Origin of the sequence: Pseudomonas sp. NFR09 (assembly GCF_900111535.1) — a bacterium.
Classification (GTDB): Bacteria; Pseudomonadota; Gammaproteobacteria; order Pseudomonadales; family Pseudomonadaceae; genus Aquipseudomonas; species Aquipseudomonas extremorientalis.
Map to the genome: position 1 here is coordinate 228,699 of NZ_FOIH01000002.1, position 57,671 is coordinate 286,369.

The window sequence follows — 57,671 nt, forward strand, 5'->3', positions numbered from 1 at the left end:
ACGGTTTGGCACAGCAGCCCCTCAAGACTGGGGGTCTTGCGCTTGCAAGGGCCGAGTATATCGACACGTTGTCGCCACGACGACCTCTGGGCGTTCATTTGGTCGGCAATTCGCGGCTGTATTGCGGCTTTTTCCGGCAACTGTGCTTCTGTGCGCAGATAACGCTCAGGAAAGCGGAATAATTCGCGCGGTTGAACGGTTATTCGCTCACCGCTGTGCTTTTGCGAGCGATTTGCTATCTTGCCATGCCTGCCGCAAGTCCCGGGCTTGCCGTCCCGACTACTATAAGAGAAGCCTTGCCATGTCCTCCGTGCCCGCAAGCAGTGCGCAACCTTCGCGCCCGCTGACCCGCAACGACTACAAAACCCTGTCGCTGTCTGCCTTGGGCGGGGCGTTGGAGTTTTATGACTTCATCATTTTCGTGTTTTTCGCCACCGTGGTCGGAAAACTCTTCTTCCCGCTCGACATGCCCGAATGGCTGCGCATGATGCAGACCTTCGGCATCTTTGCCGCCGGTTACCTCGCGCGCCCCCTGGGCGGCATCATCATGGCGCACTTCGGCGACCTGCTGGGCCGCAAGAAGATGTTCACCCTGAGCATCTTCATGATGGCCGTGCCCACCCTGATCATGGGCCTGCTGCCAACTTACGCGCAGATCGGCCTGTGGGCGCCGATCCTGTTGCTGCTGATGCGCATCATCCAGGGCGCGGCCATTGGCGGCGAAGTACCCGGCGCCTGGGTGTTCGTCTCCGAACACGTACCGCCACGGCATATCGGTTACGCCTGCGGCACCCTGACCAGCGGCCTGACCGCCGGGATCCTGCTGGGATCGCTGGTGGCCACCGCCATCAATACTATTTACAGCCCGGAGCAAGTCTCGGATTACGCCTGGCGTATCCCGTTCCTGCTGGGCGGTGTGTTCGGCCTGTTGTCGGTGTACCTGCGCCGCTGGCTGCATGAAACGCCGATCTTCGCCGAGATGCAGCAGCGCAAGGCACTGGCCGCCGAGTTGCCGTTGCGCGCGGTGCTGCGCGACCACCGTGGCGCCATCGTCTTGTCGATGTTGCTGACCTGGTTGCTGTCGGCCGGCGTGGTGGTGGTGATCCTGATGACCCCGACCGTGCTGCAGACCCTCTATCACTTCAGCCCGACCGTGGCATTACAGGCCAACAGCCTGGCCATCGTCACCCTGAGCCTGGGCTGCATCGCCTCCGGCGCCCTGGCTGATCGCTTCGGTGCCGGCCGGGTGCTGGTGATCGGTTGTGCGCTGTTGCTGGCCACATCCTGGACGCTCTATCACAGCCTCTTCAACCATCCTGACTGGCTGTTCCCGCTGTACACCCTGACCGGTCTGTTCGTGGGCACCATCGGCGTGGTGCCCTACGTGATGGTCAAGGCCTTCCCGCCCGTGGTGCGTTTCAGCGGCTTGTCGTTCTCTTACAACGTGGCCTACGCCGTGTTCGGCGGGCTGACGCCGCTGGCGGTATCGCTGCTGATGAAGGAAAGCCCGCTGGGTCCGGCCTACTACGTTGCCGCCCTGTGTGTGATGGGGATGGTGGTGGGTGGGTATTTGTGGAAGCGTTCGCGCTAAGCCATGGATGACGATCGTTCCCGGCCCTGGGAACGATCACGTTTCAACGTATTTCCAAGCCTTAATCTCTCCCTCCCGGGCCTCGTGCCTGCGCGCTTTTCGTGGCGTCGTTGAATAGTGGCCTTTCATCTAATTGTCACATTCCAGACATAGAGTGTTCACACGGCCTCCCGATACTTGGCCCCGATCCAATTATCCCTATCTGCTAGGAGCAAGGCATGAAACTGAAACGTTTGATGGCGGCAATGACTTTTGTCGCTGCTGGCGTTGCGACCGCCAACGCGGTGGCCGCTGGTGTTGATCCGGCAATCCCGGCGTACGTGAAGACCACTGGTGTGTCGGGCAACCTGTCCAGCGTTGGTTCCGATACCCTGGCTAACCTGATGACCCTGTGGGCCGAGGGTTACAAAAAGGAATACCCGAACGTCAACATCCAGATTCAAGCTGCCGGCTCGGCCACCGCGCCACCAGCGCTGACCGAAGGCACCTCCAACCTGGGCCCGATGAGCCGCAAGATGAAGGACACCGAACTGGCTGCCTTCGAGCAGAAGTACGGTTACAAGCCAACCGCTATTCCGGTTGCGGTGGATGCCCTGGCCGTGTTCGTGCACAAGGACAACCCGATCCAGCACCTGACCATGGAACAAGTCGACGCGATCTTCTCCTCGACTCGCCTGTGCGGTGGCAAAGCCGACGTGAAAACCTGGGGTGATCTGGGCGTGACCGGCGACCTGGCCAACAAGCCGGTGCAACTGTTCGGTCGTAACTCGGTGTCCGGCACCTACGGCTACTTCAAGGAAGAAGCCCTGTGCAAAGGCGACTACAAGCCAAACGTGAACGAACAACCAGGCTCGGCTTCGGTCGTGCAGTCGATCAGCTCTTCGCTGAACGGTATCGGTTACTCGGGCATCGGCTACAAGACTGCCAGCGTGAAGACCGTGGCTCTGGCCAAGAAAGGCAGCACTGACTTCGTCGAAGACAGCGAAGAAAACGCCCTGAACGGCAAATACCCGTTGTCGCGTTTCCTCTACGTGTACGTCAACAAAGCGCCGAACAAGCCTCTGGCCCCGCTGGAAGCCGAGTTCGTGAAACTGGTGCTGTCCAAACAAGGCCAGGAAGTTGTAGTGAAAGACGGCTACATCCCACTGCCAGCCAAAGTCGCCGCCAAGGCCCTGGCTGACCTGGGTCTGAAAGAAGGCAACTGATTGCCTCTGCGGGGCCGGCGTACCGGCCCCGCATCCGAATTTTCTAGTCCGCTGCCAGCCTTGCTTCGCGGCGGATTTGTTGCGTCACTGCACTGTCATCTTTCTGTCATACAGGATCGCTAGGGTGTGCGCATGAATGATCTGGCCAATTCCACCATGACGACGACTTCTCCCCCCAAGCGCATTGACTTCAATACGCCTGAGCTGCAACGCAAGCGCCGCATTCGCGCGCTCAAGGATCGCCTGACCCGCTGGTATGTGCTGGTCGGCGGCCTCGCCGTCCTCGGCGCCATCACCCTGATTTTCTTCTTCCTGGCCTACGTCGTCGCGCCACTGTTTCAAGGCGCCTCATTGACCAAGGAAGACGCCCTGACCCCGGCCTGGATCCAGGACGCGGGCAAGCCGCTGATGATCTCCCTCGAAGAACAGAACCAAGTCGCCATGCGGGTTTCCGACAAGGGCCAGGCGCTGTTCTTCAATGTCGAGACCGGTGCCGAGCTCACGCGTGTCGACCTGCCCCTGCCCGCCGGCACCAGCGTTGCTTCTATCGGTGAAGACCAGCCCGGCAGCCCGCTGGTGATCCTCGGTCTATCCAACGGCCAGTCCCTGGTGTTCCGCCACACCTATAAGGTGTCCTACCCGGACGGCAAGAAAACCATCACGCCGGCGATCGAATACCCCTACGGTGAAACGCCGATCGTGTTGGATGACGCCGGCCGCCCGCTGGAACACGTGGCCCTTAACGCCACGGATTCGTCCCTGGTGGTGGCAGGCTCCGCGGGTTCGCACTTGAATGTGCTGTCCCTGAGCCGCGAAGAAAACATGATGACCGGCGAAGTCACCAGCGAGCAGAAGCGCATCGAGCTGCCACAGATGACCGAGCCGGTGAAGGCAATCTTCATCGACCCGCGCCAGCAATGGCTGTATGTGATCAACGGCCGTGCCTTGGCCGATGTGTTCAGCCTGCGCGACAAGAGCCTCAATGGTCGCTACAAACTGCTGGAAGACGGGACTGCCGAAGTCACCGCGAGCACGCAGCTGGTGGGCGGTATCTCGCTGATCATCGGTAACTCCAAGGGCGGCCTGGCCCAGTGGTTCATGGCCCGCGACCCGGATGGCGAGCAGCGCTTCAAGCAGATCCGTACCTTCCAGATGGGCACCACGCCTATCGTGGAAATTTCCGCCGAAGAGCGCCGCAAGGGCTTCACCGCCCTCGACGCGTCCGGCCAGTTCGGCGTATTCCACAGCACCGCCCACCGCACCCTGCTGGTGGACCCGGTGGTCGACGGCCAAGGCGTGTACGGCATGTCGCCACGGGCCAACCGCGTGATCGTGGAGGCGGGCGGCAAGCTGCAGCCGCTGATGCTCGACAACCCGCACCCGGAAGTGTCCTGGAGCGCGTTGTGGAGCAAGGTCTGGTACGAAAACTACGACGAGCCTAAATACGTCTGGCAGTCGACCGCCGCCAACACCGACTTCGAACCCAAGATGAGCCTGGCCCCGTTGACCTTCGGCACCTTGAAGGCCGCGTTCTACGCCATGTTGCTGGCCGCGCCACTGGCCGTTGCCGCCGCGATCTACACCGCCTACTTCATGGCCCCGAGCCTGCGCCGCAAGGTCAAGCCGGTGATCGAGTTGATGGAAGCCATGCCGACGGTGATCCTCGGCTTCTTCGCCGGCCTGTTCCTGGCGCCGTATGTGGAAGGGCATCTACCGGGCATTTTCAGCCTGTTGATGCTGTTGCCGATCGGCATCCTGGTGGCCGGCTTCATCTTCAGCCGCCTGCCTGAGTCCCTGCGCCTGCGCGTACCGGATGGCTGGGAAAGCGCGATCCTGATCCCGGTGATCCTGTTCGTGGGCTGGCTCTCGCTGTACATGAGCCCGTACCTGGAAACCTGGTTCTTCGGCGGCGATATGCGCATGTGGATCTCCCACGACCTGGGCATCACCTACGACCAGCGCAACGCCCTGGTGGTCGGCCTGGCCATGGGTTTCGCGGTGATCCCGAACATCTACTCCATCGCCGAAGACGCCGTGTTCAGCGTACCGCGCGGCCTGACCCTGGGTTCCCTGGCCCTGGGCGCCACGCCGTGGCAGACCATGACCCGCGTGGTCATCCTCACCGCCAGCCCGGGCATTTTCTCGGCACTGATGATCGGCATGGGCCGTGCGGTAGGCGAGACCATGATCGTGTTGATGGCCACCGGTAACACCCCGGTGATGGAGATGAACCTGTTCGAAGGCCTGCGAACGCTTGCGGCCAACGTCGCCGTGGAAATGCCCGAGTCGGAAGTGGGCGGCAGTCACTACCGCGTGCTGTTCCTCTCGGCGCTGGTGCTGCTGCTGTTCACCTTCATCATGAACACCCTCGCCGAGCTGATCCGTCAGCGTCTGCGCAAGAAATACTCGTCGCTTTAAGAAAGGTAGAAGTCTGTGAAACAGAACTCCCTGAATGGATGGTTCAAGAGCGGCGCCCCCGGCGTCTGGATCAGTGGTGGCGCGGTGTCCATCGCGGTCATCATGACCATTGGTTTGCTGGCGGTGATCGCCGTGCGTGGCTTGGGCCACTTCTGGCCGGCCGACCTGATCCAGGCCAACTACAACGTGCCGGGCCAGGCAAACCATATCGTCATCGGCGAAGTGGTGCAGAAGGAAGAAGTACCCCGCGAGCGCCTGAAAAGCGCCGGCCTGCCGGTGCCGGACCAGGGCCCTGAGTTCATGACCCGCGAGCTGATCAAGGTCGGCAACCGTGACCTGAACGGCAATGACTTCACCTGGATCGTCGGCGAGTGGCTCAAGGACCAGACCACGCCGGCGAACCTCATGACCATCGAGCGGCGTGAGTGGGGCAACTTCTACGGCACCCTGGTCAACGTCAAGCAGGATGGCAAGGTCATTGCCGAAGGCGAGGCTGCCTGGCCGGAGCTGCAGGCCCGTGTGGACCGCGTCAACAAGCTGGCTGCCCAGCTCAAGACCCTCGAAAAATCCGACATCGGCGCAATCAACGCCGGCCTGGAACGTATCCGCCTGCATGGCCGCAAACTGGAATTGGAAGGCAAGCTCGACGCCGCCGCACAGGCCGACATGGACGCCGACCGCGCCGAGCTGAATGCCCGTTACCAAGACATCGAAGCCCGCCTGGCCGACCTGCACGCCCAGTTCAACCGCGACGCGCTGACCGCTCGCGACGGCAACGGCAAGGAAGTGGAAATCGGCATCGGCAAAGTGGTGCACGCCTACCAGCCGAACTCCATGGGCACGATCACCAAGATCGGCTTCTACTTCAGCAAGGTCTGGGAATTCCTCAGCGATGACCCACGGGAAGCCAACACCGAAGGCGGGATCTTCCCGGCCATCTTCGGCACCGTGATGATGACCCTGATCATGGCGATGATCGTGACCCCGTTCGGCGTGCTGGCGGCGGTGTACCTGCGTGAATACGCCAAGCAGAACACCCTGACGCGGGTTATCCGTATCGCCGTGAACAACCTGGCCGGCGTACCGGCCATCGTCTACGGCGTGTTCGGCCTGGGCTTCTTCGTGTACGTATTGGGTGGCTCGGTTGACCGCCTGTTCTTCGCCGAAGCCCTGCCGGCGCCGACGTTCGGCACGCCGGGCCTGTTGTGGGCCTCGCTGACCCTGGCGCTGCTGGCGGTGCCGGTGGTGATCGTGGCCACGGAAGAAGGCCTGGCGCGAATTCCTCGCACTGTGCGTGAAGGCTCCCTGGCACTGGGTGCGACCAAGGCGGAAACGCTGTGGAAGATCGTGCTGCCGATGGCCAGCCCGGCAATGATGACCGGCATGATCCTCGCCGTGGCCCGCGCCGCCGGTGAGGTGGCGCCGCTGATGCTGGTGGGCGTGGTGAAACTGGCGCCGTCGTTGCCGCTGGACGGCAACTACCCGTACCTGCATCTGGACCAGAAGATCATGCACCTGGGCTTCCACATCTATGACGTCGGCTTCCAGAGCCCCAACGTCGAAGCCGCCCGGCCGCTGGTGTACGCCACCGCGTTGCTGCTGGTGCTGGTGATCGCCACGCTCAACTTGTCGGCAGTGTGGATCCGTAACCATCTGCGCGAAAAATACAAAGCGTTGGACAGCTAAAGCTTTTCAATGTGGGAGGGGTCAAGCCCCCTCCCACACACAATGAATTGGTAGCACAGGGAGCATCCCATGCAGCAAGACACCCACACTCACGGCATCAACATGTCTGCCCTGGGTCGCGACAAGCAGAGCCTGAGCCTTGCCCAGGAAACCGTGGCCATCGAAGTGCCGGGCCTGAGCCTGTACTACGGTGAAAAACAGGCGCTGTTCGACGTCAGCATGAACATTCCCAAGCAGCGCGTGACCGCCTTCATCGGCCCGTCGGGCTGCGGCAAGTCCACGCTGCTGCGTACCTTCAACCGCATGAACGACCTGGTGGACGGTTGCCGTGTGGACGGTGCCATCAACCTCTACGGCACCAACATTTACCGCAAGGGCGAAGATGTGGCCGAGCTGCGTCGGCGCGTGGGCATGGTGTTCCAGAAGCCCAACCCGTTCCCCAAGACCATCTACGAAAACGTGGTCTACGGCCTGCGTATCCAGGGCATCAACAAGAAGCGCATCCTCGACGAAGCGGTCGAGTGGGCCTTGAAAGGCGCGGCGCTGTGGGACGAAGTGAAGGACCGCCTGCACGACTCGGCCCTCGGTCTGTCCGGCGGCCAGCAACAGCGTCTGGTGATCGCTCGCACAATCGCCGTGGAGCCGGAAGTGTTGCTGCTCGACGAACCCTGCTCGGCTCTCGACCCGATCTCGACGCTGAAAGTCGAAGAACTGATCTACGAGCTCAAGTCCAAGTTCACCATCGTTATCGTGACCCACAACATGCAACAGGCGGCGCGGGTTTCCGACTACACCGCGTTCATGTACATGGGCAAGCTGGTGGAATTCGGCGACACCGATACCCTGTTCACCAATCCGGCGAAGAAGCAGACCGAAGACTACATCACCGGTCGCTACGGCTAGGAAGCTGTGGTTCTGATTGCACTGACGCTGCGGTTATCCGCACCTTACCGGACGCTCCAAGGACGCCAACATGATTAGCAAAGAAGGCCTTACCCACCACATCTCCGCGCAGTTCAACGCCGAGCTCGAGGAAGTGCGCAGCCACCTCCTGGCGATGGGCGGGCTGGTGGAGAAGCAAGTCAACGATGCGGTCACCGCGCTGATCGAGGCCGACTCGGGCCTGGCCCAGCAAGTGCGTGAGATCGATGACCAGATCAACCAGATGGAACGCAATATCGACGAAGAATGCCTGCGCATTCTCGCCCGTCGCCAGCCGGCGGCGTCCGACCTGCGGTTGATCATCAGCATCTCCAAATCGGTGATCGACCTGGAGCGCATCGGCGACGAAGCCACCAAGATCGCCCGACGCGCCATCCAGTTGTGCGAAGAAGGCGAAGCGCCGCGCGGTTACGTGGAAGTGCGCCACATCGGCGACCAGGTGCGCAACATGGTGCGCGATGCGCTCGACGCCTTTGCCCGCTTCGACGCCGAACTGGCACTGTCGGTGGCCCAGTACGACAAGGTCATCGACCGTGAGTACAAGACTGCGCTGCGTGAGCTGGCCACCTACATGATGGAAGACCCGCGCTCTATCTCGCGGGTCTTGAGCATTATCTGGGTGCTGCGCTCCCTGGAGCGGATTGGCGACCATGCGCGCAATATCTCCGAACTGGTGATTTACCTGGTGCGCGGCACCGACGTGCGGCACATGGGCCTCAAGCGCATGAAGGCCGAAGTTGAAGGTTCAGTCGATCAAATCCCTAATGTTCCGGGCGTACCTGACGATAAGTAAGGTTGCCCGAGAAATTAACGCCCGGCCTTTGGTCGGGCGTTTTTGTTTGCGGGCCCGAATTTTTCAGCGAGGGGGCACAAGAAAGTCCCAACGTGACTGCAGAGTTTTTGGCAAAATGCCATCAGTCAGGCGTCTTGCGTGCCGAAGTTTTTATAGGATGAAGGGTCGATGAGTAAAGTCAGTGTGTTGGTGGTGGATGACGCCTCGTTTATCCGCGACCTGGTGAAGAAGTGCCTGCGCAACTACTTCCCCGGGATCAAGCTTGAAGATGCGGTGAACGGCAAAAAGGCCCAGGCCATCCTGATGCGCGAGACCTTCGACCTGGTGCTGTGCGACTGGGAAATGCCAGAGATGTCCGGCCTTGAGCTGTTGACCTGGTGCCGCGAGCAGCCTCACCTCAAAGCCATGCCGTTCGTGATGGTCACCAGCCGTGGCGACAAGGAGAACGTAGTCCAGGCTATCCAGGCCGGGGTTTCCGGCTACGTCAGCAAACCGTTTACCAACGAGCAGTTGCTGAACAAGGTCAAGCAGGCCCTGCACAAGATCGGTCGCCTCGACGCCCTGGTCGCCAGCGCGCCGACCAAGATGAACTCGGCTTTCGGCAACGATTCCTTGAGCGCCCTGACCGGCGGCAAACCCGAAGTGGCGCGTGCGGCTCCCGTTGCGGCTGCCGCTCCTGCGCCTAACAAAGGGTTGCTCAACAGCCCACCGGTGCAGGCGCCGGTAGCGGCTGCGCCGGCTGGCGGTCGTGGCCAGGGCCAATTGCGCCTGTCCAGTGGCACCCAGCAATGCGTGATCAAGGCGCTGAGCATCAAGGAAGCGCTGCTGGTGGTGCGTCGCGGTGAAGTCCTGCCCCAGGTACTGGAAAGCGCCGTGCTCGACCTGGAGCAAGGCGAAAACGCCGAAGTGGCCCGCCTCAATGGCTACCTGCACGCCATCGTCGCCTTCGAACCGAAGCCGGACAGCGATTGGCTGCAGCTGACCTTCCGGTTTATTGACCAGGATGCGCAGAAGCTCGACTACATCTCCCGCCTGATTGCGCGCGGTACGGCACAGAAGCACTTTGTGCCGGGTGCGTGATCCTGAGGGACACCGTACAACTGTGGGAGGGGGCTTGCCCCCGATGACGGCGGTTCAGCTAAGCAGTCGGTGGCTGACATCCCGCAATCGGGGGCAAGCCCCCTCCCACATTGGGATCTCCATTGTGGCGTATAGAGTTGTCATGATCCCTTGCTAACCTGCCGTTCAGTCATCCCGGCAGGTTTACGCCATGCTTATGCGCTTCTTGCTGTGCTGCGGGTTGGCGACGGTCGCTATGTCGGCCCAGGCCATGACCCTCTACAAATCCGTCGATGCCAATGGCCTGGTGTTTATCAGCGACCGGTATACGCCGGGCGCCCTGGCGTTCGTGATCCAGGAGCGCAAGGTTGAGCGACCGATGCTTGTCGTGCCCAAGCCCAATCGTGCACAACAAGCCTATCGCTACCCCTTGCCCTGGCGTGGCGGTCCTTTCCGAATGACCCAGGGACCCAACGGCAGCTTCAGCCACACCGATGCCAAAAGTCGTTATGCGATGGACATCGCCATGCCCGAAGGCACGCCAATCATTGCGGCGCGCAGCGGGGTGGTGGTGAAAACCGAGAACGAGCAGAACGGGCGGGGCAGTGATGCGTCGGGGAATTTCGTGAGGGTGCGCCACGACGACGGCACCGAGGGCGTGTACCTGCACCTCAAGCAAGGTTCGGTCAGCGTCCGGGTCGGGCAGCATGTAGCGGTGGGGAGCCCGCTGGCGTTGTCGGGCAATACCGGCAACAGCAGCGGGCCGCATCTGCATTTTGTGGTGCAGCGCGTTACCGGGGCGGGGCTGGTCTCGATCCCATATGAGTTCAATCAGCCGGTCGGTGCATTGCCCAATTTTGCATTGGGCAATTGACGGTCAATCCAGCAACAGCACCTTGGCCAGTACGATCTTCGGCCCTTTCATCTTCTTGATGATGATGCGCAAGCCTTCAACCTCCAGCACTTCTTCCTCCTCGGGCACCCGCTTGAGGGTGTCATAGATCAGGCCGGCCAGGGTTTCGGCTTCGATGTGGTCCAGGTCCACGCCCAGCAGGCGCTCCACCTTGAACAGCGGCGTGTCGCCACGCACCAGCAGCTTGCCCGGCTGATAGGCCAGGATGCCGCGCTCGGCCTTGCGGTGTTCGTCCTGGATATCGCCCACCAGCACTTCCAGCACGTCTTCCATGGTGAGGTAGCCGATGATCTTGCCGTCGGCTTCTTCCACCAGGGCGAAGTGCGCGCCGCCTTTGCGGAATTGTTCCAGCAGCTGCGACAACGGCATGTGCCGCGACACACGCTCCAGCGGGCGGGTCAGCTCGGCCAGGTTGAACGACTCGGGGATGTGGTCCAGGGCCGCCAGTTCCAGCAGCAGGTCCTTGATGTGCAACAGGCCCACGAATTCGTTGCGTACCGCGTCATATACCGGGTAACGGCTGAACTTGTGGCGACGGAACAGCGCAAGGATTTCCTTGAGCGGCGCGTTGAAGTCCAGGGTCACCAGGTCTTCCCGGGAGTTGGCCCAGTCCACCACTTCCAGCTCGCCCATTTCCACGGCGGAGGCCAGTACGCGCATGCCCTGGTCGCTCGGGTCCTGGCCACGGCTGGAGTGCAGGATCAGCTTGAGTTCTTCGCGGCTGTAATGGTGTTCATGGTGCGGGCCAGGCTCGCCCTGGCCGGCAATGCGCAGGATGGCGTTGGCGCTGGCGTTGAGCAGGTAGATCGCCGGGTACATGGCCCAGTAGAACAGGTACAGCGGCACCGCCGTCCACAGCGACAGCAGCTCGGGCTTGCGGATCGCCCAGGACTTGGGCGCCAGCTCGCCGACCACGATGTGCAGGTAGGAGATCACGAAGAACGCCGCAAAGAACGACACGCCCTTGATCACTTCCGGCGACTCGACGCCCACGGCGCCCAGCAGTGGCTCGAGGATGTGCGCGAAGGCCGGCTCACCGACCCAGCCCAGGCCCAGGGAGGCGAGGGTGATGCCCAGCTGGCACGCCGACAGGTAGGCGTCGAGCTGGCTGTGTACGGTGCGCAGGATCTGCCCGCGCCAGCCGTTCTTGTGGGCGATGGCCTCGACCCGGGTGGCGCGCAGTTTGACCATGGCGAACTCCGCCGCAACGAAGAAACCGTTGAGCAGTACCAGGATCAGAGCAAAAAGAATCATGCCGAAGTCGGCGAAGAGTGTCGCGAGGGTGATACCAGGGGAAGGGTCCATGATGGGGTTTTGCAGGTTCCGTATGTTCAGTAAGGGGTGGCAGGCGGGCCTGAAAGGCAGGCGCAAGTCGGCCAATGTAGCGGCTGACGGGGCGCTTGCCTAGTGCCCACTGCCGGGCGGGGCCTGGAATGCACTCTCTAAAACAACACCGGTCCACTGTGGGAGGGGGCTTGCCCCCGATGGCAGTATATCAGGCAGCACATTCATATCTGACCCGCCGCCATCGGGGGCAAGCCCCCTCCCACATGTAGGCCCGTGGTGTATTTGGATTACTCGTCGTTGCTGAGGGCTCGCGAGCGCGCCACCTGAGCCGGCGGAAAATGGCAGGTAAACGTGCTGCCATGTCCCAGCACGCTGCTGATTTCCAGGCGTGCGCGGTGGCGCAGCAGCACGTGCTTGACGATCGCCAGGCCGAGCCCGGTGCCACCGGTGTTGGAATTGCGGCTGGAGTCGACACGGTAGAAGCGCTCGGTCAGGCGCGGCAGGTGCTTGGCGTCGATACCGATGCCGGAGTCCTGCACGCTCAAATGCGCACCTTGTTCGTCGGCCCACCAGCGGATGCGGATATTGCCTTTGTCCTGGGTGTACTTCACGGCGTTGAACACCAGGTTGGAAAACGCGCTGCGCAACTCGCCTTCGCTGCCCTTGAGCAGCACGGCCGGGTCGGCTTCCAGGCTGATCTGCTGCCCGCGTTGGCCGGAGAGGGCCTGGGCGTCGTTCTTGATGGTCTGCAACAGGCTTTGCACGGCCACCGGCTGGTTGTCCGACGGATAATCGGTGGCTTCCAGCTTGGCCAGCAACAGCAGGTCGTTGAGCAGGGTCTGCATGCGCGAGCCTTGCTGCTGCATTTGCTGCAGGGCCCGGCTCCAGCGTGGGTTGATCTCGTCGACGTTGTCCAGCAGCGTCTCCAGGTAGCCGCAGATCACCGTCAGCGGTGTACGCAACTCGTGGGAGACGTTGGCGACGAAGTCCTTGCGCATCTGCTCCAGCTGGTGGATGCGGGTGACATCGCGCACCAGCATCAGGTGTTCATTGTTGCCGTAGCGCGTCAGGTACAGCTGGATGCGTACGCGGTCATTGGTGGGCGAGGGGATTTCCAGGGCTTCTTCGTAGTTCTCCTGTTCGAAGTACTCCTTGAAGCGCGGGTGGCGCACCAGATTGGTCACTGGCTGGCCGCTGTCCTGGGGTGTCTTGAGGCCCAGCAGGGTCTCGGCGGCGCGGTTCCACCATTCCAGGTTGCCGTCGCTGTCGAGCATGATCACCGCGTCCTTGAGCGCGGCGGTGGACTCCTGCACCCGGTCGATCACCGCTTGCAGGCGGCCGCGCACACGCTGGTCGCGACGTTGCAGGTGGTAGATGCTGTCGAACACCTCGCCCCACAGGCCGTAGCCATCGGGTGGTGCCTCATCGGGTTTATGCTGGCGTAGCCATTCGTGCAGGCGCAGCAGTTGCTTGAGGGTCCAGCCCAGGTACAGCGCGATGCCGACTGCCAGACTCCAGCCGTAATAGCCGCTGACCAGCCCAACCAGCAGGCAGCCGGTGATCAGCAAAAGCATGTGGCGGATCAGGGTGCCATGCCAGTTTTGGTTCACTTGAACATGCGTCCTTGTCAGCTGTTAAGTCAGGATCCGATTGGCTCAGCCCTTGGTAGAGAAGCGGTAACCAGTGCCGCGCACGGTTTGTACCAGATTCTCGTAGGCATCGCCCAAGGCTTTGCGCAGGCGACGGATATGCACGTCCACGGTGCGTTCTTCCACGTACACGTTGCCGCCCCACACTTGGTCCAGCAGTTGGCCACGGGTGTAGGCGCGCTCCTGGTGGGTCATGAAGAATTGCAGCAGGCGGTATTCGGTGGGGCCCATCTCGGCCGGTTTGCCGTCGATGGTCACGCGGTGGCTGATCGGGTCCAGCAGCAGGCCGCCGACTTCGATAGGCGCTTCGCCATCGGTAGGCCCGGCGCGGCGCAGTACGGCCTTCAGGCGCGCTACCAACTCCCGTGGGGAAAAAGGTTTGGTGATGTAGTCATCGGCACCGACTTCCAGGCCCTGGATCTTGTTGTCCTCTTCGCCCTTGGCGGTGAGCATGATGATCGGGATGTCCCCGGTCAGCTCGTCACGCTTGAGGCGGCGGGCCAGTTCGATGCCGGAGGTGCCGGGCAGCATCCAGTCCAGCAGGATCAGGTCCGGCTTGCGGTCGACGATAATGGCATGGGCCTGCTGGGAGTTCTCCGCCTCCAGGCAGTCATAGCCGGCCATTTCCAACGCAACGGCGATCATCTCGCGGATGGGCGCTTCGTCGTCAACAATCAGAATGCTCCTGCCAACCATGCTCGAAAATCCTCTTGTCATTTAACTGTCTTGCGCCGCATTAGATAACGGAATTATTGCAGTCGTGTGACAGTAATTTAGTCGCTCGGGCAATTCCCGCCTCTCTGGACTACGCTTTGAGTCCGAATCCTGACAACCACAAAAGGAAGGTTCCGATGACTTACAGCACGATTTCCTGGAAAGCCCTGCTGGTGACGGCTGCGTTGACGCTGCCGGGCCTGGCGTTTGCGGCGGAGCCGGCGATGACCAAAGACGGAATGCTGGTGGACCACAAGGGCATGACGCTCTACACCTTCGACAAGGACGCTGACGGCAAGTCCGTGTGCAAGGACCAGTGCGCGACCAATTGGCCGCCGTTGAAGGCAGAGTCCACTGACAAGTCGATGGGCAAATGGACCGTTATCACCCGCGATGACCAGACCAGCCAGTGGGCCTATGACGGTAAGCCCGTCTACACCTACAAGGATGACCACAAGGCCGGTGACAAGACCGGTGATGGCAAAGGTGGGGCGTGGCACGTGATCAAGCCTTGATGACGCGGTGCCGCTGAAATCACCGGGGGCAAGTCGAATCGTCGTACCACCCCTCCCACAGGGGAACACATTCCAAATGTGGGAGGGGGCGTGCCCCCGATGAGGTCGGGACAACCGCCACAAAAACCTCAGTGAAACGCATAGTCCGCCACAATCCCGACAAATATCGCCAACCCCGCCCAGTGGTTGTGCAGGAACGCCTTGAAGCACTTCATGCGGTCCTTGTCCCGGGTGTACCAGAACTCCCAGGCAAAACAGCCCGCCGCGCCCAGCAGACCCAGGTGGAACCAGCCACCCAACTCGAATCGCACTCCCGCCAGCAACAGGCACACCAACGACAGCCCTTGCAGCGTAAGGATGATCACGCGATCCGCATCGCCAAATAGAATGGCGGTGGATTTCACGCCGATCTTCAAATCGTCATCCCGGTCGGTCATCGCGTAATACGTGTCGTAACCCACTGTCCACAGCAGGTTGGCGATATACAGCAGCCAGGCCGTAGCGGGAAGGTGACCCGTTTCGGCAGTGAACGCCATCGGCATGCCCCAGGAAAACGCCGCCCCCAGCACCACCTGCGGGTAATAGGTGTAGCGCTTCATGAACGGGTAGCTCGCCGCCAGGGCCAGGCCACCGAGGGACAGCAGGATGGTGGTGGTGTTGGTCAGCAGCACCAGCAGGAAACTGATGCCCATCAGCACGGCAAAAAACACCAGCGCCTCTTTGGAGCTGATCTTGCCGCTCACCAGCGGGCGTTGCTCGGTGCGCTTCACATGGCCGTCGACCTTGCGGTCGGCCCAGTCGTTGATCACACAGCCACCGGCGCGGGTCAGCACCACGCCGAGCACGAAGATCACGATATTGATTAAAGAAGGCGAGCCTTTGCCGGCGATCCACAGCGCCCATAGGGTCGGCCACAACAGCAGGTAGATGCCGATGGGCTTGTCCATACGGGTCAGTTGAATGAAATCCCAGGCCCTGGGGTTCAGGTGGTTCAGGGACTTGAGCAGACGTTGGTACATCAGCAATTCTCCGGATGGGCGTGCAGCGCGTGCCAGAAACTGGGCAAGAAGACTTCCGCGACCAGCACGCTCAGCGGCCCGCGATCAAAGCGTGAGCGGCGTGCCCACAGCCCGTCGACCTGATCGGCCGCTGGCAACCAGTGCCGAGGGTAATGGCACACTTCGATGGCCTGGCGGGTGAAGGCCTGGTCACAGAACAGCAGTTCGCCCAGGGACCGGCTGCCCAACTCATCCATATGCAGGCCGTCGCCCTGCAGAGCGCCGCGTGCGGCCACACTGCGTGCGAACACCCACGGCTGACCATGCCCACGCAGATACACCTCGCGCACCCAACCGATACTGGCCGGCGCCAGCGCCAGGGCGGCACATTCGTCATCGCGTAGCGGTTGCCAGCCTTCGAACAGTGGCGTGACGCTGAAACCGTCGTTGGACAGCCACGTCAACCGCCGCGTCAGCGAGTCTTCGTTGAACAGCCAATTGAGGGTCAAGGACGTGGGTACAGGGGCCAGGAGGCTCTGGGTCAACCATTGGCAAGCATCGGGAGGGTCGATTGAGTGCGGCACGGTGAGTCAGTATCGGCAGCAAAAGAGGCGGCGAGCTTACCATGGCGTCCAACGTTTTTGCCGGACGCAACCGGCTGTTTGCGTCGATCATGCTTGCATCTGCCGGCCACCATCAGTACAAAACGCCCTGAGCCGTACGGCAATGCGGGTCTATCGACCGTCGGCCAAGAAGCCTGGACTCCTGAGGAACAAGTAATGAAGAAGTGGCAATGTGTCGTCTGTGGCCTGATCTACGACGAAAAGGACGGCTGGCCGGATGACGGAATTCTGCCTGGCACCCGTTGGGAAGACGTCCCGGAAGACTGGCTGTGCCCGGACTGCGGCGTGGGCAAAATGGATTTCGAAATGATCGAAATCGGTTGATTCTCGATTTTCAGAAAAGTATTACAAGGAGAAAGGAATGAACGCACCTGTCGTGATCATCGGCACCGGATTGGCCGGTTACAACCTGGCCCGTGAGTTTCGCAAGCTCGACAGCGAAACCCCATTGCTGCTGATCACTGCGGATGACGGGCGCTCCTACTCCAAGCCCATGCTTTCCACCGGGTTTGGCAAGAACAAGGAAGCCGATGGCCTGAGCATGGCTGAACCGGGCGCCATGGCCGAGCAACTCAAGGCCGAAGTGCGCACTCACACCCGCGTCAGCGGCATCGACCCCGGGCACAAGCGCCTGTGGATCGGCGAGGAGGCGGTGGCCTACCGCGACCTGATCCTGGCCTGGGGCGCAGAAACCGTGCGTGTGCCGGTTGAAGGCGATGCGGCTGACCTGATTTTCCCGATCAACGACCTCGAAGACTACGCGCGCTTTCGTGCCGCCGCTGCCGGCAAGCGCCGTGTGCTGCTGCTCGGCGCCGGCCTGATCGGCTGCGAGTTCGCCAATGACCTGATCCTGGGCGGTTATGAAATCGACCTGGTGGCACCGTGCGAGCAAGTCATGCCGACCCTGTTGCACCCGGCCGCCGCCGCCGCGGTACAGGCCGGCCTCGAAGGCCTCGGCGCGCGTTTCCACCTGGGCCCGGTGCTCAATCGCCTGCAGCGCACCGCTGATGGCCTGGAAGCTCACCTGTCGGACGGTGAAGTGATCGCCTGCGACCTGGTGGTCTCGGCCATCGGCCTGCGCCCACGCGTCGACCTGGCCGCCGCCGCCGGCCTGCAGACCAATCGCGGGATCATGGTGGACCGCCATCTCAAGACCTCCCACGCCAATATCTACGCCCTGGGCGACTGCGCCGAGGTCGACGGCCTGAACCTGCTGTACGTGATGCCGCTGATGAGCTGCGCCCGTGCGTTGGCCCAGACCCTGGCCGGCAACGCCACTGCCGTCAGCTACGGCCCGATGCCGGTGACCGTGAAAACCCCGATCTGCCCGCTGGTGGTTTCGCCACCGCCTCGGGGCACCGAAGGCGTCTGGAGTGTCGAAGGCGAGGGCGCCGACATCAAGGCCCTGTGCCGTGACGCCAGCGGTCGCCTGCTGGGTTACGCACTGACTGGCAGCGCCGTGATGGAAAAACTCGCCCTTAACAAAGAACTTCCGCCGTTGCTGGCGTAAATACCGGTCGTTCTGTCGGAATAAGCACGTTTTTCCCTCCAGAAAGGTCGCCGCTAGACTGGCGGAGCGTGCGAGGGCATGCCATCCTCACTCCCGTCTGCCGCAGAGTAGAGCCTGCGGCGCTTTGGGCGCTGCTCCAGAAGAGAGCAGCACGGACATAACAACAAAAAACCGTCAAAGAGGCTTCACTTATGCGTAAACCAGAACTCGCAGCCGCCATCGCTGAAAAAGCCGATCTCACTAAAGAACAGGCCAACCGCGTCCTCAACGCCGTTCTCGAAGAAATCACCGGCGCCCTGCACCGCAAGGACAGCGTCACCCTGGTTGGCTTCGGCACCTTCCTGCAACGCCACCGCGGCGCCCGCACCGGCAAAAACCCTCAAACCGGTGAGCCGGTGAAGATCAAGGCGAGCAACACGGTTGCGTTCAAGCCGGGTAAATCGCTGAAAGACACTGTCAACGCGTAATGGCGTTACCGTCTCGAAGGGGGCGGGGTGGTAGGAGAGATGGGCACGCCGACTGGATCGGGTGCCCATTTTTTGTGGGGTATTGATACGTATGCCAATTCAAGCCAGTTCGTCTAATCGCGTTTTAGAGCGTCGACTTGCTCTTCCACTGTCTTGACGACATCAGCGCCACCTTCCCCGATATCAACAAATTCCCACTCCTCACTGGGCGGGTCAATCATCTTGGCCAGTGTTGAAATAGCGTGCACGATCAAAGGCTTCAACTGTACTGTGCTGTTTAAGAATCCTGGAGAAGTGAAATAAATCGTGCGGTGAATTCTGCGCCTTCATATTCTTCCAGATTGTCAGTGTTGAAAACTGCACCTCGTTGAGTTGTGAGTTTTAACAGTCGTCGCTTTAATATTTTGTTGATCTGGCTTTCAGGTTCCGCAGAGATCACTGTGAGTGCTTTTTTTGCGCGGGCTGCCACATCCTTAAAGAAAACGTGTTTGGCCTCGGCGGGGGGTATGATGTTTTCCAGGTTGCAGTTTTCAAAGGTTACATAGTCAAGTTTGCAAAGTTCAAAGTCGACAGAAATTGGGGTGTGGGGCTGATCTGATATAAAACGGACTTCCTGGAGTTTTCCAATGAATTTAATGTTGGTTATATTTTTTGCGTTAAACGAGTTATCAATGATTTTGCACTGAGAAAAGGTGCAGCTGACAAAGGTGCAATCCTTCAAGGATGCTTCACGGAAGTTGCATTTCACAAACGTGCAGTTTTCGAATTTGCTATTGCTGAAGCCGGATGCCTGAAAATCCGCATTCTTGAACGAGCAACGGGTCAAGGATGTTTTATTGAAGAATCGCGAGCCGGAAAAGTCAGCTTTCTCAAAGTCGCAATTTTCCAAAACACATTGGTCAAAAATCGGATCGCAGAGGTTCGCGTTTTTCAGTTTGCAACCACTGATGAGCTCGTTTTCAAAGCGCGTTTTTTTAGGCAAAACAAGTCCGTCCTGCTCAACGCCGGACAGTACCTTTGATGGAATTTTTTCACTCACCATAATATTCCTTCATAACCATTGCCCCAGTCCCCGTAACGCCGCTGATGCGTGCCCCTTTTCCAATCAGCCTTCGTCGTGAGATCCCACCAGGTTTTAGTTTTAGTTTCATACACATCGGGTAGGCGTTGCCCTGATTTGGATACCTCCAAATGCCCCAGTGACGGGTCATTTTTTACTCTGTTTTTGAAGTCTGCATCTATTCTCTGCCCTACATACCGGCGATAGCGTGATCGTGCTTGTCCGAGATCACCTCTGTCATAGGCTCGTTTTACTGCTGCTCTCTGTTTCGGGGTCAACGACCGTTGAGGGTTACTGTAAACAGCCTTTCTAGCGGCATTGGCGTGTGCCTGAAGCTTGGCTGTTGTTGAACCGCAAGGTGCCCATCCCAACGGATCGATCCATCCGGAAGGATTAGGAGAATACTGATAAAGGTTAAAACCTCCTGCCAGCCCAACAGGGTCCGGCGTTGTAAAGCGCCCTATATCCGGATCATAAAACCGAAATGTATTGAAATGCAGCCCCGTCTCCCGGTCCAGGTACTGTCCCTGGAATCGTAGGTTCTGCTCTTCAATGTAGTAAGGCTCGCGCACTTCCTCGGAGGTATTGCCCCACACTTGGTAACTGGCCTGCCAGAGGGGGTGTCCATCGGCCTCGGTAAGCTGCTCAGGGAGGCCGTTCAGATCATTGTGGTAATAGCGAATTTTTTCAAGCGACCCGGTACCGTCTATTCGGGCCAGAGGCTCGTAGCTTTCCCCTTCATAAACATAAAGGCTCGTCTGGCTGTGCTTATGCTCTTGCAACAGGCGTAAACCATCCCAGGTGAAACGTGTCTGACCCAGCGGATAGCCATCGTCGTCATATTCGTTTTTTTCGACGCGTCGACCCAGTGGGTCATAGGTCATCCTGACCACGCTGCCGCTCTCATTTCGCACTTCAACCAGCCGACTTTCCGCGTCATAGGCAAAGCGCTGAAAACCACGCATGCCGCTGCGTTTTTCGATCATACGGCCCATGGCATCGTATCGATAACGCTTGTCCTGATAGGTGAGCAGCCGGTTATGTCGTACAAGTCCCCCTTGATGCCCGCTATCCAGCAGGTTGGCTGCGGCGTCATAGGCGTAGGTTTCGCTCTTTCCGACGTGGTGGCAGACAAGAATGCGGTCGGTGCTGTCGTAACCCAAGTGCTCTTGGCGATCGTGAATACGGCCGATGCGACGACGCCCGATCAGGTTATCGCTGGAATCGTAGCTGTAGCCAGTCTCGACCAACGGCGGCAACTGCCACGGTTGGTCAATACTGCGGCGCTGCCGTGAGCGAATCCTGCCACTGCGGTCGTATGTGGTACTTGTCTTGAGTTGGCCTTGAGTGCGCTGTACTTCGCGGTGCAAACGATCACGCTCGAAGTCGCTGATGACCTTTCCGTCGAGATTTAACTGATGCAGGTGGCCGCTGCCGTAGTAGAGTCGGTTCAGCCATCGACCGTCGGGCAACCGGGTCTGAATCAGGTTCCCCAATTCGTCGTAGCAATGCTGTAGGGAGCCCGCTGTACTTTGCTCCTGCAGCAGTTGCCCAAGCGCATCGTAGCTGAAGTCCAGTCGATGCTGTCGACCGTCAGGCGCGGTGGACGTGACGCTGACCAGTTGATCGTTCAGATCATGTTCGTAAACGGTGATGCCGTCTGCGGTGACTTTACTGACCAGGCGTCCGATTGGGTCTCGTTGAAACTGGTGTGAGAACGGCGCTACCGGTTTGCCTTCCGTCCCCGGCAGATAGTCCACGGCGACGACATCATCCAGCGGATCATAGGTGTAGCAGCGCCGACTCTGGTCGAGGTCTTGCTGTTGCACCATGCGGTCGGCCGCATCCCACTCGAAGCGGTAGCTTTCGCCGTTCTCATTGGTCAGCTTGCGCAGTCGCCCGTAGGCGTCGTGATCAAACATGACCGTGCGGTTATGCGCATCCCAGCGTTGCTTGACCAGGCCGCGTGTGTCATAGGCGTAGCGCGTGGTGCTACCGGCGGGATCGACATGGGCCGTCAGATAACCGCTGGCGCTGCGCTGGAACTGTTCCACACGGCCATCCGGGAGTTGGCTCTCCAAGAGCAGCCCTCGAGGGCCGTACCGGTAGCGCACCGACTCGCCTTCTGCATTGGTTTGCACCACCAGATTGCCAAAGGCGTCGTACTGATAACGGGTGGGATAACCCGAGCAATCCACCGCTTCGACCAGTTGGCTCCACTCGTTCCAATGCAGCACTTTGGTTTTTTCCGTGGCATCGATGATGCGCACCGGCTGACCGAAACCGTCATAGACATAGCGAGTACGGTTGCCCAGTGGGTCGATTTCTTCGATGCAGTTGCCTCGCTGGTCGTAGCGATAATGCCAACTGTTGCCCGCCGGATCAGTTTCCACTTGGGGCAATGCCCAGTGCGCCAGCCACTGCGTGCTACTGGTCCTGGCCAATGGATCGATCACCGTGCTCAGGTTGCCGGACGCGTCATAGTTGAAGCGCCACTGGCCGTTTTGCGGGTCAATCGCACCGAGCAACTGGCGATCTTCGTTCCACTCGAACTGCCACGTATGGCCCAGGTTATCGACGTAGCGAGTGATCTGGTACTGCGGGTTCCAATGCCGTGTGCTGACGCGCATCAGGCCGTCGGTCACACGGGTAATACCAGCGTAGAGATCGTAGTCGAAGGTGTACTCATCGCCAGCGTCTGTCCAGTGGCGGCTCACGCGCCACTCCTCGCCGTGCGGCCCGGGCACTGCACCCCATTGGTAGAAGCAGCGCAGGCCAACGGGCAATTGGTGTTCGACCATTCGCCGGCAATTGTCATAAGCAAAGCGTCGAAGGGTCGTACCTTGCCCGTCCAAGACTTCAGCCAGGTCGCCGTGACTGTCATAGCGGTAACTGACGAGCACATCGCTGCGCGCTTCGAAATGTTGCTGGTGCAGGTAACGTCGTTCGATTTCGCTCACGCGCCGTGGGTGTTCGGCCGAGTAGCTCAGCTCTACGTGCATCAAGTCATGGGTGTCGCGTAGGCGATACAGCCGCCCCTGAGTGTCGTAGTCGAGAAAGATCCGCCCTTCATTGCGATCACCCAGCAGATGCAGGCGCATCCGCGAACTGTTTAGCGGGTCGGCTTCGAACAGTCGATACAGGCCGTCGATACTCTCGATCAATATTGCGCCGTCACCGCTGCGCCTGACCGCAAGGCCTTCGCCCGGATCGAAGGCTCCACCGGACAAGGGGATATAACCGATCTCCAGGCGGCGCCCCTGCTCATCGATGTAGAACAGGTTATCGTCTGCCTCTATCTCGATCGACACCTCATACGCAACGCTCCAGCTGGCGCCAAAGAGGCCATCCCGGCGTGTGTCGAGGCTGCTGTAGAAACGCTGCCAATCTATCGGGAGCAAGCCCGGGAGGATGAAGTCGAGTTCCTCGTCCCCGCCCAGGATCTTGGCCCCGGTCGCGCTGTGAACCGGATTGGGCGAGCCATTTGTGGCGCTCTTGAGCGCAGAGGTGATCTTGCTGGTTGCGTAAGAGACGGCACCTCCTACCAACAAACCTCCGACCAGGCACGGCAGCTTGCTCCAGAAACACTTCAGGTTGCCTCGCAACGCCATCACCACAGCAATCGCCAGGCCTACGCCGGGCGTTTTTCCGCTGCGAATTTCCTGCACCACGATGGTCTCACCACCGATGCGCACATCCGGCGAGATCAGACCCTGGGCTGTCCCTACCTTGGCGTCACAGGTGCTGCGATCGCCGCTTCGCGCTGCAGGTTGCCCATTGATGAACACTGAGCTTGAGCCCTCTGCAATGAATTGCAAGGGCATCGGCGGGTGCTTGTTGCACGCAACGGTGTCCAGTCGGCAAGGCTCGGTGCCGGGAGCGGGTGAGGCGACGGTCGGTCGCCACAGTTGAGAGAAAAACTCCCCGGCCATGTCCAGAAAGCTCGGTTCTGGTGGCTCACTGGGGGCCACCGGCACAGCGGTCATCTTGCCAGCCGCTCGTGCAGCCTTTTTCCCGTTGATGAAAACGTTGTCTGAACCACTGGTAATGAAGGCGTCGATCACCGGTGGAAACACCCAATTGGCAGCTGACTCGCACCAACTGGATATTTTCAGATCGGCCCCTGTAAGCCCCGCGGTGATCCCGACGACCGCACCCACGACCAAAACCAATGCAACGCCACCGGTGGCGATGGTTGCGCCGGTTGTTATAGCAACCGCCGCCGCGACCGCGAGGCAGCCCACGTAGGTGATTGCCGCATAGGCGGCCACTTCCAGTACACCGCCGAGAATATCGGCCATCACCGAGGTGTGCAGCAGTGCGTCGCCTTCGCGGGCGGCCCAGAGGTCTTCACTCATTGCTCAGTTTCGACTCAGGGCGTGGCGAGAAAGGTGAGGGTGTTTTTCAGTGTTGCCCAATGCGCTGCCTCGGCAGACCCCAAGGGCTGGGTCTTTACGTAGCTGAGGGCGATCAAGCGACGTGTGCCGGGTATCTGCATGGCCAACTGATACTGGTAAATGTTGTCGCTGCCTTTATTGAAACGGTTCTGCACCTCAAAGGCATCGATATCCTGCGCCGGCCCCACCTTGATAGCTTGCGCTGGCGAATAACGAAGGTCTTTGACTTGCTGTTCAAGCTTCTTAAGCTGGCCCTCGAAGTTGCTGTGCAAGGTCTCGCCCTCCGCCAGTGGGCTGCGACTGACCACCAGCGTGGTACCCAGGCTGGCGAACTTGAGAATATTGATTGAGGTGTCCTGCACCTCGGCATCTGGCAGGGTGAATTGGGCTTCGTTAATTACGTAATTCATGGTGGGGAAATCTCGTTATTGATCAGCGCCGGGCTTGCCGGAAAATTTTGATTCGACGGCGGACTTGATCGTGCTTTGCACACCTTGGGCGCCGGGCGATGTGCCCTTGTCGCTGCCCAGGTTGATGTCCAGTTTTCCTTTCGTCTGGATCTTGCTGCTGCCGCTGGAAAACAGATTGAACGAGCCACAGGTCAGGTTGATGTCTCCACCGGCCTTGAGCTCGATCACACTGTCGCCGCACACCAGGCGAATACTCTCGCCGGCCTCGATCGTGTAGTGCGTGGCGGCGCTGTCCGATTTGGCGCCGCCCACCAGTACGGTGTCGTTGCTGCGCACGACACGCAGGCGGTTGTTGCCAATCGTCACCGTCTCGTTATGCCCGATGCTCTTGTTGCGGTCATGCCCCACCGAATGGCTCTCATCCACCTCGACCACGATGTCTTGATTACGCTCGGCGTGGATATACAACTGCTCCAGCCCCTTCTTGTCCTCCATGCGGATTTCATTGAAGTTGGCCGGCGTGCCGCCCTTGCTCGAGCGGCTTTTCATGCCGCTCTGGGTGGCGTTTTCCGGCAGGTCGTAGGGCACGGTCTGCTCGGCGTTGTACACCCGCCCAGTGATGATCGGCCGGTCGGGATCACCTTCCAGAAAGCTCACAATCACTTCCTGGCCGATCCGTGGGATCTGCATCGAGCCCCAGTTCTTGCCGGCCCAGGATTGCGACACGCGAATCCAGCACGAGCTGTTCTCGTTGGATTGGTCGTGACGGTCCCAGTAGAAGTGCACCTTGACGCGGCCGTACTGGTCGGTCCAGATTTCCTCGCCCTTGGGGCCGACCACCAGCGCGGTCTGCGGGCCTTTGACGATAGGGCGGTGGGTGATGGCCAGCGGGCGGAAACTCTGTTGGGCGTCAATGCAGGTCAGGCTGCTTTCGAACTGTGCCGAGCCCGAACCGCCGCCGCTCTCCAGGCTTTCCTGGACGATGTAGTAGCGGCAGCCGATGATCAGGTATTCACGGTTCTGGTCCTGGCGACTGAAGCCGGTGAGGCTGAACAAATGCCCCGAACCCAAACCCCGCGCATTGCCGCTGAATTCGATCTGCTCATGCAGGGTCTGCAGGGCTTCGATGCGGGTGCGTGCGTAGTGTTCGCCGTCCTCGCTTTGCACGTAGGTGCCGGGGTAGTCGTACAGCGGGTAGTCGCCGGCGGTGTGCGGGCGTGGCATGGCCGAGCGTACATCGATGCTGGCGCTGGGGCGCTGGAAGTCGTAGTCGTTGAGCTCCAGCGAACCGGGCTGCACCTCCTGCGCCAGGTGCCAGTTGTGCATGTGGTCGCGTTCGCGCTGCTGCTCGTCCTTGGGGTAATACGGGACCGACGCGTAGCCCGGCACCGTGGTGTGGGCGCCGTAGGCGTCGGCCAGCACCAGCACATGGCGGTCCTGTTCGTGGCGGAAGAAATAGTAGATGCCTTCCTGTTCCATCAAGCGGCTGACGAAATCGAAGCTGGTCTCGCGATACTGCACGCAGTATTCCCACTCGCGGTATGGCCGGCTCAGGGCGTCTTCGAAATCGGAAAAACCCAGGTCGCGGAACACCTGCTTGATGATCTGCGGGATGCTCAGGTTCTGGAAAATCCGGCAATCGGAGGTACGGCTGAGCAACCACAGCCACGGGCGCAGCGTCACCTGGTAACTGGCGAACTGGCCCTGGTCGATGTTCTGGCTGCACCGTGCGACGATGCCGTGGAAGTGCCGTTCACCGCCGTCCGCCAACTGCAGGCCCACGCTCATGGGTTTGCCGAGCAATTGGTTGAGGTCGATGTTGGCATCCAGGGACGTCAGTTGCAGCTCGTAGTTGAACAGCCGCCCCAGCTCTTCGCCGCCGCCGATTTCATTGAGCAGCAGTACATCCGGCCCGAGGGGGCTGGTGATTTTGGCCAGGCGTGAGGCTTGGTTGAATAGCATCGAAATACCCTAATAACTGAAGGAACCCAATCCAATGTGGGAGGGAGCTTGCTCCCGATAACAGTGTGTCAGTGGATGCATCAGGTGACTGATTCACCGCCATCGGGGGCAAGCCCCCTCCCACATGTTGAGCAGTATTCCGTCAGGTCAATCGTTGAACTGGTAGTGCAATTCATTATCCCGACTGCTGATCTGTACCCCCGCCAACGCCTTGCCCTCCAGCATGCGCGTGAGGAATTCACGGCTCATGTCCGGCAGCAGGCTGTTGGTCAGGATGGTGTCGATCATGCGCCCGCCGCTTTCGGTTTCGGTGCAACGCGAGACGATCAAATCGACCACCGCGTCGTCGTAGTCGAAGGCCACTTTGTGGGTGGTCTCTACGCGCTTCTTGATGCGGTTCAGTTGCAGGCGGGTGATCGCCTTGAGCATCTCGTCGCTGAGCGGGTAGTACGGAATGGTCACCAGACGGCCGAGCAGAGCCGGCGGGAAAATCTCCAGCAGCGGCTGGCGCAGGGCCTTGGCGATTTCTTCCGGCTCCGGGATGTTCGCCGGGTCTTTGCACACCTGGGAAATCAGCTCGGTGCCGGCGTTGGTGGTCAGCAGGATCAGGGTGTTCTTGAAGTCGATCACCCGGCCTTCGCCGTCCTCCATCACGCCCTTGTCGAACACCTGGAAGAAGATCTCATGCACGTCCGGGTGGGCTTTTTCCACCTCGTCCAGCAGCACCACGCTGTAGGGCTTGCGCCGCACCGCTTCGGTCAGCACGCCGCCTTCGCCGTAGCCGATATAGCCTGGAGGCGCACCCTTGAGGGTCGACACCGTGTGGGCTTCCTGGAATTCGCTCATGTTGATGGTGATGACATTCTGTTCGCCGCCGTACATGGCTTCGGCCAGGGCCAGGGCGGTTTCGGTCTTGCCCACGCCCGAGGTGCCCGCCAGCATGAACACGCCAATCGGCTTGCTCGGGTTGTCGAGGCCGGCGCGGGAGGTCTGGATGCGCTTGGCGATCATCTGCAGGGCGTGGTCCTGGCCGATGATGCGTTTTTTCAGGTGCTGGTCGAGGTTGAGCACCGTCTCCAACTCATTGCGCGCCATGCGGCCGACCGGAATGCCGGTCCAGTCAGCGACCACCGAGGCCACGGCCTGGTAATCCACGGTGGGCAGGATCAGCGGGGTTTCGCCTTGCAGGGCGGTGAGGCGCTGTTGCAGGTCGACTAGTTGGGCGCGCAGTTCATCGTTGCCACTGTCCACGACGCCCGCCTTTTCACGCAGCGTTGCACGGGTGGCTAGCAACTCGTCCACCAAGGTTTTCTCTTCAGCCCAGCGGCTTTCCAAGGTCGCCAGACGCTCACGCTCAGCGCTCAACAGCGCCTCGGTGCTGGTTTGACGCGTGCCAATCGCAATGCCAATGGCATGTTCGCGAGCGATGATCTGCAACTCGGTTTCCAGCGCCTCGATACGACGACGGCTGTCGTCCACTTCCGCCGGCACCGCGTGCAGGCTGATGGCGACGCGGGCGCAGGCGGTGTCCAGCAGGCTCACGGATTTGTCCGGCAACTGGCGCGCCGGGATGTAGCGGTGGGACAGCTTCACCGAAGCTTCTAGCGCTTCGTCGAGGATCTGCACCTGGTGGTGTTTTTCCATGGTCGAGGCCACGCCGCGCATCATCAGCAGCGCCTTGTCTTCCGACGGTTCGGCGACTTGCACGACCTGGAAGCGGCGAGTCAGGGCCGGGTCTTTCTCGATGTGTTTCTTGTACTCGGCCCAGGTGGTGGCGGCCACGGTGCGCAAGGTGCCACGGGCCAGGGCCGGCTTGAGCAGGTTGGCGGCATCACCTGTTCCGGCGGCGCCACCGGCACCCACCAGCGTGTGAGCTTCGTCGATAAACAGGATGATCGGCTTCGGCGAGGCCTGGACGTCTTCGATAACCTGGCGCAGGCGCTGTTCGAACTCGCCTTTCATACTGGCGCCGGCTTGCAGCAGGCCCACATCGAGGCTGCGCAGCTCTACGTCTTTCAGCGCGGGTGGCACATCCCCGGCGACGATGCGCAGGGCGAAGCCTTCGACCACGGCGGTCTTGCCCACCCCGGCTTCACCGGTGAGGATCGGGTTGTTCTGGCGGCGGCGCATAAGGATGTCGACCAGTTGGCGGATCTCTTCATCGCGGCCAACAATCGGATCGAGCTTGCCGCTGCGCGCCTGTTCGGTCAGGTCGACAGTGAAGCGCTTGAGCGCTTCCTGCTTGCCCATCGCACTCGGCGCCATCGCGCCGCTGGCTTCGCCCGGCACGGCGCCGGCGTTGAAACCGTCGCTGGCGCTGAGCGCGTTTTCCGGCGAGTCGCCCACGTATTCATCAAAGCGTTCGCTCAGGGCCTCGGCCTTGATCTTGTCGAATTCGGCAGACAAACCCAGCAGCGCGTGACGCAAACTCGGCGTTTTCAGGATGCCCAGCACCAGGTAACCGGTGCGCACCTGGCTCTCGCCGAACATCAGGCTGCCATAGACCCAGCCGCGCTCGACGGCTTCTTCCACATGGGACGACAGGTCGGTGATCGACGTCGAGCCACGCGGCAGGCGGTCCAGCGCTTCGGTAAGGTCACGGGCCAGGCGTGCAGGCTCGACGTTGAACTGGCGGATGATGCGGTGCAGGTCCGAGTCCTGCAGTTGCAGCAACTGGTGAAACCAGTGGGCCAGTTCCACATACGGGTTACCCCGCAGTTTGCAGAACACGGTGGCGGCTTCGATGGCCTTGTAGGCCACGCTGTTGAGTTTGCCGAACAGTGCGGCGCGACTGATTTCACCCATGCTCTGGATTCCTTGAGGTGGTGGCGTGGTCGGCGTAGTGCCGGGCCAGGATTAGGTCGTTGGCGTCATGCTCGGGTTTACCGAGCCAGGTGTTGAAGCCCAGGCGGAACTGGCCGTTGAGTTGCAGCGCCGGGACTTCGGGTTGTTGCAAAACCAGGTTCAGGTCCCAGTCCAGTTCATGGCCCAGGTACTCGGCCACCCACGCCACCAGTTCGTTGAATGGCTGGTGGCCGGGCAGCATGCCCATGTAGTCATCCAGCGTGAGCGGGCCCAGGCGGATACGGAATTTGTGCTGGCGGTCCCACACGAAGCTGCCCAGGCAAAAGTCCACGCCCAGGCGGTTGGCGCTCACACTCACGCGGCTGCGTTCGGGCAGTTCCAGCCATTGGCCGACGTACTCTTCGATCTCTACCGGCAGGCCGAAATACTCGCTGAGAATCGCCTTCAGGCCGTCCGGGTAGCGGGTTTGCGCCGACAGGTGGCCGCTGTAGTGCAGCTTGGCGGTATCCGGGATCAGCCCCTGATTCAGCAGGCTCGGCATGCCCCGGCCGCTCAGCGCGGCGAGGCGTGCCGACCAGTAGTCATCGTCCGGGCGGTCGTGGCTGACGGTCGGCCGCGCCTCGGCCCAGGCCCGGTAAAACAGGCTGAGCAGGCGATGGTGGAACACATCCAGGAACTGCTTGCTGGTGCTGTCGGCGTTGTTGCGCTGACGCTCGCGCACGTACTCGGTGATGTGCAGCGGCAGCGGGCCGTTGGGGCCGCCAAGACCGAAGAAGAACTGCTCCAGGCGCGCCGGCTTGCCGTCGCCGCCGGGGTCGACCGAGGCCAGCGTGGCCGGGGCGAAGGTGCAATCGGCCTGTTGCCCCAGGCGCAGCGGGTCATCCGCCAGGCGCAGGGAATGGCCCAGGCGCGGCAGCTCCGGCGATTCGCACTCGATACGGCGCAGCGCCTGGAAGAAATCGTATTCCCAGGGCTCCTGGTGCATCGCATCCAGGGTACTCACAGGGTCGGACGACGTCCGGGCTTGGCTTTCCATCGCATGATCTCGCCGCGTTCGGTGGTACGGATCACCGTCTCGGTAAAACTGTTGATCGACACGTAGCGTGCCAGGAAGCGTTCCAATACCGCACCGAGCAGGAACACGCCGGTGCCGCGAAACGCGTTTTCATCGAATTCCAGGGTGATCTCCAGGCCCCGGCCAAACACGATCGGGCCGGGCATCGGCAGGCGTCGGGTCACGGCTTTGCTGCTGACCTCGCGCAGGCCTTCGATCTGCAATTGCAGCGCGGCGTCGTTGCTGTCGCCGTACAGGCGCAGCAGTTCGCGCAAGGCGCCGGCGCCCTGGCCCTGTTCGCTCAGGGACAAATAGTTGAGCGAGAGCTGGCTGATCAGGCGCCAGGCCTTGGCGTCATGGGCGTGGCTGGGGCGCGGGCGGCTGGGGCCTGCCACGCAGCGCACCGACAATACCGGCGCGCTGTCGGCCAGGGTGAAGTCGGTCTTGCCGTTGCCCACGCTCATGAACAACGGCAGATCGCGGTTGGTGCACAGCGCGGTCACGCCGAGCTGGCGCAGATCGTGGCGGTACGGCGACTGCCGGCTGTCCACCAGGCTGACAAAGGTTTCGCTACCCACATAGGTGGAGCGCGGCCCGTTGCGGCGCTGGTCGCTGGACAGTACGCGCGGCTCGCGACGCACGGTGTAGTACGCCTGGTCGCGGCCATAGCGCGACGGGTCACGCACCGCGTAGAACGGCAAAAACGGCTGCTCCGGCCCGGTGCCGTGGCCGGTGATGCCGCTCAGGGAGTGAATCTCGAAATCCATCGGCCGTGTGCGATCGGCGATCACATGGTGTTCATTGACCCGGTCGGACAAGTGGATACGGTCCACGCGTTTGGGGAACAGGTTGATCGCCGGGGTGCAGAACGGCAGGAACTGCGCTGCGCCGACGCTGCCTTCCAGGCTCGGTTCGTGGCGGTCGAACAGCACGATCAGTTCCAGCTCCTGGCCGTCGCAACGCTTGACCGCACGGCTCAGCTCGGCAAATTCGACGAACAGGAAGCGGTGGGGCAGGGCGAAGTATTCCTGCAGCAGGCGATAGCCCTGGAAGGCGCGTGCGACGACCGGCATCGCGGCGTCGGCGTCGTCAAAACCACGGGAGCGCAGCGCGTCTTGCGGCAGGCGCTCGACCCAATCGCCACCGGGCTTGCGTGCGAACACCGCGCAGGCATTGCCCAGCAGTTGCTCGTAGAGGCGGAACGGTTGCTCGTCGGCACCGCTGAGGTACAGCGGCAGGCTGTCCAGGTCGAGGCTGTTGAACGGTAGCTCGGCGCCGGTGCGCAGGGTCAGGCGCAGACCGGCCTTGGCTTTCGGCTCACTGGCGGCTAAGCGTCCCAATACGGCGGCAGGGTTGCCGAAGTACTCGGCGTTGCTCACCTGCAGCGGCCACAGCGTCACCGGGTGAGCGGTGCGGTACTCGCAGCAGGTCTGGGTTTCGCGGCCCAGGGCGGCGCGCAGGACGGTGTCGCGGGGCAGCGGGAAACCACTGGCCAGCGAGCCTTCGTCCGGGTCGGTCTGCAACTGCACCACCGTCATCGACGGTGTCGGTGCCAGGTAGTGCGGGTAGGCGATTTCCAGCAGGTTGTGGGTGAAGGTCGGGTACTCGGCGTCGAGCTTGAGCTGCACGCGGGCCGTGAGGTAGGCAAAGCCTTCGAGCAAGCGTTCGACGTACGGGTCGGCGCAGTCCATACCGGACAGGGTCAGCCGACTGGCGATCTTCGGGTATTCCTTGGCGAACTCGGCGGCACTTTCGCGCACGTGGTGCAGTTCCTGGTTGTACAGCTCCAGCAGGCGCGGGTTCATGGGCGCCTCCGCTGGTCGGCATTGACCACGCGTACGTGGCCGGATTCCAGGTCGAGGTCGGTTTGCAGCAACAGGCGCAACGGCACCGGCTGGGCCCACAGGTCGCCTTCGATCTCGAAACTCAGGGCGTTGTGGTTCATTTCGCCATGGCCGACACGGGCTTTGACACGCAGGGTGTGGCGCAGGATGCGCGGCTCAAAGGTGGCGATGGCCTGGTAGATCAGGGCTTCCAGCGCCTTGATATCCACGCTGGAAACACTGTTGCCCGCCAGCGCCGGCAGGCCGTAATTGACCACCGAGGTGCCGGCTGGAGTGTGCAGTGTGGCATCGGCATCGAGCAACGACGTGGTGTTGAGCAGCCACGCCAGGTCACGCAGCACCGAGGCTTTCAATTGGGTCAGGGACAGCACGCGTTTGTCGGCGCTTTCCTTGGGATTGGTTGGATCGTCGTCCGTCAGCCGGTCCAACAGGGACGGTTGCAGACGGTCGCGGGAAGCGATTTCAGTTACCACCAAAGCAGCTCCACGGACGGGTTGCGAGAGGGACAAAAAACCAGGGGCCGTGGCATGGCGCCACGGCCACCAGGGCTATCAGCGCTTGGTGTTGGAACGGATGTTCCAGCCAAACTTGATCGCGCCGCCGTCTTTGGTGCCGTCGGCTTTCTGCGGCTGGTAGTCGACCATCACTTGGGCGAAGTTCAGGGTGACGTTCTCGGTCAGGCGGTCATCGGTGCCCGAACCGCCGGTGCTCAGCGAGGTCACCAGCACTTCTTCCAGGTTGATCACCATGTACTCGACCTGGCTTTCGCCACCGGCCTTGCGCACGGTCAGCTTGACCTTGTCGATGTGCTTGCCGCTGGCGCAGTGCATCATCAGGTTCGGCGAAGCCTTGTCGACGTACTTGGTCAGCGACAGGTCCTGGATGTTCACCTTGCCCGCGCCGCCACCGCCGCCCACGTGCATGTTGCCGGACTGGGCCATGCCCCAGCTCCAGTTCAGCACGTCGATTTCGTCCTTGTGGGCCTTGTCCATGGACTCGCCCTTGATGTCGCCGATCTTGATGAAAATATCAACAGCCATGTTTTCTCCCTGTGTGGCGTGGGCCACTGAATTTGATTAACTCCAAATGGGCAGTGCTTTTGTGTGGGAGGGGGCTTGCCCCCGATGCAGGCACCTCGGTGTGTCAGTTACACCCCGGTGATGCCATCGGGGGCAAGCCCCCTCCCACAGAAGAGCTAGCTCATCGGTGGTTTACGCGCTTTTCGCCGAAGGCAGCTTGGATACCAGGCGCAGCGACACCGTCAGCCCTTCGAGCTGGTAGTGCGGGCGCAGGTAGAACTTGGAGTTGTAGTACCCAGGGTTGCCTTCGACTTCTTCCACGATCACTTCGGCGGCAGCCAATGGGTGCTGGGCCTTGGTGGTTTCGGTGGAGTGCGCCGGGTCACCGTCCACGTAGTTGAGGATCCAGTCCTGCAACCAGCGCTGCATCTCGTCCTTCTCTTTGAAGGAACCGATCTTGTCGCGCACGATGCACTTCAAGTAGTGAGCGAAACGGCAGGTGGCGAACAGGTACGGCAGGCGCGCGGCCAGGTTGGCGTTGGCGGTGGCGTCCGGGTCATCGTACTCGGCCGGTTTCTGCAACGACTGCGCGCCAATGAACGCGGCGAAGTCGGTGTTTTTCTTGTGCAGCAGCGGCATGAAACCGTTTTTCGCCAGTTCCGCTTCACGGCGGTCGCTGATGGCGATTTCGGTCGGGCACTTCATGTCCACGCCACCGTCATCGGTCGGGAACGTGTGGGCCGGCAGGTTTTCCACTTCACCGCCAGACTCGATGCCACGGATGCGCGAGCACCAGCCGTAGTGCTTGAACGAACGGTTGATGTTCACCGCCATCGCGTACGCGGCGTTGGCCCAGGTGTACTTGGAGCTGTCGGCACCGTCGGTGTTTTCTTCGAAGGCGAAGGCTTCCACCGGGTCGGTCTTGGCGCCGTACGGCAGGCGCGCCAGGAAGCGCGGCATGGTCAGGCCGATGTAGCGCGAGTCTTCCGATTCACGCAGCGAACGCCAGCCGGCGTATTCCGGGGTGGTGAAGATCTTGGTCAGGTCGCGTGGGTTCGACAGCTCTTGCCACGAGCCCATGCCCATCACGGTCGGCGAAGCGGCAGCGATGAACGGGGAGTGCATGGCGGCGCAGACTTTCGACAGTTCGCCCAGCAGTTCCACGTCGGGTGGCGACTGGTCGAAGTAGTAGTCGCCCACCAGGCAGCCGTAGGGTTCGCCGCCGAACTGGCCGTATTCTTCTTCGTACATCTTCTTGAAGATCGGGCTCTGGTCCCACGCGGTGCCCTTGAATTTCTTCAGGGTCTTGTGCAGGTCCGGCTTGGAGATGTTGAGCACACGGATCTTGAGCTGCTCATCGCTCTCGGTGTTGTTGACCAGGTAGTGCAGGCCACGCCAGGCGCTTTCCAGCTGTTGGAAGTCCGGGTGATGGATGATCTGGTTGACCTGGGCGGTCAGCTTGGCGTCGATGGCCGCGATGATCGATTCGATCGACTTGATCGCGTCATTGGAGACCAGGTCGGTTTGCGCCAGGGCCTGTTCGGCCAAGGTGCGCACGGCGGTTTCCACGGCTTCGCGGGCGCGCTCGGTCTTGGGCTTGAATTCCTGCAGCAGCAGGTTGGCGAACTCGCTGGCTTCTTCGGTCTGGGTGCCCAGGATCTGGGAGCCTTCGCGGGCGGTATTGTCAGTCATGATTACTGGTCCCCTGCAGGCTTAGGCGCGCTGGCAAGTGCTTGCAGCAGTGCCGGATCCTTGATCGCCTTCATGATGATTTCTTCAGCGCCGGTCTTGCCGTCCATGTAGGTCAGCAGGTTGGCCAGCTGGGTGCGGGCTTCGAGCAGTTGATTCAGCGAGTCGACCTTGCGTGCCACGGCGGCCGGGCTGAAGTCGTCCATGCTTTCGAAGGTGATGTCCAGGCTCAGGTTGCCTTCGCCGGTCAGTTCGTTCGGTACGTGAAACGCCACGCGCGGCTGCATGGCCTTGAGGCGCGAGTCGAAGTTGTCGACGTCCACTTCAAGGAACTTGCGGTCGGCCACCGGCGCCAACGGCTCGGCAGGCTTGCCGGCGAGGTCGGCCATCACGCCCATTACGAAGGGCAACTGGACCTTTTTCTCGGCGCCGTAGAGCTCGACGTCGTACTCGATCTGCACTCGAGGCGCACGGTTGCGCGCGATGAATTTCTGAGAACTTTGCTTCGCCACGTTGCTGCTCCTGGTCGCTTGAGCGACGGTGTTGTTACTGCACAGTCGGATGGCTTACTCGCCGTCCGGCCCGCGCAGGTTTTCAAATTGGGACATGCCGTCGGGAATCAGATTGCGCACGATGGCCGCAAAGTCGGCGTGCACCAGATTCTTCGCCCGGTTCAACAGCACCGGCAGCGGGCTCGAAGGCTCGTGCCGGATGTAGTACGCAAGGATCTTGTCGAGACTGCGCAGCACATCGTCGCGGCTGGAGATATCGCCAACGGGACGCGGTGCTGCGGGGGCGGCGGCGAAGTCGGCCGAGGGGGCATTGTCGTCACTGACGGCCTCGGGTTCGCTGCTGCCGGCGGCGCCGGGCACCGCTTGATTGAGTATCTGCAACGCCTGCTTGAGCGGCTGCTTCAAGGCGCTGAGGTCCACGCCCTGGGCGGAACCGACCTGATCGTTGACCTGTTGTTCGATCGCTTCGCACGCCGCACGCGCGGTAATCAGAGCGTCGCGGGTGGCCTGTAGCTGCTCGGGGTCGCTGTCGAGGAACGCGGCGTTGAGCTGCTGAGCGCCGAGTTGTTCATCGGGGAAGCTCAACAGGCCACTGGCGTTGAGCGCCGCGCGCAGGCTCACGGGGCCGAAGGTGCGCGAGCGCGTGAGGATGCTTTCGCGCAGCAGGCGGATGTTGGTGTCGCAGGTCAGGCCGGTGAGGGCGTTGATGCGTACGGTAGGGTCGTTATCGTCGTCGGCGTCCAGGCGCGGGTGCAGGTCGGCCCAGTAATCGCGCAGCAGCGCATCGATCAGCGTCAGCGCTTCGGCCAGGCCGGCCACGCCTTGGAGGGCGAGGGCGCTTTGCAACAGGAAGTGGGTGATGCGCAGGTCTTTGCTGCGCGCGAGCAAGTCGAGGCTTTGCTGCTGGATGCTGCGCCATTCCGGCGGTTCAGCGGGCAGGATCGAGTCGCCCATGCTGCGCTCGGGTTGGCCCTTGGCATCACGCTCCAATTGCAGAAATTGCGCGTCATATTCCATGTCTTCGCCACAGGGCGAAGTCGCGGAAACGGCGGTGAGCAGCAACGGCACATCCACTGTATTTGATCTCCCTATCAGCCCGTTAGATAGCGGGCAATTCATGCATTAGTTGCGCAAGGAACTTTGCATGTTTTCTTGGTCATATAAGCAAGATGCCACTAATGTGCCATCACCGGTATTCAAGAAGTTGTGCATTTTTGGTGTAGTACTTATGCCTTGTCAAGGTAAGCTATTCGCCCTCTGTGACAGATGTGCGGTGCTTAACAACCTGTGCGACTGGTGGGTCGAACGACGTACCGGGACAGGATTTTTGTCATAGAGCCCAGTTAAGATCAGCGATCATGCTGGTATTGGCAGGTTTTGGACGGTCGATTGCTCGACCTGATGGGGATATCCCGGGAAGCGCTGTCCCGGGAATCGACCGCGCGCGAAGTATCAGCAAGGAGGCAAGATGTCGCTGTGTTTGACTATCACTAGTTATCACAAGATTACCCCTGGGCAGTGCTCCGAAAAGTCCATGAATCAGGGCTCGATGGCTATCGGCCGCAGCTCGGATAATGACTGGGTATTGCCTGATCCTGAGCGTCTGGTCTCCTCGCAGCACTGCGTTATTCAGTACAAAGATGGCCGTTATTATTTAACTGATAACAGTACCAACGGAGTGGAGTTGGTTAACGCCGGCATTCGTTTGCGCAGGGGTAACAGCGAGCTGTTGCAAGATGGCGAGCTGATCCGCATCGGCGATTACGAGATCCAGGCGCGTATCGATTTCAACGTACAGGCCGTCGACAGCCAGCCGTTTGCCGGCGAGTCGCCGAACAGTTTCGAAGCGCTGATGGGCGCCGTGTCGAATAAGCCCGCGCCTGTTCCGGTGATTGCGCCGCAATTCCAGGGCGCTTCATCGATGGACACGCTGCCGGACCTGTTCGACTTCCTCAGTCCTACCGCCGTACCGCCGCCGACCGTGCCGGACCACGTGCCTTCCGAGCAACATGACTTCCGCCCGCCGACACCGGTGGCTGTGCCGGTAGTGGCCCCGCCGGTGGTGTCGGGCGCGGTGATTCCCGAAGACTGGGACCTGTTTGGCGACACGCCAGCACCCGTCGTCAGCGCTGCGCCGCCGCCTGCGCCGCCACCGGTCATCCAGCCGCCCCCGGTGGTCGAGCCCCCGCCGCCCGTGGCGGAAAGCCAGCAACCGGACCTTCTGCAAGCCTTCCTGCGTGGTGCGGGCCTGGACCAACTGCGCCTGGACAAAGCCCAGGCCGAGGCCCAGATGGAAAATATCGGCCGCAGCTACCGCCTGATGGTCGAAGGCCTGATCGACGTGCTGCGGGCCCGCGCCAGCCTCAAGGGCGAGTTCCGCATGCAGCAGACCATGATCCAGCCGGCAGAAAACAATCCGTTGAAATTCGCCCCGAATGCCGACGAAGCGTTACTGCTGCTCCTGCGCCACGGCAACCAGGCGTTTATGGCACCCGACCTCGCCGTACGCGACAGTTTCAACGACCTGCGCGCCCACCAGTTGGCGGTGATGGCCGGCGTGGAAGCGGCGATCAAGCACCTGCTCAGCCGCTTTGAACCGACGCAACTGGAAGAACGCATGGGCAAGCCCGGCGGGCTGTCGAGCCTTTTCAATGGTTCGCGCCAGGCCCAGTACTGGCAGCAGTTCACCGAGCTCTACAGCAATATTTCCCGCGAGGCCCAGGAAGATTTCCAGGACCTGTTCGGCCGCGAATTCAGCCGGGCCTACGAAGAACACAGCGCACGACAGCGACGCTGAACCGCAGCACATGGATTTAACGGATAGCTAAGTACGTCATTGAGGACGCAGGATGATTCCCAGGTTTTTACTCGCAGTCGCCACACTGCTTTTGCTGACGGCGTGTGCCAAAGACACCGCCAAACCCGAAACAGCCGCCGAGGCCGAAGTGGATACGGCCGCCGTCGAGCTGCACTTCCATGCGATCAGCGGGCTCAACCCCGGTGCCAACGGCCAGGCCGCCCCGGTAAGGGTGCGCATCTTCGAACTGAAAAACGCCGCCACCTTCGCCCGTTCCGATTACTTCGCTCTGGCGGACCGTGCGCAATCCACACTGGGCCTGGACCTGCTGGACCAGGACGAAGTGATGGTGCAACCCGGCGAGCAATTGAGCATCCAGCGTGACCTCGACCCGTCCACGCGCCAGATCGGCCTGCTGGTGGGCTATCGCGAGCTGGACCGCGCGCAATGGCGCACGGTGATCAACGTGCCCGCGCGCCAGCACACCGAATACCAGATCAGCCTCGATGTGCGTGCCGTGCGCGCCGACGTCGTGGTCACCCCATCCAGCCCTGCCCAATAAGAAGCAATCGGAGCCCCCATGTCCTGGAACAATCGCGTGGTCTGGTCGGAAGGCATGTTCATCGGAACGCAGCACTTCCAGCAGCATGACCGTTACCTGGAAAACCTGATCGATGCCCGCAGTCGCCCGTTGTCCGCCGGCGCCTGGGGTTTTTCCGAGCTGCTGATCGACCAGGGCCTGCTGGCCCAGGGCAAGCTGGCGATCGTGTCGGCGCGTGGCCTGCTGCCCGACGGCACGCCGTTTAATATCCCCCAGGATGACCTGGCGCCAAGCCCGCTGAATATCGATGACAACCTGCGCGACGGCCTGGTGTACCTGGCCCTGCCGCTCAAGCGCGCCGGCGCCCGCGATACCGTGGATGAAGGCGAAGCCCTGGAGGCTGCGCGTTATGTGAGCCAGGTGCGCGAAGTACGCGATGACAACGCACCTTTCGAAAACCGCGCCCCGGTGGCCGTGGGTTCCCGCGCCCTGCGCCTGCTCACCGCCCAGGATGGCATCAGCGATTACGCCGCCGTGGGCCTGGTGCGCATCAAGGAAAAACGTGCCGACCGCGCATTGGTGCTCGATGACACCTACATCCCGCCGGTATTGGATGTGGCCGCGAGCAAACCGCTCACCGCCTTTCGCAGCGAACTGCTCGGCCTGCTGCACCAGCGCGGCGAAGCCCTGGCGGGGCGGGTGGTGGCATCGGGCGCCGGTGGCGCGTCGGAGATTGCCGACTTCATGCTGCTGCAACTGGTCAACCGCGCCCAACCGCTGGTCCAGCATTTGAGCCAGTTGAGCCCGTTGCACCCGGAGCGCTTCTTCAGCGAGCTGGTCAGCCTGGCCGGCGAGTTCTCGACCTTCTCCACCTCCGGTCGTCGCCCCCAGGAATACCCGCAGTATCAGCACGATGACCTGGCCCTGAGCTTCGCGCCGGTGATGGCGGCATTGCGTGAAGCGTTGTCGATGCTGATCGACAGCAAGGCCACACCGATCCCGATTGTCGAGAAAGCCTATGGCGTGCACGTGGCGATGCTGGCCGACAAGACTCTGCTCGACAACGCCAGTTTCATCCTGGTGGTGCGCGCCGATGTGCCCGGCGAAACCCTGCGCGCACGCTTCGGCCAGCAGAGCAAAGTCGGCTCGGTGGAGCACATCCGCGACCTGGTCAACCTGCAACTGCCGGGTATTGGCCTGTTGCCTCTGCCGGTGGCGCCACGCCAACTGCCGTACCACGCAGGCTCGACGTATTACGAGCTCGATCGCGGCAGCGAGCATTGGCAACAACTGGGCAATTCCGGCGGTTTTGCCTTCCATATCGCCGGGCAGTTCCCGGGCTTGAACCTGGCCTTCTGGGCGATCCGAGGATAATCCGCGATGCATCCCAATGATGATGACCGCACCCAGTTCATGCCGCGTCCGGGTGGCCGGGCGCCGGAGCCTGTGCGTGCCGAACCTTCGCCCCTGGCCATGCCGGCCGCACCGATGCTCACCGGCAAGAGCCACGGCCTCAACCCGCTGGAAAGTGCCGCCGGTCCGCTGTTGGCGCTGCTGACGCGCCTGCGCAACACCATCGCCCACCCGGCGCCGGCCAGCTTGCGCGCACAATTGCTGGCCTACCTGCGCCAGTTCGAAGAGCGTGCCGAAGCCGCTGGCATCGCTCGTAACGAAGTGCTGCTGGCGCGTTACGCGCTGTGCACCGCGCTGGATGAGGCGGTGTTGAGCACGCCCTGGGGCAGCACCAGTGACTGGGGCAAGCAGAGCCTGCTGATCACCGTGCACAACGAGGCCTGGGGCGGCGAAAAAGTCTTCCAACTGTTGGACCACTGCCTGCAAAGCCCACGGGAACGTCTGTATCTGCTGGAGCTGTTGTACCTGTGCATGTGCCTGGGGTTCGAAGGCCGCTACCGCGTGATGAACGACGGTCGCAGCCAGCTGGAGACCCTGCGCGAACGCACTGCTGCAGCCATTCGCAGTGCGCGTGGCGAGCATGAGCGTGAGCTGTCGCCGCACTGGCGCGGCGTGACCGTGGCCCGCGACCGCCTGGCGCAATTCATGCCGCCGTGGATCGCCGTGGCCATCGGCTTGGCGTTGTTACTGGCGTTGCTGTTTGGCTTGCGCATGAAGCTGGCGTCGGATGCCGAACCGGTGTTCAAGAATATCCATGCCCTGGGCGAGATTCCGGTGCAAGCCATCGACCGTCCGGTGGCGCAGCCCAAAGTCATCGAGCGCCCGCGCCTGGCGGGCTTCCTGGTGGAAGACATCAAGGCCGGCCGCGTGGCGGTGGAGGATGCGGTCGACCGTTCCGTGGTGACCATTCGTGGCGATGAGCTGTTCGCCTCCGCCAGTTCCAGCATCGTCGACGACTACCAGCCGCTGATGCTGCGTATCGCCGACGCCATTCGCAAGGTCAAGGGCCAGGTGCGGGTGACCGGGCACAGTGACAACCGCCCGATTGCCACGCTGCGCTTCCCGTCCAACTGGGCGCTGTCCGAAGCGCGGGCCAAGTCGGTGCTGGAGATCCTGGCGGCCAAGACCGGCCAGGCCGAGCGCTTCAGTGCCGAGGGCCGCAGCGACACCGAGCCGGTGGCGACCAACGCCACCGCCGAAGGCCGTGCCCGCAATCGTCGGGTTGAAATCACCGTATTGGCGGAGGGCGTCGAGTGAAGGCGTTTTTCAGTTTCATGATTCGCTGGGTGATCCCCGTGCTGGGTTTGATTGCCCTGAGCCTGATCATCTGGTTTGTCGGGCCGTTGCTCGACGTGCTGGTACCGGAAGGCCGGCGCTGGGCGCTGATCGTCCTGGTATTCGCGGTATGGCTGGCCTACCGCGTGTTCCGCATCATCCAGGCCCGGCGTCAGGCCGCCGAAGTGATGCGCAGCCTGGCCGCCGAAACCCCGGCCGACCCCAACAGCGTCGCCACCGCCGAAGAACTCACCACCCTGCGCCAGCGCATGGACGAGGCCCTGGCCCTGCTGAAAAAGGCCAAGCTCGGTGGCGATGAGCGCCGCAACCTCTACGAACTGCCGTGGTACGTGATCATCGGCCCGCCGGGTTCGGGCAAGACCACCGCGCTGGTCAATTCCGGCCTGCATTTCCCGTTGGCCGCGCAACTGGGCGCCGGCGCCGTGCGTGGTGTCGGTGGTACGCGCAACTGCGACTGGTGGTTTACCGATCAAGCCGTGCTGCTCGACACCGCCGGCCGCTACACCACCCAGGACAGCAACTCCACGGTGGATAAGGCCGCGTGGCTGGGCTTCCTCGACCTGCTGAAAAAACAGCGCTCACGTCGCCCCATCGATGGTGCGTTTATCGCCATCAGCCTGTCGGACCTGCTGCTGGGCACTGACGCCGAGCGCGCCGCCCATGCCGCTGCCATCCGCCTGCGTATCCAGGAGCTGTACACCCAACTGGGCGTGCGCTTCCCGATCTACCTGATGCTGACCAAGCTCGACCTGGTGCCGGGCTTCATGGAGTTCTTCGACAACCTGAGCAAGGAGGAACGCGCCCAGGTGTGGGGCATGACCTTTGCCCTGGACGATGGCAAAAACAGCGACAGCCCATTGGCACACCTTCAAAGCGAGTTCGCCGGGCTGGAACAGCGCCTCAACGAACGCCTGGTCGAACGCCTGCAACAGGAGCGCGACCCGGCGCGGCGCGACCTGATCTATGGCTTCCCGCAGCAGTTCGGCGCCTTGAAGGATTGCTTGCAAAGCTTCCTCGAAGGCGTGTTCAAACCCAATGCCTTTGAAGAGCGCGTGTTGCTGCGCGGCGTGTACTTCACCAGCGGCACCCAGGAAGGCAGCCCGATTGACCGCCTGATCGGCGCCATGGCCCAGAGCATGAACCTGGACCGCCAGCACCTGGCGCGCCAGAGCGGCACCGGGCGCAGCTACTTCATCGAAAAACTCTTCACCGCCGTGGCGTTTGCCGAGCGTGGCCTGGTGGGGGTGAACCCGAAGGTCGAGCGGCGGCGCAAGTGGATTGCGCGGGGTGTGCTGGCCGCTACTGTGGCATTGGTCGTGGTGGTCAGCGGCCTGTGGTGGGTGAGTTACCGCGCCAACCAGGCCTACATCGCCCAAGTCGACCAGAAGGTCGCGCCGCTGGGCCAGGCGGTGCAGAACCTGAGCCCGGCGCAGCGCGAAGTGCTCGCCGTGCTGCCGTTGCTCAACGCCGTGAAAAACCTGGCAGGCGATTCGCCGAGCTGGTCCGAAGGCCTGGGGCTGTATCAGGGCGATATGCTTGAAGCCGAGTCCGCCAGCGTCTACCGCAAGCTGCTGATCGCGGTGTTCGCGCCACGCCTGGTGACGCGCATCGAAGAACAACTGCACGGCGGCGGCAATTCCGACTTCCTCTACGAAGGCCTCAAGGCTTACCTGATGCTGGCTGACGCCGAGCATTACGACCCGGACTTCATCAAGGCGTGGATCGCCCTGGACTGGGACCGCAACCTGCCCCGCGACCTGCCGGCGGATCAGCGCCAGGCATTGGCCGGGCACTTGCAGTCGCTGTTCGAACGCCACCCGCCGAACGCACGCCTGGATCAACGGCTGATCGACGACCTGCGCCGCCAGTTGCAACAACTGCCAGTGGCCCAGCGCGTATATGACCGGGTCAAGCGCCAGAAACTGCCCGAGGGCATCCCGGACTTTCGCCTCAACGAAGCCGCCGGCCGTGACGCCGCGCTGGTGTTCAGCCGCAAGAGCGGCAAGCCGCTGGGCGAGCCGTTGAGTGGCTTCTTCACCGCCAAGGGCTATCGCCAGGCGTTCCTGCTGAGCAGCCTGAACCAGACCGGCACCCTCGCTGAAGAACAGTGGGTGTTGGGCAACGAACAGGCTGACCAGCAGAACGTAGTGAGCCTGGCCGCCGATGTGCGGCGCCTGTATTTCCAGGATTACCAGCGCCAGTGGGATGCGTTGCTGGCGGACATCGACTTTGTGCCGATCACCAGCGTGGCCCAGGCGGCCGATGTACTGCGGGTGATTTCCGGCCCGACCTCGCCGCTGAAAAAACTGCTGGTGGCGGTGGCCAAGGAAACCGACCTGCAAGCCGAAGAGCGGCAACTGGCCGCCAAAGGCGTGCCGGTAGAAGGGGGCGTCGACAAGCTCAAGGAGCGCCTGGGCAGCCTGCTCGGCCAGGAGCAACCGACGGCCAATGCGCCTGCGGCGGCGGAGGATCCGGTGACCGCGCACTTCGCCCAGCTCAACAGCATTGTCAGCAAGAACGAAGGCGAACCGGCGGCTATCGACGGCCTGCTCACCGACATGAACGCGCTGTATGTGCAGGTCAGCGCCATGGTCGGCGCCAGCGGCGATGCGTTGCTCGGCGAGGCGAAGAACCAGGCGGCGGCTGCGGCGACTCGGGTCAGTCTGAATGCCGAGCGCCAGCCGCCGCTGGTGCAAGGCATGGTCAAGTCGGTGGTCAACTCCACCACCAACAGCATGATGGGCGGCGTGCGCAACCAATTGAACGCAGCCTGGGTCAGCGAAGTGGTCAACGTGTATCGCCAGTCCCTCGCCGGGCGTTACCCGATGTCGCCGGGCAGCGCACGGGATGCCACCCTGGATGACTTCGGCCAGTTCTTCGGCGTGGGCGGAGTGATGGACAACTACTTCCGCAAATACCTGCAGCCTTACGTGGACACCTCGGCGCAGACCTGGCGCTGGCAGCCGGGCGCGGCACAGAAACTCGGTATTGCTCCGGGCGTGCTGCAAACCTTCCAGCGAGCCGCGACGATCCGCGATGCGTTCTTCCGCTCCGGTGGCACCCAGCCAATCGTGCGGTTTGAACTCAAGCCAGTGTCGATGGACCCGACCATCACCCAGTTCCTGCTGGACTTGGACGGCCAGCAACTGAGCTACGACCACGGCCCCAGCCGCCCGGTGGCGATGCAATGGCCGAACCCCGGCAGCATTGGCGTGGTGCGGATTTCCATCATGCCGCCCTCGGCCAGTGGCCGTTCCGGCGTGACCCTGGACGGGCCGTGGGCCTGGTTCCGCTTGCTGGAGCAGTCGGATCTTACCGCCGGCAACTCACCGGACCGCTTCAACCTGCGCCTGCGCGTCGACGGTGCGAGCATCGCCTACGAGTTGCGCGCCAACAGCGCCTTCAACCCGTTCAAGAGCCGCGTGCTCAGTGGCTTCAGCCTGCCGGAGCGGCTATGACGACGCTGGGTTTCTACGGCAAGTTGGCCAGCCGTGGCGACTTTGTCAGCCGCGCCTTGCCCCAGAGCTTTATCGGCCCGTGGGACAGCTGGCTGGCGGCGGGTTTGCTGGCCAGTCAGAACAGCCTCGGCGGTGAATGGCTCAATACTTACCTGGTCAGCCCGCTGTGGCGCTTTGTGCTGGCGTCGGGCGTGTGCGGGCCGGATGCGGCGGCGGGCGTGGTGATGCCGAGCATCGATCGGGTGGGGCGCTACTTCCCGCTGGCGGTGGTGGCGTTGCTCGATCACGACACCAATCCGGCCTCCCTGGTGGGCGGGCCGGACACTTGGTTCGAGCAGGCCGAGGCGCTGTTGCTCAGCACCCTGGATACCGGTGCGACCTTTGAAGGTTTCAACGATGGCCTCGATGGCCTGGGCTTGCCGGCGAGTGAGCCGCGTGCCGTGGACAGCCGTTTCGCCGGCCTGCAACGGGTGGCCGCGACCGTGCCGCAGCAGCGCATGACGGCCCTGGCCGAACAGGCCTGCGACGGCGCGAGCCTGTGGTGGGGGCGTGGTTCGCAACGTATTTCCCCTGGTTTGCTGCGGTGTCAGGGCCTGCCTGCCGCCAGCGATTTTGCGCAGTTTTTGCTCGGACAAGAAGGTGTGGTGTAGATGGGGTCGACGTACAAATCCGCGAGCAAAAGCCATGTGGGCATGGTCCGCCAGGTCAACGAAGACGCCTGCCTGGACCTGCCGGAAAACCGCCTGTGGGTAGTGGCCGACGGTATGGGCGGGCATGCGGCCGGCGACTATGTCAGCAGCCTGATCGTCGACAGCCTGCGCAGCGTGCCGGTGGGGCGCTCCCTGGATGAATACACGGCAGCGCTGCGCAATGACCTGCTGCGCATCAACGCAGCCGTGCGCGAAGAAACCGCCAACCGTGGCGTGACCATGATGGGCAGCACCGTGGTGGTGCTGGCCGCCCGTGGCCTGCGCGGTGTGTGCCTGTGGGCCGGCGACAGTCGCTTGTACCGCCTGCGCGACGGCGTGCTCGAAGGCATCTCCCGCGACCACAGCTACGTCCAGGACCTGCAGGACAGCGGCCTGCTCAGCGAAGCCGACGCGCGTACGCACCCGCGCGCCAACATCGTCACCCGTGCGATTGGTGTGGAAGCCCACTTGGACCTGGCGGTGGTCGACCTGCTGATCGCCCCCGGTGACAGCTACCTGCTGTGCAGCGACGGCCTGAACAAGACCGTCGAAGACCATGAAATCCGCGATGTGCTCAGCCACGACGCGCCGGACGAAATCGTGCGCAGCCTGGTGCACCTGGGGCTCAACCGTGGCGCGCCGGACAACATCACCGCCATTGTCGTGAAGGTATCGCCATGAACATCGTCATCCCCGGTTATGACATCGAAGGCGAGATCGGCGAAGGCGCCATGGCCAGCGTGTACCTGGCGACGCAGCGCTCGCTGGAGCGCAAGGTGGCGTTGAAGGTGATGGCGGCGGCGCTGGCGGCCGATCCAACCTTCTGCGAGCGCTTCCTGCGCGAGGGCAAGACCCTGGCGCGCTTGTCGCACCCGCACACGGTGACCATCCATGACATCGGCAATGTCGGTGAGCTGTACTACATGGCCATGGAATACCTGCCCAACGGCACCCTCAAGGAGCGCATCGCCGCCGGCATGACACCGGAGCAGGGTGTGACGCTGATCCGCCAGATCGCCTCGGCGCTGGGCTATGCCCACGCCCAGGGCCTGGTGCACCGCGATGTGAAACCGGCGAACATCCTGTTTCGCGCCGATGGCACGGCGGTGCTGTCCGACTTCGGTATCGCCAAGTCGCTGGATGACCGCACGCAATTCACCCAGGCCGGGTTTGCCGTGGGCACCCCCAGCTACATGAGCCCGGAACAGGCGCGGGGCCAGGAGATCGATGGCCGCGCCGACCTATATGCGCTGGGCGTGGTGCTGTACGAGATTCTGGTCGGCAAGCTGCCTTACACCGGCACCGATGCACTCTCCACGGCGCTGGCGCACCTGACCGAACCGCTGCCGGAACTGCCGGTGCACCATGGCCGTTATCAGGACGTGCTGCGCAAGCTGTTGGCCAAGGACCCGGCTGAGCGTTTCCCGGATGCGGCGGCGCTGTTGCGCGCCTTGGACAATCTGCCGGCGGACTCTCCGGAAGCCACCCTGGTGCGGCCGTTGCCGATTCCGATGAGTTTCGACCTGGCGGGCATTACCCCGGAGTCCATCGAGATTCCCAGTGATAAACCCCAGCCGATGCGCCAACCGGTGGTGCCGCCGACCCAGCACAGCGAGCAGCGCCGTGGGCCGGTGTTGGCGCTGGCGGCGGTTGCAGTGGCGGTTGCACTGGCGATTGGCGGTGCGAGCTACTGGTGGTTGAGCGGTAGCGACGAGCCGGTGGTCAAACCGCCCGCTGCCGAGGTGCCGAAAGTCACGCCACCGCCGCCAGTGGTCGCCGAAGCGGATGGCGGCCAACGCCCGTTGCTCATGGCCGGCAAGAAGACCCTGTTCCAGCGCGTGCTCAGCAAGCCGGGCGCAAAGCTTTCGACCGATGCGGGCAGCGCGCCAGGCAAGGCCCTGCCGGCGTTTTCCGTGCTCTATGTGTACCAGCGCAAGGACGTCGACGGCAGCCCGTGGGTGCGTGTCGGCGCGGCCACCGATGGGCGCAGCGACGGTTGGTTGCCTGCGTCTCAAGTCAGCGACTGGAAGCAGAGCCTGGTGCTGAAATTCACCGAGCGCTCGGGCCGGGCGCCGGTGATGTTCCTGCGCCAATCCGGCGAAGTGGAAAAACTGCTGGCTGACCCTTCCGCCGCCAAAGGCGTGCTGGCCAAGGCGCAGAAAAACAGCGAAGACAACAGCCAGATCCTCGCGTTGGAGCCTGCCGCCAGCGCCGTCCCGCAGAACCAGTTCTACCTGTTGCCGATCTTCGACTCCAAAGAGAGCTTCGACGAAAACGGCCAACCGGTGCAGTTACTCAATGTCGCCTCCATCGACCCCGGCAGCAGCGCGGCCGCCAAACCCGCGACGCCGGTGATGAATGCCAACGCCGACGCCTTCCGCACGGCCGTGGTGCTGGTGGTGGACACCACCGTGTCGATGCAGCCCTATATCGACCAGATCCGCGATGTGGTGCACGAGTTGCAAACCCGCATCGCCGAGCGCGGCGAGTTGGACAGTGTCAGCTTCGGCATGGTCGGTTTTCGCAGCAGCATCAAGAAAACCCCGGGCCTGGAATACGTGGCCAAGACCCTGATCAGCCTCGATCAGGGCCGCGATCCGCAACGCTTCCTCGACATGGCGCGCCAGGTCAAGGCGTCCACCGTGTCCAGCCACTCCTTCAACGAAGATGCGTTCGCCGGGGTTATGCAGGCGGTAGACGGCATGGATTGGTCCGGTTATGGCGGGCGCATCATCCTGCTGGTCACCGACGCCGGTGCGCTGCGCAAGAATGACCCGTTCGCCGCCACCCAGATGAACGAAGCCGAAGTGCGCCAGGCCGCGCTGGGCAAGCAGATCAAGATCTACGCCTTGCACCTGCGCACCGACGCCGGCAAGAAAACCCACGCCGGTGCCGAGAGCCAGTACCGCATCCTCACTGCCGACGCCAACCCGCAGATTGGCGACCTGTACACCGCGGTGCCCGGTGGCGATGTGCGCAAGCTCGGCGAGCGGGTGGATGAGATCGGCACGGTGTTCGCCAACCTTGTGCATCAGGTGCGCAGCAACACGCCGCAGCCGGTGCCGTTGCTGAGCAGCGCACCGAGCCTGGCGGATAAGTCCGCAGCGGTCGGCTATGCCATGCACATGGATTTCCTCGGCCGCAAAACCGCGAGCCAGGCGCCGCAACTGGTCAGCGCCTGGACCGCCGACCGCGACCTGACCAACCCGGCACTGCCGGCGTTCCAGGTGTGCGTGATGCTGACCAAGTTGCAGCTCAACGATCTGCAGCAGTCACTGAAACTGATCGTCGACGCGGCGCGCAAGACCCAGACCTCGCCCAAGGACTTCTTCCAGGAAATCGCCAGTGCCTCGGCCTACATGAGCCGGGACCCGCAGGCCCTGCGCAAGGGCGGCAATCTGGCCGACGGCGGCATTCTCGGCGAATACCTCGAAGGCCTGCCGTACCGCAGCAAATCGCTGAACATGACCCAGGACCTGTGGTTGTCGTTGAGCGTGGCCGAGCAGGAAGACTTTATTGACGAGCTGGACTCGAAAATCCGCCTCTACGAAACCTTCCACAATGACCTGGCCAACTGGGTCCGTTTCGGCGATGCCGAGCCGGGCGATGCGTTGTACCGCGTTCCGTTGTCGACGTTGCCGTGATGCTCACCCTGAACGCGGTGCACAAGAGCCGGGGCGTCGGTAGCCAGCGCTATAGCCTGGTGATCCCGGCGCTGGCGCTGCGTGCGGGCGAGCAAGTGGCGATTGTCGGGCCCAGCGGTTGCGGCAAAAGCACCTTGCTCGACCTGCTGGCGCTGGTCTTGGCACCGGATCAGGTCGGGCAGTTCGAGTTTTATCAGCAGGACATTGCCGGGCTGTGGCGCGCTGATCGGCAATCCGCATTGGCCGCGCTGCGCAGCCAGCACTTGGGCTATGTGCTGCAAACCGGCGGCCTGCTGGGCTTTCTCGATGTGCGCGGCAATATCGCCTTGTCCCGGCAACTGCTGGGCTTGAAGGACGATGGCAGCGTGGCGCGCCTGGCCGAGCAATTGGAGATCAGCGACCAGTTGGCCAAGAAACCGGCGACGCTGTCGGTGGGGCAGCGCCAGCGCGTCAGTTGTGCCCGCGCCCTGGCCCATGCGCCGCAACTGGTGCTGGCGGACGAGCCGACAGCGTCCCTCGACCCCCTGAATGCCGAGCGCGTGATGTACGCATTGCTGGCCCAGGCCCGTGAACACCGTGCAGCCTGTGTGATCGCCACCCACGACGAGCCCCTGGCCCGCGCCAGTGGCTTGCAGGTGCGACGCATCAGTTGCCGTCGCGACACCGATGGCGGCGTCACCGCCACCCTCGGGGAGGTGTGCTGATGCGCATCGGTCTGGTGGCGTCGCTGGCCTGGCAGGATTACCGCAACGATGCCTGGCTGTCGGCCTGTTCGGTGCTGGCGCTGGTGGCGGTGATCGCGCCGCTGCTGGTGTTATTCGGCCTGAAATTTGGACTGGTTAGCAGTTTGACCGAACGTTTGCAGACCGACCCCGCCACCCGTGAAATTATTCCGCTGGGCGGTGGTCGATTCAGCAGTGCGTTTATCGAGCAACTGGGCGAGCGCAGTGAGGTGGCGTTCGCCATACCGCGTACGCGGCAGATTGCGGCGACGGCGCAAGTGGGCACGTTGGCCCTGGAGATGCTGCCGACCGCGTCCGGTGACCCACTGCTGGCCGGCCTGCCGGTGCCCAAGGGCCTGGACCAGATTGTGCTGAGCCACACCGCCGCCGAAAAGCTGGCGGCGCGGCCTGGCGATTGGCTGGAAACCAGCTTTGCACGACAAGTGGCCGGGCGCGTCGAAGCCCAGCGCACGCGCGTGCAGGTGCTGGCGGTGTTGCCGCTGGAAGCCTTTGCTCGTGACGGTTTGTTTGCCGACCTGGGTTTGCTGGAAGCGGCGGAAGATTACCGCGATGGTCGCGCAGTGCCAGCCCTGGGTTGGGACGGGGAGGCTGCAGGCGTCAGTGAGCAGCGCGTGTACCCGGCGTTCCGCCTGTACGCCCGCAACCTTACAGATGTGGAGCCGCTGCGGGTGTACTTCGCGGGGCAGAACCTGTTGGTGTCGACCCAGGCGCAGACCATCGCGCAGGTGCAGTCGTTGAGCCGCAACCTGTCGATCGTGTTCTGGGTAATCTGCGGGCTGGCGTTGGCGGGGGCATTTGCGGCCATTTTTGCCGGCGCCCTGGCCTGCGTCGCGCGCAAGCGGCGTGAGTTATCAGTGTTGCGCCTGTTGGGGTTTTCCACCGGTGGGTTGTTGTTATTCGTGGTGGTGCAGGCGCTGTACAGCGCGGGTTTCGCCGCCGTACTCAGTGCAGGGCTGTATGGCCTGGCCGAGTCGGGCTTGAATGAATTATTCGTGCAGGTGCCGGGCGAATACGCCAGCCACCTGCTGGCGCGCCATTACGGCCTGGCCCTGGTTGCAGTCCTCGGCGTCAGCGCCGTGGCGGCGGCGTGTGGTGGTTGGCGAGTGGCGCGGATCCAGGCTTCTGAAGGAATCAGAGATGTATAAGTTGCTGGGCGCCTGTGTGGCGCTGACCCTGGCCTCGATGGCCTGGGCCGATGAGGCGAGTGACAAGCTCGACAACCCCAAGCCGTTGGAAGGCGACGTCAGCCTGCCGTTGCCCTGTGAAGGCAACATGGTGTTCCGCTACGCCTACGTGTTGGCCCAGGGCACCCTGGATGACCGCGAGATCAGCCTCGGCTACCCCTTTGCCGAAGGCGAGGCGGGTTATCAGCAATCGTTTATTTCCGGCTACCGTCGCGACTTCATCAATGGCCAGTTCACCCTTAAGGACCTGCCCAAGGACTGGAACAAAGTCATCGCGCCGTTGATGCCGAAGACCGACGCCAAGACTCCGCTCAAGCCCATGCTGTACTTCATCGGCAAGTACGAAGTGACCGCGCGCCAGTACGCCCAGGTGATGTCCCAGGCGCAGTCCCTGGCCAGTGGCGAACCGGCGCCGGCGTGCGATGCGCCGACCGGCATGGCCGGGCGCCTGCCCAAGGTGAAACTGTCGCGCTTTGAAGCCGAGCGCTTCTCGGCGGTGTACAGCGCCTGGCTGATGAAATACCACCGCGACTTGCTGCCGGTGAGTGGCCGTGGTTCCTCGGCGGATGACGGCGGACTGGGCTTTGTGCGCCTGCCCACCGAAGTGGAGTGGGAGTTCGCTGCGCGCGGCGGCCATGCGGTGAGCCGCCAGGACCTGGAAGGGCGCCTGTTCCCGCGCCGTGTCGACGGCAGCGACAGCGACGGCCCGCTCAGTGATTACGCGGTGTTCAACCAGGTTGCCGGTGGTACCGGCCAGGCTGCGCGCCTGATGCCCATCGGTACCAAATTGCCCAATCCGATTGGTATGTTCGACGTGATCGGCAACGCCGCGGAAATGGTCCAGGAATCGTTCCAACTGGTCCACGCCGGGCGTCGCCAGGGCACCTACGGTGGCTTTGTGGTCAAGGGCGGCAACTACCTGGAAGGCGAGGGCACGCTGTTCACCGGCATGCGCCGCGAATACCCCCTGTTTGCCGCCGATGGCACCGAGCAGAGCAACGAGACCACCGGTTTCCGCGTGGCGATCGGCGCGCTGTCGGCGCCACGTTCGCGCTACAAGGAGCTGTTCGCCCAATGGCAGAAAGAGGGCCGCCTGGCCTCGCTGACCGACGCCATCGACGACGCCCAGGACCCGACCAAGCGCCTGGACAGCATCATCGCCGCCAGCGTCGATCCCAAACTGCAAGCCGAGCTGGGGCTGGTCAACGAAGAGCTCAAGCGCAACGTCTCGCTGATCGCCCAGCAACGCGAAGAAGCGGCGGGCAACCTGATTCAGTCGGCCGCGTTGGTGGCCGAGACCATCGCCAACTACAACATCCGCCTGGCCAACCTGCAGAAGAGTCGCCAGCAGGCCCTGGACAACAAGGACGCGGCCAGCGCGCAACTGTTCGAGATGGCCATTACCAATGGCCGCAGCGCCCTCGACGGCGCAGTGGCGATCTATATCGACAACCTGGCCACCGGCACGCGCTACACCGATGCGGTGATCCAGGCGCAGTTTCAACGGATCAAGGAAGAGTTGGATCGCAAGCCGGTGCTCGGCAAGAGCCTGGTGACGCGCGCAACACTGTTCGTTCGCCATGTCGGCAACTACCGCAAGCAACAGCGGGCCGACCCGGCAACGATCTTGAAGGAATTGCTCGCAGCGAGCGGTCAGCGATGAGCGCTGGCTGTATAGCGAGCTTGGAAGGGACTCAGGCGGCGGTGGGCCGTGCTGGGCAAGTCAAACTTAAAAGAGAACACACCTATGCTTTTTTCCCGTAAGGCGGTTTCCAAGCGTCACTTGCTGCTGATCGCGGCTGGCTTCAGCACTGTGCTGACCGGTTGCGCCACATCGCCGGCCTCCAAGGTCGCGTCGAGCACCAAGGTCGAGTACTACCCCAACTGCTATGAGCCCGTGCAGCACTTGCGCGCCACCGACTCGAACATGACCAAGTCGGTCGTGACCGGTGCGGCCATCGGCGCTGCCGGCGGTGCCCTGCTCGGCGCCCTGACCGGCGACAAGGAAAAACGTGGCCGTAATGCGGCCATCGGTGCTGCGGGCGGCGCCCTGGCCGGCGGTGCAGCGGGTTACTACACCGAACGTCAGAAGCAGATCGCCGATGACAACCAGCGTATTGCCTCATATGCGGCTGATGTGAACAAAAGCGTCTCCGACATCGACCGCAGCACGGCGTACGCCAAGGCGTCCCAGCAGTGCTACCAGAGCGCGTTCACCAAGTTGGTGGCTGATCGCAAAGCCAAGACCGTCAACGACACCGAAGGCCGCAAGCGCCTGGCGGAAATCGTCTCGGGCCTGAAGGAATCCAATGACCTGATCGTTGCGGTCAACGGTAAAGCCGCCGAAGACCTGAACAACTACACCCAGGCCTACGAGAAAGACCTGCAACAGGTTGGCGTACAGCGTACTGACGTGGTCACCGTGGCCAAGGCCGACACAACACCTGTTGTGACATCGGGCAAGAAGAAAGGCACAGGCACCAAACCGCCGAAAAAGCCGGTTCTGCCAACCGTACCCACAGAAGCGGTGAGCACCGAGAAGACCTTCCAGACTGCCCAGGTCAAGCAAGCTGAAAGCAAGCAGGTCGCCAGCGCCGGTAAAGCTCAGCTCGAAGGCAGCTGCCGCGATCCGAACCTGGCCGACTGGGCGCCGGTTCCTTGCCCAAACGTTTAAGTAATATGCTGCTATAAGCGTCAAACGCCAGCCGATCTTCCGCTAATGCGCAAGATCGGTGGCGTTCTTTTTGCAAATCGTTAAACTGCTGCGGCCACTCAATAATTACACCGAGGCCGTGTGCATGAAATTCCGTCTTCTCCTGTGGGTGCTGGGCCTGATGATGGGCAAAGCCAGCCGCACCAATCCTGCCTTCCAGCAACAGTTGGGCGATAAAGACCTGGCGTTCCAGTTGCAGACCCTCGACGGCAAGGTTGCCCGTCACTTCATCGTCAAAGACCAGCGCATCACCAGCCGCTCGGGTGTTCACCCGGCGCCGGCGTTTGCCATCGCGTTCAAAGACGCCGCCTATGGCTTCGCCACGATGCAGGCGAAGAACAAGCAGCTGGCGTTCATGACGGGGATCCAGGACAAGTCGATCCAGATCAAGGGCAACCCGGCGCTGGTGATCTGGTTCCAGGGGTTGACCAAGTACTTGAAGCCGAAGAAAAAGAAATAGAGCGTGGTGGATTCATCGGGGGCAAGCCCCCTCCCACATGGGCATGCATTTCAAGTGTGGGAGGGGGCTTGCCCCCGATAGCGGTCTGACAGGCGATCGATTCAGCCCTGGCTGAACTGTGACGCCAGTTCGCGCAACAGCACTTCAGCATCCAGCACTTTACCCACCACTTCTTCAGCCTTGTCACGGCTCAAGCCCAGGCGCTCCAGCAGCGCATCCGGAATCGCTTCATCCGGCCCGGAACCGATCCCGCGGCTACGCAACAAACGCACCGCCAGGCTCACCAGGTTCGGGTACTCGGCGTATTGCCCGTCGTAGGTCGGGTCGTGCTGGAAGCGCAGGGCGGTGGACAGTTCGTCCGGCATGTCCCAGTAGCGCATCAGCCAGGCACCGATCTGCTCGCGGCTGATGCCCAGCAGATGTTGCTCGACATAGCTGTGGCACAGGTGCGGGTTGACCTCCAGGTGACGGCAGATCAGCGAGAAGTGCGGCGGGAACACGTGGGCCAGCAGCAGATAACCGAAGTTGTGCAGCAGGCCGGCAAGGTAGGTGAGGCCGGCTTCCGGACGCTGTGCGCGGGGCATGGCGCGGGTCAGGCCTTCGATCACGGCGGCGGTGTAGATCGACTGGTGCCAGTACGGCGTCGACTGGTGCGGGTGGTCCTTGGGCAGGCTCAGGGTCTTGCCCAGGGCCAGGCCCAGCGCCAGGTTGATCACCAGGTCGAAGCCCAGCACACGCACGATGGCGTCTTCCACTGAACGAATCTTGCCCGGCGAGGCGTAGTACGGCGACGCGGCCCAGCTCACCACTTGGGCGGCCAGGGCCGGGTCGGTCTCGACCACGCCGGTAATGTCGTCGATGGTGGCGTTTGGGTCGACGCGCAGCTTGATGATCTTCTGCGCGGTGTCGGCCAGGGGCGGAATCTCGATGGTCGCTTCCAGGCGCTGCTGGATACGGCGGGCGGTGAACGCCTGCATTGCCTGGGTGATTTCCTCGCGGTCATCGTTGGGGCGGTCGAGGTTGGGGCGGATATTGCTCAACGGCTCGCCGAAGTGGCCGGCGCTGGCCTTGGTGAGCATCGTCTTGAAGGCGTCGCTGGGAATCTCCAGCAACAGGCCTGCTTCACCCGAATGCACCAGCAGGCTCGGCTCGTCGAGCAGGCTGCCTTCGTACAGGCAGGGCGAGCTGGTAAGGGGTGGCAAACCTGGCAACAGGCTCAGGTCATGTTTGTCGAGCATGCGCTTGACGCGATCCGGCGATACAGCGGTCAGGCGGCGGCCGGTGAGTTCGGCGAGGCGGTTGAGGTCGAGCAACTGGTTCTGCGGGAACAGCACCATCAGGGCGCCTACCGCATCTTCCAGCAGCACTGCCTGGACCTTCTGCGCAGGATTCAGGCCCGGGAGGTCGGCGACTTCCGTGTAGGGGATGGCGAGTTTTGCGAGCAGAGCCCGAATGACCGGCGGGGCGGTCAGTGGGGCTGTGGCGAGGGCAACTTCTGACATGGCCTGATCCAATTTCTTACAGTCACCGAAGTATAACCAGCTTGATACAACTGTTGGTCGCTTAAGTGCGTCAGGCGTCACACTTGGCCGTATTGCTGCCCGTGCCTGAGCCAGCGATTGAGCAGCGGGCTGACGTGGTCCGGCCAGCGCTCCAGCAGTGCCTGTGCGGCATCGCGCACGGCAGGCAGCAAGTCGGCGTCGCGCATCAGGTCGGCGACCTTGAATTGCAGCAGGCCGGTCTGGCGCGTGCCGAGCATTTCGCCGGGACCGCGCAGTTCCAGGTCCTTTTCGGCGATGACAAACCCGTCGTTGGTTTCGCGCATGATGCCCAGGCGCTGGCGACCGATCTGCGACAGCGGCGGGTGGTAGAGCAGCACGCAATGGCTGGCGGCGCTGCCCCGGCCCACCCGGCCACGCAACTGGTGGAGTTGCGCCAGGCCCAGGCGCTCGGGGTTTTCGATGATCATCAGGCTGGCGTTGGGCACGTCCACGCCGACTTCGATCACGGTAGTGGCCACCAACAGTTGCAGGTTGCCAGCTTTGAATTCGGCCATGACTGCGGCTTTTTCAGCCGGCTTCATGCGCCCGTGGATCAGGCCGACCTTGAGTTCGCCCAAGGCGCTGGTGAGGTCTTCATAGGTGGTTTCGGCGGCCTGGCAGGTCAGCTCTTCGGACTCTTCGATCAGCGTGCATACCCAGTACGCCTGGCGCCCTTCGGCACAGGCGCTGCGTACGCGTTCGATCACTTCCACACGCCGGGTGTCGGTGACCAGCACGGTGTTGACCGGCGTACGGCCAGGCGGCAGTTCGTCGAGGATCGAGGTGTCGAGGTCGGCGTAGGCGCTCATGGCCAGGGTGCGCGGGATCGGTGTGGCGGTCATGATCAACTGGTGCGGGTTCATCCGCCCGCCGACGCCTTTCTGGCGCAGCGCCAGGCGCTGTTGCACGCCGAAGCGGTGCTGTTCGTCGATGATTACCAGGGCCAGGTTCTTGAACTGCACGTCGTCCTGGAACAGCGCGTGGGTGCCCACCACCATCGGTGCGCCGCCGGCAATCTGTTCCAGTGCCGCCGCGCGGTTCTTGCCCTTGAGCTTGCCGGCCAGCCACGCCACTTCCAGGCCCAGCGGTTCGAGCCAGCGCTTGAACGTGATGAAATGCTGCTCGGCGAGGATCTCGGTGGGCGCCATCAGCGCCACCTGGTAGCCGGCCTCCAGCGCTTGCAGGGCGGCGAGGGCGGCGACCACGGTCTTGCCTGCGCCCACATCGCCCTGGATCAGCCGCAGCATGGGCTCCTGCTGGCTCAGGTCATAGGCGATTTCATTGCCGACGCGTTGCTGGGCACCGGTCGGCGCAAAACCCAGGTTGGCCAGGTACTGCGCAGGCAAGCGCGTGGCCTTGGGCATTGCCGGTGCACGCAGGGAGCGCATGCTCTCGCGCAGGCGTTGCTGGGACAGTTGATGGGTCAGCAGTTCTTCGAAGGCCAGGCGATGCTGGGCCCAGTGATGACCGAGCGCGAGTTCGTCGACATCGGCGTCGGCGGGTGGGTGATGCAGGTAGCGGATCGCATCGTCCAGCGGCGCCAGTTGATAGTCGCGGGCCAGTTCCTGGGGCAGCCAATCAGGCAGGCTTTTCGGGCCGAGCATGGTCAGCGTCTGCATGCACAGTTGGCGCAGGCGTTGCTGGGTCAGGCCTTCGGTGAGTGGGTAGATCGGCGTGAGCGTGGTGTCGACCGGCGGCGGTTCGTCACCGGTAATGGCGCGGTATTCCGGGTGATAGATCTCAAGGCCGGATGCGCCGGGTCGCGCTTCGCCGTAGCAGCGCACGCGGGTGCCGCGCTTGAGGCCTTCCTTCTGCGCGTTGCTGAAATGGTAGAAGCGCAGGCTCAGGCCGCCAGTGCCATCCTGCAGGCGTACGACCAGACTGCGGCGCTTGCCCATCACCACATCGGCACCGCTGACGGTGCCTTCGACCACTGCGTCCTGCCCGGGGCGCAACTGGCCGATGGGCACTACGCGGGTGCGGTCCTGATAGCGCAGGGGCAGGTGGAACAGCACGTCCTGGAGGTTCTCCAGGCCCACCTTGGCCAGCTTCTCGGCCATGGCTTCACCG

At 62.4% G+C, this 57,671-nt stretch carries 44 protein-coding genes (1 of these 44 only partly in view); 25 read left to right on the forward strand and 19 right to left on the reverse strand.

Going from position 1 to position 57,671, the window contains the following annotated elements; genetic code table 11:
• Window positions 1-301: 301 nt before the first annotated feature.
• From BMX59_RS04985 to BMX59_RS05020, 8 genes are all read left to right on the forward strand, one after another.
• Window positions 302-1,591 (forward strand): MFS transporter, encoded by a 1,290-nt coding sequence (locus BMX59_RS04985; protein WP_093120318.1) that lies wholly within the window; start codon window positions 302-304, stop codon window positions 1,589-1,591.
• A gap of 218 nt (window positions 1,592-1,809) precedes the next feature.
• On the forward strand, window positions 1,810-2,796 hold the full coding sequence (locus tag BMX59_RS04990) for a phosphate ABC transporter substrate-binding protein PstS (RefSeq protein ID WP_092241611.1): 987 nt from the start codon (window positions 1,810-1,812) through the stop codon (window positions 2,794-2,796).
• A gap of 384 nt (window positions 2,797-3,180) precedes the next feature.
• The gene (locus tag BMX59_RS04995; protein ID WP_170856048.1) at window positions 3,181-5,214 is read left to right on the forward strand and encodes an ABC transporter permease subunit; all 2,034 of its coding nucleotides are present in this window, start codon (window positions 3,181-3,183) and stop codon (window positions 5,212-5,214) included.
• 15 nt (window positions 5,215-5,229) lie between these two features.
• Window positions 5,230-6,900 (forward strand): phosphate ABC transporter permease PstA, encoded by a 1,671-nt coding sequence (gene pstA / locus BMX59_RS05000; RefSeq protein ID WP_092241613.1) that lies wholly within the window; start codon window positions 5,230-5,232, stop codon window positions 6,898-6,900.
• Window positions 6,901-6,969: 69 nt separating this feature from the next.
• Window positions 6,970-7,803: a phosphate ABC transporter ATP-binding protein PstB gene (gene pstB, locus BMX59_RS05005; RefSeq protein ID WP_025856391.1), complete on the forward strand. Its 834-nt coding sequence runs from the start codon at window positions 6,970-6,972 to the stop codon at window positions 7,801-7,803.
• A gap of 70 nt (window positions 7,804-7,873) precedes the next feature.
• Window positions 7,874-8,635 (forward strand): phosphate signaling complex protein PhoU, encoded by a 762-nt coding sequence (gene phoU / locus BMX59_RS05010; RefSeq protein WP_058424288.1) that lies wholly within the window; start codon window positions 7,874-7,876, stop codon window positions 8,633-8,635.
• A 168-nt stretch (window positions 8,636-8,803) separates the two neighbouring features.
• Window positions 8,804-9,715, forward strand: a complete 912-nt coding sequence (locus BMX59_RS05015) for a response regulator (protein ID WP_092241615.1) — start codon at window positions 8,804-8,806, stop codon at window positions 9,713-9,715.
• A gap of 190 nt (window positions 9,716-9,905) precedes the next feature.
• On the forward strand, window positions 9,906-10,568 hold the full coding sequence (locus BMX59_RS05020; RefSeq protein ID WP_093120326.1) for a M23 family metallopeptidase: 663 nt from the start codon (window positions 9,906-9,908) through the stop codon (window positions 10,566-10,568).
• 3 nt (window positions 10,569-10,571) lie between these two features.
• On the opposite strand, the gene BMX59_RS05025 is transcribed toward BMX59_RS05020, so the two are convergent.
• From BMX59_RS05025 to phoB, 3 genes are all read right to left on the reverse strand, one after another.
• The gene (locus BMX59_RS05025) at window positions 10,572-11,912 is read right to left on the reverse strand and encodes a hemolysin family protein (protein WP_010207573.1); all 1,341 of its coding nucleotides are present in this window, start codon (window positions 11,910-11,912) and stop codon (window positions 10,572-10,574) included.
• Between the two features lie 269 nt (window positions 11,913-12,181).
• On the reverse strand, window positions 12,182-13,468 hold the full coding sequence (gene phoR / locus BMX59_RS05030) for a phosphate regulon sensor histidine kinase PhoR (RefSeq protein ID WP_256572938.1): 1,287 nt from the start codon (window positions 13,466-13,468) through the stop codon (window positions 12,182-12,184).
• Window positions 13,469-13,549: 81 nt separating this feature from the next.
• Window positions 13,550-14,239 (reverse strand): phosphate regulon transcriptional regulator PhoB, encoded by a 690-nt coding sequence (gene phoB, locus BMX59_RS05035; RefSeq protein WP_003176964.1) that lies wholly within the window; start codon window positions 14,237-14,239, stop codon window positions 13,550-13,552.
• A 155-nt stretch (window positions 14,240-14,394) separates the two neighbouring features.
• On the opposite strand from phoB, the gene BMX59_RS05040 reads away from it, so the two are divergent.
• Complete coding sequence (locus BMX59_RS05040; protein ID WP_071490818.1) at window positions 14,395-14,772, forward strand: COG4315 family predicted lipoprotein; 378 nt, start codon at window positions 14,395-14,397, stop codon at window positions 14,770-14,772.
• Between the two features lie 128 nt (window positions 14,773-14,900).
• Here BMX59_RS05040 and ubiA read toward each other — a convergent pair whose 3' ends face one another.
• Both ubiA and BMX59_RS05050 read right to left on the reverse strand, forming a co-directional pair.
• A complete protein-coding gene (ubiA, locus tag BMX59_RS05045; protein ID WP_093120332.1) occupies window positions 14,901-15,791 on the reverse strand; it encodes a 4-hydroxybenzoate octaprenyltransferase in 891 nt (296 codons plus the stop codon).
• Window positions 15,791-16,354, reverse strand: coding sequence for a chorismate--pyruvate lyase family protein (locus BMX59_RS05050; RefSeq protein ID WP_092241628.1), 564 nt, complete (start codon window positions 16,352-16,354; stop codon window positions 15,791-15,793). Before BMX59_RS05050 ends, ubiA begins: the two co-directional genes overlap by 1 nt.
• Window positions 16,355-16,549: 195 nt before the next feature.
• Between BMX59_RS05050 and BMX59_RS05055 the strand changes: the two genes are divergently transcribed.
• The 3 genes from BMX59_RS05055 to BMX59_RS05065 all read left to right on the forward strand — a co-directional run bounded on the left by BMX59_RS05055 (window position 16,550) and on the right by BMX59_RS05065 (window position 18,370).
• A complete protein-coding gene (locus tag BMX59_RS05055; RefSeq protein WP_015886569.1) occupies window positions 16,550-16,717 on the forward strand; it encodes a rubredoxin in 168 nt (55 codons plus the stop codon).
• Between the two features lie 37 nt (window positions 16,718-16,754).
• The gene (locus BMX59_RS05060) at window positions 16,755-17,903 is read left to right on the forward strand and encodes an NAD(P)/FAD-dependent oxidoreductase (protein ID WP_092241630.1); all 1,149 of its coding nucleotides are present in this window, start codon (window positions 16,755-16,757) and stop codon (window positions 17,901-17,903) included.
• A 191-nt stretch (window positions 17,904-18,094) separates the two neighbouring features.
• Window positions 18,095-18,370, forward strand: coding sequence for an HU family DNA-binding protein (locus tag BMX59_RS05065; protein WP_003176958.1), 276 nt, complete (start codon window positions 18,095-18,097; stop codon window positions 18,368-18,370).
• A gap of 277 nt (window positions 18,371-18,647) precedes the next feature.
• Here BMX59_RS05065 and BMX59_RS05070 read toward each other — a convergent pair whose 3' ends face one another.
• The 12 genes from BMX59_RS05070 to tssA form a co-directional block, all read right to left on the reverse strand.
• The gene (locus BMX59_RS05070; protein WP_170856040.1) at window positions 18,648-19,409 is read right to left on the reverse strand and encodes a pentapeptide repeat-containing protein; all 762 of its coding nucleotides are present in this window, start codon (window positions 19,407-19,409) and stop codon (window positions 18,648-18,650) included.
• Entirely contained in the window at window positions 19,406-23,788 is a 4,383-nt protein-coding gene (locus BMX59_RS05075) for an RHS repeat-associated core domain-containing protein (RefSeq protein WP_093120339.1), read from the reverse strand. The genes BMX59_RS05070 and BMX59_RS05075 overlap by 4 nt, the downstream gene beginning before the upstream one ends.
• 14 nt (window positions 23,789-23,802) lie before the next feature.
• A complete protein-coding gene (locus BMX59_RS05080) occupies window positions 23,803-24,237 on the reverse strand; it encodes a DcrB-related protein (RefSeq protein WP_092241636.1) in 435 nt (144 codons plus the stop codon).
• A 15-nt stretch (window positions 24,238-24,252) separates the two neighbouring features.
• Window positions 24,253-26,199 carry a type VI secretion system Vgr family protein gene (locus BMX59_RS05085; protein WP_093120344.1) on the reverse strand — a complete coding sequence of 649 codons (1,947 nt, stop codon included), beginning with the start codon at window positions 26,197-26,199 and terminating at the stop codon, window positions 24,253-24,255.
• A gap of 147 nt (window positions 26,200-26,346) precedes the next feature.
• Window positions 26,347-29,004, reverse strand: a complete 2,658-nt coding sequence (gene tssH, locus BMX59_RS05090; RefSeq protein WP_093120347.1) for a type VI secretion system ATPase TssH — start codon at window positions 29,002-29,004, stop codon at window positions 26,347-26,349.
• A complete protein-coding gene (gene tssG, locus BMX59_RS05095) occupies window positions 28,997-30,040 on the reverse strand; it encodes a type VI secretion system baseplate subunit TssG (RefSeq protein ID WP_058424270.1) in 1,044 nt (347 codons plus the stop codon). The genes tssH and tssG overlap by 8 nt, the downstream gene beginning before the upstream one ends.
• The gene (gene tssF / locus BMX59_RS05100) at window positions 30,004-31,863 is read right to left on the reverse strand and encodes a type VI secretion system baseplate subunit TssF (protein WP_093120350.1); all 1,860 of its coding nucleotides are present in this window, start codon (window positions 31,861-31,863) and stop codon (window positions 30,004-30,006) included. Before tssF ends, tssG begins: the two co-directional genes overlap by 37 nt.
• Window positions 31,860-32,375, reverse strand: coding sequence for a type VI secretion system baseplate subunit TssE (gene tssE, locus BMX59_RS05105; protein WP_005792513.1), 516 nt, complete (start codon window positions 32,373-32,375; stop codon window positions 31,860-31,862). Before tssE ends, tssF begins: the two co-directional genes overlap by 4 nt.
• Window positions 32,376-32,453: 78 nt before the next feature.
• Complete coding sequence (locus BMX59_RS05110; RefSeq protein WP_005792512.1) at window positions 32,454-32,942, reverse strand: Hcp family type VI secretion system effector; 489 nt, start codon at window positions 32,940-32,942, stop codon at window positions 32,454-32,456.
• 171 nt (window positions 32,943-33,113) lie between these two features.
• Entirely contained in the window at window positions 33,114-34,613 is a 1,500-nt protein-coding gene (gene tssC / locus BMX59_RS05115; RefSeq protein ID WP_058424268.1) for a type VI secretion system contractile sheath large subunit, read from the reverse strand.
• Window positions 34,614-34,615: 2 nt separating this feature from the next.
• Window positions 34,616-35,122, reverse strand: a complete 507-nt coding sequence (gene tssB, locus BMX59_RS05120; protein WP_010207547.1) for a type VI secretion system contractile sheath small subunit — start codon at window positions 35,120-35,122, stop codon at window positions 34,616-34,618.
• A 54-nt stretch (window positions 35,123-35,176) separates the two neighbouring features.
• Window positions 35,177-36,196 (reverse strand): type VI secretion system protein TssA, encoded by a 1,020-nt coding sequence (gene tssA / locus BMX59_RS05125; RefSeq protein ID WP_093120353.1) that lies wholly within the window; start codon window positions 36,194-36,196, stop codon window positions 35,177-35,179.
• A gap of 394 nt (window positions 36,197-36,590) precedes the next feature.
• Between tssA and tagH the strand changes: the two genes are divergently transcribed.
• From tagH to BMX59_RS05190, 13 genes are all read left to right on the forward strand, one after another.
• Window positions 36,591-37,919, forward strand: a complete 1,329-nt coding sequence (gene tagH / locus BMX59_RS05130) for a type VI secretion system-associated FHA domain protein TagH (RefSeq protein ID WP_093120356.1) — start codon at window positions 36,591-36,593, stop codon at window positions 37,917-37,919.
• 52 nt (window positions 37,920-37,971) lie between these two features.
• Entirely contained in the window at window positions 37,972-38,481 is a 510-nt protein-coding gene (gene tssJ, locus BMX59_RS05135) for a type VI secretion system lipoprotein TssJ (RefSeq protein ID WP_093120359.1), read from the forward strand.
• Between the two features lie 18 nt (window positions 38,482-38,499).
• On the forward strand, window positions 38,500-39,834 hold the full coding sequence (gene tssK / locus BMX59_RS05140; protein ID WP_071488093.1) for a type VI secretion system baseplate subunit TssK: 1,335 nt from the start codon (window positions 38,500-38,502) through the stop codon (window positions 39,832-39,834).
• 6 nt (window positions 39,835-39,840) lie between these two features.
• On the forward strand, window positions 39,841-41,130 hold the full coding sequence (locus BMX59_RS05145) for a DotU family type VI secretion system protein (protein ID WP_071494633.1): 1,290 nt from the start codon (window positions 39,841-39,843) through the stop codon (window positions 41,128-41,130).
• Window positions 41,127-44,627 carry a type VI secretion system membrane subunit TssM gene (gene tssM, locus BMX59_RS05150; RefSeq protein WP_092241648.1) on the forward strand — a complete coding sequence of 1,167 codons (3,501 nt, stop codon included), beginning with the start codon at window positions 41,127-41,129 and terminating at the stop codon, window positions 44,625-44,627. Before BMX59_RS05145 ends, tssM begins: the two co-directional genes overlap by 4 nt.
• Window positions 44,624-45,277 (forward strand): type VI secretion system-associated protein TagF, encoded by a 654-nt coding sequence (tagF, locus tag BMX59_RS05155; protein WP_093120363.1) that lies wholly within the window; start codon window positions 44,624-44,626, stop codon window positions 45,275-45,277. The genes tssM and tagF overlap by 4 nt, the downstream gene beginning before the upstream one ends.
• Window positions 45,278-45,997, forward strand: a complete 720-nt coding sequence (locus BMX59_RS05160; protein WP_092241650.1) for a PP2C family protein-serine/threonine phosphatase — start codon at window positions 45,278-45,280, stop codon at window positions 45,995-45,997. It begins immediately after the preceding gene.
• On the forward strand, window positions 45,994-48,960 hold the full coding sequence (locus BMX59_RS05165) for a serine/threonine-protein kinase (RefSeq protein ID WP_092241652.1): 2,967 nt from the start codon (window positions 45,994-45,996) through the stop codon (window positions 48,958-48,960). Before BMX59_RS05160 ends, BMX59_RS05165 begins: the two co-directional genes overlap by 4 nt.
• Window positions 48,960-49,664: an ABC transporter ATP-binding protein gene (locus BMX59_RS05170; RefSeq protein ID WP_093120368.1), complete on the forward strand. Its 705-nt coding sequence runs from the start codon at window positions 48,960-48,962 to the stop codon at window positions 49,662-49,664. The genes BMX59_RS05165 and BMX59_RS05170 overlap by 1 nt, the downstream gene beginning before the upstream one ends.
• The gene (locus tag BMX59_RS05175) at window positions 49,664-50,848 is read left to right on the forward strand and encodes an ABC transporter permease family protein (RefSeq protein WP_093120371.1); all 1,185 of its coding nucleotides are present in this window, start codon (window positions 49,664-49,666) and stop codon (window positions 50,846-50,848) included. Before BMX59_RS05170 ends, BMX59_RS05175 begins: the two co-directional genes overlap by 1 nt.
• A complete protein-coding gene (locus BMX59_RS05180) occupies window positions 50,841-52,550 on the forward strand; it encodes a formylglycine-generating enzyme family protein (protein WP_071488085.1) in 1,710 nt (569 codons plus the stop codon). Before BMX59_RS05175 ends, BMX59_RS05180 begins: the two co-directional genes overlap by 8 nt.
• Before the next feature lie 84 nt (window positions 52,551-52,634).
• Window positions 52,635-53,561, forward strand: a complete 927-nt coding sequence (gene tagQ, locus BMX59_RS05185; RefSeq protein ID WP_071488084.1) for a type VI secretion system-associated lipoprotein TagQ — start codon at window positions 52,635-52,637, stop codon at window positions 53,559-53,561.
• A 124-nt stretch (window positions 53,562-53,685) separates the two neighbouring features.
• Window positions 53,686-54,060 (forward strand): hypothetical protein, encoded by a 375-nt coding sequence (locus BMX59_RS05190; protein WP_003195530.1) that lies wholly within the window; start codon window positions 53,686-53,688, stop codon window positions 54,058-54,060.
• Window positions 54,061-54,161: 101 nt separating this feature from the next.
• Here BMX59_RS05190 and BMX59_RS05195 read toward each other — a convergent pair whose 3' ends face one another.
• Window positions 54,162-55,562, reverse strand: a complete 1,401-nt coding sequence (locus tag BMX59_RS05195; RefSeq protein ID WP_092241659.1) for an aminoacyl-tRNA deacylase and HDOD domain-containing protein — start codon at window positions 55,560-55,562, stop codon at window positions 54,162-54,164.
• A gap of 77 nt (window positions 55,563-55,639) precedes the next feature.
• Window positions 55,640-57,671 carry the 3' portion of an ATP-dependent DNA helicase RecG gene (gene recG, locus BMX59_RS05200; RefSeq protein WP_093120897.1) on the reverse strand. It continues 44 nt past the right edge of the window, so 2,032 of the gene's 2,076 nt are visible here — the last part of the coding sequence; its start codon lies off the right edge, out of view; it ends in the stop codon at window positions 55,640-55,642.

What these genes read in the sequence shown, in the direction of transcription:
- BMX59_RS04985 (WP_093120318.1), top strand. Translation starts at nt 302, where the DNA reads ATGTCCTCCGTGCCCGCAAGCAGTGCGCAACCTTCGCGCCCGCTGACC.
- BMX59_RS04990 (WP_092241611.1), top strand. Translation starts at nt 1,810, where the DNA reads ATGAAACTGAAACGTTTGATGGCGGCAATGACTTTTGTCGCTGCTGGC.
- pstB (WP_025856391.1), top strand. Translation starts at nt 6,970, where the DNA reads ATGCAGCAAGACACCCACACTCACGGCATCAACATGTCTGCCCTGGGT.
- phoU (WP_058424288.1), top strand. Translation starts at nt 7,874, where the DNA reads ATGATTAGCAAAGAAGGCCTTACCCACCACATCTCCGCGCAGTTCAAC.
- BMX59_RS05015 (WP_092241615.1), top strand. Translation starts at nt 8,804, where the DNA reads ATGAGTAAAGTCAGTGTGTTGGTGGTGGATGACGCCTCGTTTATCCGC.
- BMX59_RS05020 (WP_093120326.1), top strand. Translation starts at nt 9,906, where the DNA reads ATGCTTATGCGCTTCTTGCTGTGCTGCGGGTTGGCGACGGTCGCTATG.
- BMX59_RS05025 (WP_010207573.1), bottom strand. Translation starts at nt 11,912, where the DNA reads ATGGACCCTTCCCCTGGTATCACCCTCGCGACACTCTTCGCCGACTTC.
- phoR (WP_256572938.1), bottom strand. Translation starts at nt 13,468, where the DNA reads ATGCTTTTGCTGATCACCGGCTGCCTGCTGGTTGGGCTGGTCAGCGGC.
- phoB (WP_003176964.1), bottom strand. Translation starts at nt 14,239, where the DNA reads ATGGTTGGCAGGAGCATTCTGATTGTTGACGACGAAGCGCCCATCCGC.
- BMX59_RS05040 (WP_071490818.1), top strand. Translation starts at nt 14,395, where the DNA reads ATGACTTACAGCACGATTTCCTGGAAAGCCCTGCTGGTGACGGCTGCG.
- ubiA (WP_093120332.1), bottom strand. Translation starts at nt 15,791, where the DNA reads ATGTACCAACGTCTGCTCAAGTCCCTGAACCACCTGAACCCCAGGGCC.
- BMX59_RS05055 (WP_015886569.1), top strand. Translation starts at nt 16,550, where the DNA reads ATGAAGAAGTGGCAATGTGTCGTCTGTGGCCTGATCTACGACGAAAAG.
- BMX59_RS05060 (WP_092241630.1), top strand. Translation starts at nt 16,755, where the DNA reads ATGAACGCACCTGTCGTGATCATCGGCACCGGATTGGCCGGTTACAAC.
- BMX59_RS05065 (WP_003176958.1), top strand. Translation starts at nt 18,095, where the DNA reads ATGCGTAAACCAGAACTCGCAGCCGCCATCGCTGAAAAAGCCGATCTC.
- BMX59_RS05075 (WP_093120339.1), bottom strand. Translation starts at nt 23,788, where the DNA reads ATGAGTGAAGACCTCTGGGCCGCCCGCGAAGGCGACGCACTGCTGCAC.
- BMX59_RS05080 (WP_092241636.1), bottom strand. Translation starts at nt 24,237, where the DNA reads ATGAATTACGTAATTAACGAAGCCCAATTCACCCTGCCAGATGCCGAG.
- BMX59_RS05085 (WP_093120344.1), bottom strand. Translation starts at nt 26,199, where the DNA reads ATGCTATTCAACCAAGCCTCACGCCTGGCCAAAATCACCAGCCCCCTC.
- tssH (WP_093120347.1), bottom strand. Translation starts at nt 29,004, where the DNA reads ATGGGTGAAATCAGTCGCGCCGCACTGTTCGGCAAACTCAACAGCGTG.
- tssG (WP_058424270.1), bottom strand. Translation starts at nt 30,040, where the DNA reads ATGGAAAGCCAAGCCCGGACGTCGTCCGACCCTGTGAGTACCCTGGAT.
- tssF (WP_093120350.1), bottom strand. Translation starts at nt 31,863, where the DNA reads ATGAACCCGCGCCTGCTGGAGCTGTACAACCAGGAACTGCACCACGTG.
- BMX59_RS05110 (WP_005792512.1), bottom strand. Translation starts at nt 32,942, where the DNA reads ATGGCTGTTGATATTTTCATCAAGATCGGCGACATCAAGGGCGAGTCC.
- tssC (WP_058424268.1), bottom strand. Translation starts at nt 34,613, where the DNA reads ATGACTGACAATACCGCCCGCGAAGGCTCCCAGATCCTGGGCACCCAG.
- tagH (WP_093120356.1), top strand. Translation starts at nt 36,591, where the DNA reads ATGTCGCTGTGTTTGACTATCACTAGTTATCACAAGATTACCCCTGGG.
- tssJ (WP_093120359.1), top strand. Translation starts at nt 37,972, where the DNA reads ATGATTCCCAGGTTTTTACTCGCAGTCGCCACACTGCTTTTGCTGACG.
- tssK (WP_071488093.1), top strand. Translation starts at nt 38,500, where the DNA reads ATGTCCTGGAACAATCGCGTGGTCTGGTCGGAAGGCATGTTCATCGGA.
- BMX59_RS05145 (WP_071494633.1), top strand. Translation starts at nt 39,841, where the DNA reads ATGCATCCCAATGATGATGACCGCACCCAGTTCATGCCGCGTCCGGGT.
- tagF (WP_093120363.1), top strand. Translation starts at nt 44,624, where the DNA reads ATGACGACGCTGGGTTTCTACGGCAAGTTGGCCAGCCGTGGCGACTTT.
- BMX59_RS05160 (WP_092241650.1), top strand. Translation starts at nt 45,278, where the DNA reads ATGGGGTCGACGTACAAATCCGCGAGCAAAAGCCATGTGGGCATGGTC.
- BMX59_RS05165 (WP_092241652.1), top strand. Translation starts at nt 45,994, where the DNA reads ATGAACATCGTCATCCCCGGTTATGACATCGAAGGCGAGATCGGCGAA.
- BMX59_RS05170 (WP_093120368.1), top strand. Translation starts at nt 48,960, where the DNA reads ATGCTCACCCTGAACGCGGTGCACAAGAGCCGGGGCGTCGGTAGCCAG.
- BMX59_RS05175 (WP_093120371.1), top strand. Translation starts at nt 49,664, where the DNA reads ATGCGCATCGGTCTGGTGGCGTCGCTGGCCTGGCAGGATTACCGCAAC.
- BMX59_RS05180 (WP_071488085.1), top strand. Translation starts at nt 50,841, where the DNA reads ATGTATAAGTTGCTGGGCGCCTGTGTGGCGCTGACCCTGGCCTCGATG.
- tagQ (WP_071488084.1), top strand. Translation starts at nt 52,635, where the DNA reads ATGCTTTTTTCCCGTAAGGCGGTTTCCAAGCGTCACTTGCTGCTGATC.
- BMX59_RS05190 (WP_003195530.1), top strand. Translation starts at nt 53,686, where the DNA reads ATGAAATTCCGTCTTCTCCTGTGGGTGCTGGGCCTGATGATGGGCAAA.
- BMX59_RS05195 (WP_092241659.1), bottom strand. Translation starts at nt 55,562, where the DNA reads ATGTCAGAAGTTGCCCTCGCCACAGCCCCACTGACCGCCCCGCCGGTC.